We start from the raw sequence: 57,671 nt of genomic DNA on the forward strand, positions 1-57,671 counted from the left end.
GCGTACTTCCGAAATTTCTTGTTATGCGCGCCTCCAGATGGGAGGAGGCTGCCGCTTGTGTTCTTCGGTCCGGAGCGGAGGGCTCACGGTCTGCCGGTCCACGGGGTCCGGCAGCGACGAAATCGGGTGACTCAACGATAAAGCCTTGAGGCCTTGGCAATTGTCGGTTTACGACCTTCATATGTTGCGTGACGACATGTCGTTGGCTAATCGCTGAATGCGCCGTGTCACGGCGCTTTGGCGCGCATCAGTGTGGTCGGCACAGAACTGCCGTCACGCGCGGTCACGCCTTCCAGCCAGCCGGCCAGGGTGTCGGGATTGGCTTTAAGCCAAGCCTTGGCCTCACGCCGACGGTTGGTACTTTGATTAAGTATGGCCCCCATCAGGTGGTTCTCCATGGACAGACTGAATTTAAGGTTCTTCAGCAGTCGTCCGAGGTTCGGGCACTCATTGGTAAGGCTCTTGCGCACATTGGTATAGACGGTCGCGCCGCCGAAATCGGGGCCGAACCAGTCATCGCCACCCGCCAGGTAGTGCATCTGCAATTGGTTGTTCATCGGGTGCGGTTCCCAGCCCAGGAACACGGCCCATTGCTTGAGGTGCTCGGCGCGTTTGACCTGAGACAGCATGCCGTTTTCGCTGGACTCCACGAGTTTGAACCCACCCAGGCCGAAGGCGTTGCCAGCAATCATCTTCTGGATCAGCTTGTTGCCGTCGTTGCCAGGCTCGATGCCGTAGATTCGCCCGCCGAGCTGTTCCTTGAAGCGCGCCAGGTCCTCGAAGCGCTTGAGTCCGCCGTCGAACGCCGCCTGGTTCACTGCCAAGGTGTACTTGGCGCCGGTGAGGTTGGCACCCAGGCTCTCCACGCTGCCGTTCTGCAGGTAGGGGCGGATGTCGTTTTCCATGCTCGGCATCCAGTTGCCGAGGAACACGTCGATCTTGGCTTCGCTCAGCGCCTTGTAGGTATCCGGTACCGACAGACGCTTGACCTTGGTCACGTACCCTAGCTCGCTCAGGACATGGCGGGTCATGGCTGTCGTGACGGTGATGTCGCTCCAGCCGACATCGGCGAAGCGCACGGTGGAGCAGCTTTCGGGGTCGGCTGCGTAAGCAGCCTGCGCGCTGCACAGCGCGGTGGCGAGTAGCGCGGTGATGATTCGAGACATGTGGAGTCCCCGGCAGAGATTATTGTTATGTCCGGTCTCGCGCGGCTGTCGGACTGCTGCAGGCCCCCGCCCTCCGGGCGCCGGAATGATGCGTGCTAGACGCTTCGCCTGGCTACCGGTCCGGTCGCAGACAGAACGTATCTGTCGCTGGCGATACAAGGCAAAAGGTGGAATCGCTGCGAGGCGTGATGGCGCTTCTTGTGGGGCGAATTCATTCGCTAAACAGGCCGGAGGCCTGCCCTTTGGGCATCACCGGGGGCCGCTTCGTAGCCCTTAGCGAATGAATTCGCCCCCACATGGTTCAGTCCGCCAAATCCCCGGGTCACGACGTATTTGGATACGGGCAAGTCGGTGTGGGGAGTCCCTCGATCGGCGAAATGCCGATCATGTCGCCAAGATTGATCCCTACCGGAGTTGTCCCGTGGCTATCAGCGTTTTCGACCTGTTCAAGATCGGTATCGGCCCCTCCAGCTCGCATACCGTGGGCCCGATGCGGGCGGGCGCCCTGTTCGCCAGTGCCCTGCGCGAGCGCGGCCTGCTGGCGCGGGTGAGCCGCGTCGAAGTGCGCCTGTACGGCTCGCTGTCGGCCACCGGGGTCGGCCATGGCACTGACCGCGCGACGGTGATGGGGCTGATGGGCGAATGGCCGGACCGCATCGACCCGAAACAGATCCCCCTGCGCATCGCCGCCTTGCTGGAAAGCGGCGAGCTGCTGCTGGACGGCGCTCAGCCGGTGCCGTTCGACTGGCAGCGCGACCTGCTGCTGCTGGAGGAGAACCTGCCGTATCACCCCAACGCCATGACCCTGATCGCGGAAGGCGAGGGTGGTGAACTGCACCGCGACACCTACTACTCGATCGGTGGCGGCTTCGTGGTGGATGCCGCGCAGGCCGCCTCCGGCCAGCTGGACCAGGACCACACCCAGCTGCCCTACGACTTCTCCAGCGCCGAGGAACTGCTGGTGCTGTGCCGACGCCACAACCTGCGTGTTTCCGAGCTGATGCTGGCCAATGAGAAGGCCTGGCGCAGTGAGGCGGAGATCCGCGCTGGGCTGCTCAAGCTGTGGGACGCCATGCAGGACTGCGTGCGCAACGGCCTGGGCGAGGAGGGCATCCTGCCCGGCGGGCTGAACGTGCGCCGGCGGGCCGCCAAGCTGCACCGCAGCCTGCAGGAACTGGGCAAGCCGAACGTGATCGGCTCGACCATGAGCGCGATGGAATGGGTCAACCTCTACGCCCTGGCGGTGAACGAGGAGAATGCTGCCGGCGGGCGCATGGTGACGGCGCCGACCAACGGCGCGGCGGGCATCATCCCGGCGGTGCTGCACTACTACATGCGCTTCAACCCCGAGGCCAGCGAGGACGACGTGGTGAACTACTTCCTCGGCGCGGCGGCGGTGGGGATCCTGTGCAAGAAGAACGCCTCGATCTCCGGCGCCGAAGTGGGTTGCCAGGGCGAAGTCGGCTCGGCCTGCGCGATGGCGGCGGCGGGGTTGGCGGAAGTGCTGGGAGCGACCCCGGCGCAGCTGGAGAACGCGGCGGAGATCGGCCTGGAGCACAACCTCGGGCTGACCTGCGACCCGGTGGGCGGGCTGGTGCAGGTGCCGTGCATCGAACGCAATGCGATTGCCGCGGTGAAGGCAATCAACGCGGCGCAGATGGCGCTGCGCGGCGATGGCGAGCACTTCATCTCGCTGGACCGGGTGATCCGCACCATGCGCGACACCGGCGCCGACATGCACGACAAGTACAAGGAAACCTCGCGCGGCGGCTTGGCGGTCAGCGCCATCGAGTGCTGATCCGCTTTAGTTCACCTTGCCCCTCGCTGCCAGGAAATGGTGCACGGGCGAGGCGAAATTCCTGATGACCAATCGGTCGCTATCAGACTGTTTCGTCTGTTACTGAAGGTATGCCCCTTCAGCACGCGGTGACAGGGGCTGATACAGGAAGTGCTACCGAAATCCCCAGGGCCCCGATACGGCGGGCCTTGGCGGTCGTAAACAGAATGCTTCTGTCGCTCCCGCCTAGGCCCTATGGCACGGGCCTTGGATGGATTATTTTTATTTTGATTGAACGCTCAATCAATTTAGGCACGGGCTTTGCCTTAGTAGTTGGGTGACTTACTGGTTTCATCGTACTAGAACATAACTATAAGCCTCCCAATCGAGGCTCCGCTCCGTGTGCCAAGCCTGAGGGTTTCATCGATGTCACAGTTCAACCAAGGGGCAAGCCCCCAGAACCGTGTTCCCCAGTCCATCGGATTCCTGCTGCTGGATAACTTCACTCTGATTTCCCTGGCGTCGGCGGTAGAGCCGCTGCGCATGGCTAACCACCTCTCCGGACGCGAACTGTATCGCTGGTACACCCTCAGCCAGGATGGTCGCCCGGTTAGCGCCAGCGACGGCCTGCAGATCACGCCGGACAGCGGCCTGGACAACGCCCAAGCCCTGGACGCGGTCATCGTCTGCGGCGGCGTGGACATCCAGCATTGCGTCACCCGTGATCACGTTCACTTCTTGCAGGTCCAGGCGCGCCAGGGCCGTCAGCTCGGTGCGGTGTGCACCGGCAGCTGGGCGCTGGCCAAGGCCGGCCTGCTCGACGGTTTCGAATGCAGCGTGCATTGGGAATGCCTGGCGGCCATGCAGGAAGCCTTCCCGCGCGCCGGTATCACGACTCGCCTGTTCTCCATCGACCGTAATCGCTACACCTCCTCGGGCGGCACTGCACCGATGGACATGATGCTGCACCTGATTTCCCGCGAGCACGGCCGCGAGCTGGCCGCCGCGATTTCCGAGATGTTCATCTACGAGCGCATCCGCAACGAGCAGGACCACCAGCGCGTGCCGCTCAAGCACATGCTCGGCACCAACCAGCCGAAGCTGCAGGAGATCGTCGCACTGATGGAAGCCAACCTTGAGGAGCCCATCGATCTCGATGAACTGGCCTGCTACGTCGACGTGTCGCGCCGTCAACTCGAGCGCCTATTCCAGAAGTACCTGCACTGCTCGCCTTCGCGCTACTACCTCAAGCTGCGCCTGATCCGCGCACGGCAGCTGCTGAAGCAGACCGCCATGTCGATCATCGAAGTGGCATCGGTGTGCGGCTTCGTCTCCACCCCGCACTTCTCCAAGTGCTACCGGGAATACTTCGGCATTCCGCCGCGTGACGAGCGTGCCGGCCAGAGCAGCGGTGCTAGCGTGGTGGCGCTGGTGCCGATGCCGGAAGACCTGGTCCGTCCAGCGCCTTCGACCGCCGGCGTGGCGCTGAGCCGCGCCCAGGGCGAGTCGACCTTCGCCAGCGTGCGTTTGTAAGCCACAGCGCCAGGGGCTGCGTTACGGCCCTTGGCAAATGGATTGGCTATGTCTGCGTTAACTGTTACTAGCAATCAGTGGTCGTGCTGAGAGCCTTGTGGGAGCGAGCTTGTTCGCGAAAGGGTCCGGTCCGCGAGCAATAACTCGGGCCCCCTGCTCCTACAAGGAATGCAGCCACTTGCAACACTACTTAATGCGGACACAGCCAATGAATTCGCCCTGACAGTGGCATTCGCGCGGGCAAGAAAAAGGGCGCCATTGGCGCCCTTTGTCATTTCGCTATCGTTTCAGCGTGGCACCAGGGCCGGCAGCAGGGTCCGCGAGATGGCCTCGCGCACATTCGGCAGCAGCGTGGCGCTGCCGCCCAGTAGTTCCTCCACCAGGCGACGCAGCGCCACTGCGCGTTCCGGGCTCAGGCCGCTAACGGCCTGCTCGCACGCCTGCTCGGCACTCACGCCGGGCGGAATGCTGATGCCTAGCGCCACCAGACGCTCGCGAAAGTCTTCCTGGTCGATCAAATCGGCATGCATCATCGGCTGTTTCCTCCACTACGGCGGCTGCGGGTCAGCGCAGGACACCTTCTTCCATCAACAGTTTGAAGATAGCTTCGGCGCCCGCTTGTGGCGAGACATCCTTGAGCACTTGGCCGCCGCCACCAGAAGCTTTCGCGGTGGCCGCTTTCATCCGCTCGGCGCCAGTCTTGGCCTTGATCACCTTGAGCCGCTTCGGCCGTGGGCGGGCTGGTTGCAGCTGGGCTTCGGCGAGCAGGGTATCTTCCACCAGTTCCACGTCCTCGGCTTCGACACGGCCACGTCGGGCCGGACCGAAGGCGCTCTGGCGGGCAGTCGGGGCTGCGTTGTCGACGCTGGCGAGGAAGGGCAGGCGCACCTTCAGCCGGCGCCGCTGGCCACGAGGCAGGGCTTGCAGCACCTGGGCCACGCCGTTCTCGACCTTTTCCACCTCGGCCAGGCCCACCACCAGCGGCCAGCCCAGACGTTCTGCCAGCAGGTAGGGCAGCATTCCCGAGCCTTCACCGGTTTCCGCCTGACTGCCGGTCAGCACCAGTTGGGTGCCGATTTCACGCAGGTAGTCGCCGAGCGCAGGGAGCGCATCGGCCTGTTTGGGTTGTTCGAGAACGATGAGTTCCTCCAGCCCCATGCCCAGGTAGGCGCGCAGGGCTTCTTCGTGCGGATCGCCAGCATGCAGCACCCGCAGGCGCGCGCCGGCGAGGCGAAGGCCAAGCTCGACGGCACGGGCATCCTGGTCGGCGCGGCGCGCGCGGCCCGAGGTGGGGTGTGCGCCGATGGAAACCAGGGTAACGATCTTCAGTGCGTCATGCGGCATCGCGTGCACCTCCCTGACGGTATTCGGTGGCCAGTTGAATCAACGCGGCGAGAATCGCGGCAGAATCTCCGATCACCGACAGGTCGGCGCGTTTGATCATGTCGCAGCCCGGGTCCATGTTCACCGCCACCACCTTGTCGCAGGCACCGATGCCTTGCAGGTGCTGGATGGCGCCGGAAATACCGACGGCCAGGTAGACCCGTGCGGTGACCCAGGTGCCGGTGGCACCGACCTGGCGATTGCGCGGCATGTGACCGTCGTCCACCGCAACGCGGGAGGCGCCTTCGGTCGCGCCAAGGGCTTCAGCGGCCTTGTGGAACAGGGCCCAGTCTCTCACTCCATTGCCGCCGGAGAGGATGAACTCGGCCTCGGCCATGGGGATCTGCGCCGGGTCCACGGCCACCGGGCCGAGGTCCTCGATACGCGGCAGGCTGTGGGCGACCTTGGCTTCAAGGTCAAGGGTGCGAGCCTCGTGGCGAGTCTCGCTGACCGGATCGGCGCATTCGGCAGCCGCCAGGATCAGGCGGGGCAGGGTGCGCACCAGGTCCTCGCGGCCGGCGCCGGCACGGCCGGTGCATTGCTCGTTGGCCACCTGCCAGACGCGGGTGGCAGGGCGCTCGCCCAGCTTGGCGGCCAGGCGGCGACCGAGTTCGCCACCACCAGTACGGCTGTCGGGCAGCAGCCAGTGACGCGGAGCCAGTTGGCTTTCCACTGCGCTCAAGGCGAGCACACGTGCTTCTGGCGAATAGCCGTCGAACTCGTTGCCGTCGATGCGCAAGACGCGGTCCACGCCGGCAGTGTCGAAGGCGGCCTCCTTGTCTTCGCCGAACAGCACGGCGACGACCGCACCGCTGGTGCCGGCAAGCTTGTTGGCCAGTCCCAGGAGGTCCTTGTCGTGGCTGCCGAGGCGGCCACCGACCATGTCCGGTACCACGCAGATGTAATAAGCCGGTTGTTCGACCACGTGCAGCGGCAGTTGCACCACCTCTGTGGCTGCGCTGCGCTTGCCGCTGGTGCCTTGCTGGGCACCGCTTCGATCGATGCGTTTAATGCCATTGGGGCCGATGAAGCCAACGGCGTGGGGATTTTTGCGGATCAGGCCGTTGGGGCCCATCCAGCTCGTCTGACCCTGCTGCTGCATGGCAGCATGCAGCGGGTGCAGGCGGTTGCGGGCGATCCATTCGGCACGCGGGTCGCGGCGGATGATGTCACTCATGGGCGGATCTCCAGGGCTGCAGGGACAGCTCCCTCTCCCTGAGGGAGAGGGGAGGTCAAGGTGTTCATCACGCCACCTCCACGGCAGCTTTAGCTGCTGACGGCTTTTTTGCTTCAACCGGTGCCTCGATCAGTACATCCGCCACCAGTTCGGCGATGTCCTTGATCTCCGGACGTGGCGCGACCACGCCTTCAAGCATCGCGGTGCACTGTGGGCAGCCCACGGCCACCAGTTCTGCGCCGGTTTCCTTGATGTCACCCATGCGCATGTCCGGAATCCGCTGCTTGCCGGGGATGTCGGTGATCGGCGCCCCGCCGCCACCGCCGCAGCAGCGCGAACGGAAGCCGGAACGTTCCATCTCCTTGACCTCGATGCCGATGGCCTTGAGCACAGCGCGCGGAGCTTCGTACTCGCCGTTGTAGCGGCCGAGGTAGCACGGGTCGTGGTAGGTGACGCTGCCGCCCTTGTGCTGGCCAAGGTTCAGCGTGCCGCCCTGCACCAGTTCGTTGATGAAGGTGCTGTGGTGCTTCACGTCGTACTGGCCGCCGAGGGCGCCGTATTCATTCTTCAGCACATGGAAGCTGTGCGGGTCGCAGGACACGATCTTCTTGAAGCGGTACTGGTTCAGCGTGGCAATGTTGCGCTTGGCCAGTAGCTGGAAGGTCGCCTCGTCGCCCAGGCGCCGGGCCACGTCACCGCTATCGCGCTCTTCCAGGCCGAGCACGGCAAAGTCGACGTTGGCAGCCTTCAGGACTTTTACAAAGGCGCGCAGGGTGCGCTGGTTGCGCATGTCGAAGGCACCGTCGCCCACCCAGAACAGCACGTCGGCTTGTTTCTTTTCGCTCATCAGCGGTAGGTTCAGGTCTGCCGCCCAGTTCATCCGGCCGCCAGGGGCGAAACCGCCGGGGTTGTCAGTGGCGATCAGGTTTTCCAGCACTTCAGCGCCCTTGTTCGGGGTAGCGCCTTTCTCCAGGGTCAGGTGACGACGCATGTCGACGATGGCATCGACGTGCTCGATCATCATCGGGCACTCTTCGACACAGGCCCGGCAGGTGGTGCAGGACCAGAGGGTCTCCGCTTCCACCAGGCCTTTGCCGCCCTGAACCACGATGGGCTGGTGCGGGCCGCCGGCGTGTTCGCCCAGCGGGATGCCCGGATAGGGGCTGCCGGCGAACTTGGCGTCGTCGCCACCGGCGAGACCAATGACCATGTCCTGAATCAGCTTCTTCGGGTTCAGCGGCTGGCCGGCAGCGAAGGCCGGGCACACGGCCTCGCACTTGCCGCACTGCACGCAGGCGTCGAAACCGAGCAGTTGGTTCCAGGTGAAATCGGTGGGTTTCTCCACGCCCAGCGGGGCTTGAGGATCGGCTAGGTCAAGCGCCTTGAGGCCGGTGGAGCGGCCACCACCAAAGCGCTCGGCGCGGCGGTGCCAGGCCAGGTGCAGGGCACCGGCGAAGGCGTGCTTCATCGGCCCGCCCCAGGTCATGCCGAGGAACAGTTCGGACACCCCCCAGGCCACGCCAATAGCCAGGAGGCCTGCGAGGAACCAGCCGCCGAAGCCTTCCGGCAGGATGCCGGCGACTGGCAGGGTGGCGATGAAGAAGCTTGCGGAGAACATCAGCAGGCTTTTCGGCAGGCGCATCCAGGGGCCTTTCGACAGGCGTGAAGGCGGGTTGCGCCGACGCTTGGCGACGAACAGGGCGCCGACGAACATCAGCACCGTGGCCGCCAGCAGGGCGAAGCCGAGGATTCGGCTCTGCAGGCCGAAGCCGTGCACGACGATGGCCAGCACGGCGGACAGGACGAAGCCGCCTGCCGTCGCCACGTGGGTCTTGGACATGTACTTGTCGCGCTCGACCACGTGGTGGAGGTCCACCAGGTAACGGCGCGGCATCGCCATGAGGCCGCCGATCCAATCGACCTTCGACGGTCGACCCCGGCGCCACATGAGGAAGCGCTTGGCAGCACCCAGCACGGCGAGTGCGAGGGCGGCAAAGAGCAGGATGGGGAGAATGGTGTTCAGCATTGTTGGTCTCCTACCGGGACCTGAAAGCGGCACGTATGGCTCCCTCTCCCTCAGGGAGAGGGTAGGGGCGAGGGGCTTTGCGTCACTGGGAGTCCGTGCCGGCCCTCGCCACCCCTCACCTCCAACCCCTCTCCTTCAGGGAGAGGGGGAGACAGGCTTAGAAGTCTTTGCACAGACGCAGAGCGTCGTAGATCGCCGCGTGGGTGTTGCGCTGGGCCACGCAGTCGCCGATACGGAACAGCAGGTAGCCGTCGCCGGGCTGGCTCAGGCAGGGCTGCGGTTTGATGGCGAACAGCGCTTCGACGTCGATCTGACCCTTGTTGCGCGAACCTTGTTTGAGTGCGTAGTACAGGCTCTCGTCCGGGCGTACGCCGTTCTCGATGACCACCTGGTCGACCACGCGCTCTTCCTTGGCGCCGGTGTATTCGTTCTCCAGGACGGCCACCAGTTTGTCACCCTCGCGGTAGACCTTTTCCAGCATCAGGTCGCCGGTCATGATCACTTCCTTCGGGTACATGCTGCGGTAGTAGGTCGGGAAGGACGTACCACCAATGGCGATGCCAGGCTTGATATCGTCAGTGACGATCTCCACCTGGGCACCCTTGTCGGCCAGGAAGTCTGCGGCAGACATACCGCTGAACTCGCAGATGGTGTCGTAGACCAGCACGTTCTTGCCTGGCGCGACGGTGCCATTGAGGATGTCCCAGCTGCTGACCACCAGCCCTTCGGCTGCGCCCCAATGCTCGTTCTGCTCGAGGAACGGGTGGCCGCCGTTGGCCAGGACGACGATGTCCGGACGCAGGTCGAGGATGGTGTCCGGATCAGCCGCAGTGCCCAGGCGCAAGTCGATGCCCAGGCGTGCCAGCTCCAGCTGGTACCAGCGGGTGATGCCGGCGATCTGGTCACGCTGCGGTGCTTTGGAGGCGATGGTGATCTGGCCGCCGAGTTGGTCCTTCTTCTCGAACAGGGTCACGTCGTGGCCACGCTCGGCTGCCACGCGGGCGGCCTCCATACCCGCCGGGCCACCGCCGACGACTACCACCTTGCGCTTCACGCCGGTGGTCTTCTCGATGATGTGCGGCACGCCCATGTATTCACGGGAGGTGGCGGCGTTCTGGATGCACAGCACGTCCAGGCCCTGGTACTGACGGTCGATGCAGTAGTTGGCGCCGACACACTGCTTGATCTGGTCCACCTGGCCCATCTTGATCTTGGCGATCAGGTGCGGGTCGGCGATGTGTGCGCGGGTCATGCCGACCATGTCCACGTAGCCGCCTTCAAGGATGCGGGTGGCCTGGTTCGGGTCCTTGATGTTCTGCGCATGCAGCACCGGGACGTTGACCACTTCCTTGATGCCGGCCGCCAGGTGCAGGAAGGGCTCCGGCGGGAAGCTCATGTTCGGGATCACGTTGGCCAGCGTGTTGTGGGTGTCGCAACCGGAACCGACGACGCCGAGGAAGTCGAGCATGCCGGTGTCGCTGTAGTACTTGGCGATCTGCTTCATGTCCTCGTGGGACAGGCCGTCCGGGTGGAATTCGTCACCGCAGATGCGCATGCCAACGCAGAAGTCGTCGCCCACTTCGGCGCGTACGGCCTTGAGCACTTCGAGGCCGAAGCGCATGCGCTTCTCGAAGGTACCACCCCATTCGTCTGTCCGCTTGTTGACGCGCGGGCTCCAGAACTGGTCGATCATGTGTTGGTGCACGGCAGACAGCTCGACGCCGTCCAGGCCGCCGGCCTTGGCACGGCGTGCAGCCTGGGCGTAGTTGCCGATCACGCGCCAGATTTCTTCTTCCTCGATGGTCTTGCAAGTGGCGCGGTGTACCGGCTCGCGGACGCCGGAGGGCGACATCAGGGTTGGCCAGTTGAAACCGTCCCAGCGCGAGCGGCGGCCCATGTGGGTAATCTGGATCATGATCTTGGCGCCGTGCTTGTGCATGGCGTCGGCCAGATTCTGGAAGTGCGGAATGATGCGGTCGGTGGACAGGTTCACCGAGCTCCACCACTCCTGCGGGCTGTCGATGGCGACCACCGAGGAGCCGCCACAGATGGCCAGGCCGATGCCGCCCTTGGCCTTCTCTTCGTAGTACTTCACATAGCGTTCGGTGGTCATGCCGCCGTCGGTCGCATAGACCTCGGCGTGAGCAGTGGAGAGCACACGGTTGCGGATGGTGAGTTTGCCGATCTGGATCGGCTGGAACATAGCTTCGAATGCCATCTTCTCGTCCTCGCCTCAGAGTGGTTTGACGATGAACAGGCCGTCGTCGTGGCCTTCTTCCGAACCGCTGTAGACCTGCTCGGCCACGGTACGGATGCTGCTGCCGCGGGCCTGCAGAATCTGGTCCATGGCGCCGGCGAACCAGCCGGTGAACATGTAGTCGACCTTGCGGCCAACCTTGCCGTAGACGTAGACGAAGGCGGAGTGCTTCAGGCGCACCTGGGCAGTGCCCTTGTCGAGGTCGATCTGCTCGATCTGGAACAGGCCCCAGCCGCGCTGCGACAGGCGCTTCATGTAGTGCTCGAACACCGCGACGCCTTCCAGGCCGTGGCATTCGGCTTCCTTCTCGCACCAGTGCCAGGCGGACTTGTAACCGGCCTTGTAGAGGATCTCGGCATAGCGCTCGGCGCCGAGTTCGGCCTCGATACCCATGTGATTGTTGACGAAGAAGTGGCGCGGTACATACAGCATGGGCAGGGCGTCGGTAGTCCAGACACCGGTTTCGCTGTCAACTTCGATGGGCAGTTCGGGGGCGTGTTTGGCCATGTTGTTCAAGCTCCGGAATTCGATTAGGCCCGGCTGCGGGCCGCTTTAACCCCCTCTCCCTCTGGGAGAGGGTTGGGGTGAGGGTTGATGGGGTTGCGAGCGGGATTCGATATCCCTCACCCCCGGCCCCTCTCCCAAAGGGAGAGGGGAGGGAGCGGTTATTCGCCCCAGACGTCCTTCAGTACACGTACCCAGTTTTCGCCCATCACCTTGCGCACCACACGCTCAGGCATGCCGCGCTTGAGCAGGGTCTCTGTGAGGTTGGGGAATTCGCCGACGGTGCGGATGCCCAGCGGGTTGACGATCTTGCCGAAGTTGGTCAGGCGGCGCGCGTAACCCTTGTCATGGGTCAGCCACTCGAAGAATTCCTTGTCATGGCCCTGGGTAAAGTCGGTACCGATGCCGATGGCGTCTTCACCGACGATGTTCATCACGTACTCGATGGCCTCGGCGTAGTCGTCGATGGTCGAGTCGATGCCCTTGGCGAGGAAGGGCGCGAACATGGTCACGCCAACGAAACCGCCGTGGTCGGCGATGAACTTCAGTTCTTCGTCGGACTTGTTGCGCGGGTGTTCTTTCAGGCCGGAGGGCAGGCAGTGCGAGTAGCAGACCGGCTTCTTGGATTCGAGGATGACCTCTTCGCTGGTCTTGGAGCCGACGTGGGAGAGGTCGCACATGATGCCGACGCGGTTCATCTCGGCGACGATCTCGCGGCCGAAGCCGGACAGCCCGCCATCGCGCTCGTAGCAACCGGTGCCGACGAGGTTCTGGGTGTTGTAGCACATCTGCACGATGCCCACGCCGAGCTGCTTGAATACCTCGACGTAGCCGATCTGGTCTTCGAACGCATGGGCGTTCTGGAAGCCGTAGAGGATGCCGGTCTTGCCCTGCTCCTTGGCCTTGCGGATGTCGGCGGTGGTGCGCACCGGGATCACCAGGTCGCTGTTCTCGCGGATCAGCTTGTTGCTGGCGGTGATGTTGTTCACCGTGGCCTGGAACCCTTCCCAGACGGACACGGTGCAGTTGGCTGCGGTCAGGCCGCCCTTGCGCATGTCCTCGAAAAGTTCACGGTTCCATTTGGCGATGATCAGGCCATCGATAACGATGCTGTCGGCGTGCAGTTCGGCTGGGCTCATCAGGCTGTCCCCTGTTATTCATGCGCCGAACCTTCTGCCGGCGCTTTGGGGGGAGCATATCCCCGGGGGCCTCGGCACTATCGCGCAAAAGCGACCGGGGTATTGCCGAAAGCGTCAAGCGTGCGTCGTGTTTGGGTATGCCTGCGACAACGGGGCGCCGGATCAATTGTTCTTTCTCTATATGGGGCGGCTATTCTCGAACGGTGGTGAGTCAGAGGGGTGGCGTCGGCGGCGAGATGCTGCGGTCGGACGACTGATCATTGGCGAAGCCTGATGGGTGCTGGACTTCTACACTGTCGATAGGGGGATTGCTTCGCCCTATTGATCGTCCGGCGTCGGTATCAGAATCGGGCGGGTCGCTCGCGTGCAACTGCGCACTGGCGGCAATGGCAAGCTGCCCTGCATGCCCCGAGCAGGTGCGGCCATGACTGCGCCGGGCCGAAGATGCCCAGCCGGGGTGCATGGCCGGCGGCCAGCAACAGCCACGAGACCGTGCGTGGCAGGGCCACCGTAGCCGACGATTTCTGGACGAGCAGGCTTGGACCTGCTTCGTCCTGTCCTTACGAGGAACGCAGTCATGCCTGATGACCTGCAGTTGCAGATCGTTCGCAACGTGCTGGAGAAACTGAAGGGCACTCCTGGTGCCCTGCTGCCGATCCTTCACGATATTCAACAGGGCGTCGGATATATCCCCGATGCCGCCGTCCCCGAGATCGCCCATGCCCTCAACCTCAGCCTGGCCGAGGTGCGTGGGGTGATCACCTTCTATCATGACTTCCGCACCACGCCGCCTGCCCGGCATACCCTGCGCCTGTGCCACGCCGAGTCGTGCCAGAGTCGCGGGGCAGGCCAACTGGCGGCGCAGTTGCGTGAACGACTGAACCTCGATGACCACGGCACCTCTCCGGACGGACAAGTCAGTCTGCGTCCGGTCTATTGCTTGGGCGCCTGCGCCTGTTCACCGGCGCTGGAGCTGGATGGTCGCCTGCATGCACGGGTCGATGCCACCAAGCTGGATGAGCTGCTCAACCGCTGCCTGGAGGATCGGTCATGCTGACGCTGTGCGTTCCTTGTGATTCGGTCGCCCGCGCCGTTGGCGCAGACGACGTAGCCGTCGCCCTGGTGCGCGAGGCCGAGCGTCGCCAGTTGTCGCTGGATCTGCGCCGTACCAGCTCTCGCGGTCTGTATTGGCTGGAGCCACTGGTGGAGCTGGAGACGTCTGAGGGCCGCCTGGGCTTTGGCCCGGTTGCACCCGAGGACGTGCCGGTGTTGCTCGATGCCCTGCAGGGTGATGCCGCCGCGCATCCGCTGGCGCTGGGGCTGGTCGAGCAGTTGCCTTATCTGAAGAGTCAGCAACGCCTGTTGTTTGCCCGCGCCGGTATTACCCGGCCGCTGTCGCTTGAGGACTACCGCGCCCAGGGCGGCTTCGAGGGTCTGGCTAAGGCCGTCGAAAGCAGCGGTGAAGCGATCGTCGCCAGCGTGCTGGAATCCGGCCTGCGTGGCCGCGGCGGCGCGGCATTCCCGGCGGGCATCAAGTGGCGCACCGTGCGCGAGGCCCAGGCCGAGCAGAAGTACGTGGTGTGTAACGCGGACGAAGGCGACTCCGGTACCTTCGCCGACCGCATGCTGATGGAGGGCGACCCCTTCCTGCTGATCGAGGGTATGGCCATCGCCGGCCTCGCTGTCGGCGCCACCATGGGCTACATCTACGTGCGCTCCGAATACCCGCAGTCGGTCGAGACGCTGCGCGCTGCGCTGGATATCGCCCGCGCTGCCGGGTATCTGGGCGTGAACGTCGCCGGTAGCGGCCGCACCTTCGACCTGGAAGTCCGGGTCGGGGCTGGCGCCTACATCTGCGGTGAAGAAACTGCATTGCTGGACTCGCTGGAAGGCAAGCGCGGCGTCGTTCGTGCCAAGCCACCGCTGCCGGCGCTGCAAGGCCTGTTCGGCCTGCCGACGCTGGTGCACAACGTGCTGACCCTGGCTTCGGTGCCGGTCATCCTCGCCCGTGGCGCGCAGTTCTATCGTGATTTCGGCATGGGCCGCTCGCTGGGCACCATGCCCTTCCAGCTCGCCGGAAACATCCGCCACGGCGGCCTGGTGGAGCGTGCCTTCGGCCTCACCCTGCGTGAGCTGGTGGAAGAATACGGTGGCGGTACCGCCAGTGGCCGCCCGCTGAAGGCCGCTCAGGTGGGCGGCCCGTTGGGCGCCTGGGTACCTCCGTCGCAATTCGATACGCCGCTGGATTACGAGGCCTTCGCAGCCATGGGCGCGATGCTCGGCCACGGTGGCGTAGTGGTGGCCGACGACAGCCTGGATATGGCGCACATGGCGCGCTTTGCACTGCAATTCTGTGCCGAGGAATCCTGCGGTAAATGCACGCCATGCCGCATCGGCTCCACCCGTGGGGTGGAGGTGGTCGACCGCCTGCTGGCGGCGCCCAGCCAGGCCGAGCGACAGGAGCAGGTGATCCTGCTCAAGGACCTTTGCGACACCCTGACATACGGCTCGCTCTGCGCCTTGGGCGGAATGACGTCCTATCCGGTGGCCAGTGCCTTGAAGCATTTCCCCGCCGACTTCGGTCTTGAGACCACGGAGGCCGACCAATGATCAACATCTTCGACCCTGCCAGCGACATCGACCTCGGCACACCCGCACGCGAGAGCGAGGTGCAGGTCAGCCTGAGCATCGATGGCCGCGAAATTACCGTGCCCGCCGGTACCTCGGTGATGCGCGCCGCTGCCCTGCTCGGCACCACCATTCCCAAACTGTGCGCCACCGACAGTCTGGAGGCCTTTGGCTCCTGCCGCATGTGCCTGGTGGAGATCGACGGCATGCGCGGTTACCCGGCCTCCTGCACCACGCCGGTCAGCGAAGGCATGGTGGTGCATACCCAGACGCCCAAGCTGGCGACTCTGCGCCGCAACGTGATGGAGCTGTACATCTCCGACCACCCGCTCGACTGCCTGACCTGCTCGGCCAACGGCAACTGCGAGCTGCAGACCGTCGCCGGCCAGGTCGGCCTGCGCGAGGTGCGCTACGGCTACGACGGTGCCAATCACCTGGACGAGCAGAAGGACCAGTCCAATCCGTACTTCGACTACGAGCCGAGCAAGTGCATCGTCTGCAACCGCTGTGTACGCGCTTGCGAGGAAACCCAGGGCACCTTCGCTCTGACCATTACCGGTCGCGGCTTCGAGTCGCGGGTCAGTGCGGCCGGTGGCGAGGACTTCCTCAACTCCGAATGCGTTTCCTGCGGCGCCTGCGTACAGGCCTGTCCCACCGCCACGCTGATGGAAAAGAGCGTGATCGAAATGGGCCAGCCGGAGCGCAGCGTCATCACTACGTGCGCCTATTGCGGCGTGGGCTGCTCGTTCCGCGCCGAGCTCAAGGGCGATCAGGTCGTGCGCATGGTCCCGGACAAGAACGGCCAAGCCAACCACGGCCACTCCTGCGTGAAAGGGCGCTTCGCCTGGGGTTACGCCACGCACCCGGATCGCATCACCAAACCCATGATCCGCAAGCACATCGACGACCCATGGCAGGAAGTCAGCTGGGACGAGGCGGTGAACTACGCGGCCAGCGAGTTCCGCCGCATCCAGCTCAAGTACGGGCGCGATTCCATCGGTGGCATTACTTCCAGCCGTTGCACCAACGAGGAAACCTACCTGGTGCAGAAGCTGGTGCGGGCTGCCTTCGGCAACAACAACGTCGATACCTGCGCACGCGTTTGCCACTCGCCCACCGGCTACGGCCTGAAACAGACCCTCGGCGAGTCTGCCGGTACCCAGAGCTTTGACTCGGTGATGCAGGCCGACGTCATCCTGGTCATCGGAGCCAACCCCAGCGACGCCCACCCGGTGTTCGCTTCCCAGCTCAAGCGTCGTCTGCGCCAGGGTGCTCGGTTGATCGTCATCGACCCGCGGCGCATCGACCTGGTGGATTCTCCGCACGCCCGTGCCGACTTCCATCTGGCGCTGCGCCCGGGCACCAACGTGGCCATGCTCAATGCGCTGGCCCATGTGATCGTCACCGAGAACCTGCTGAACCAACCCTTCATCGACGCGCGCTGCGAGTCAGCGGACTTCGCTCGCTGGCGGGAATTCGTCAGTCGTCCGGAGAATGCCCCGCAAGTGCTGGGCGACGTTTGCGGCGTCCCTGCCGAGCAGATCCGCGCAGCGGCACGGCTTTACGCCACCGGCGGCAACGCAGCCATCTACTACGGTCTGGGGGTCACCGAGCATAGCCAGGGCAGCACCGCCGTAATGGGCATCGCCAACCTGGCCATGGCCACCGGCAACATCGGCCGCGAAGGCGTTGGCGTGAACCCGCTGCGTGGTCAGAACAACGTGCAGGGTTCCTGCGACATGGGTTCCTTCCCCCATGAACTGCCGGGATACCGCCATGTGTCCAACGAGCAGGTCCGCACCCAGTTCGAACAGGCCTGGGGCGTGACCCTGCAACCCGACCCGGGCTTGCGTATTCCCAACATGTTCGAGGCAGCACTGGATGGTACCTTCAGGGCGCTTTACTGCCAGGGCGAGGACATCGCCCAGAGCGACCCCAATACCCAGCACGTCACGGCCGCCCTGTCGGCGATGGAGTGCGTGGTGGTGCAGGACATCTTCCTCAACGAGACCGCCAAGTTCGCCCACGTCTTCCTGCCGGGCAGCTCCTTCCTCGAGAAGGACGGCACCTTCACCAACGCCGAGCGCCGCATCTCCCGCGTGCGCAAGGTCATGGACCCGCTGGGTGGCAAGGCCGACTGGGAAGCCACCATTGCCCTGGCCAATGCCCTGGGCTATCGAATGGACTACAAGCATCCGTCGGAGATCATGGATGAGATTGCCCGCCTGACCCCGACTTTCACCAGGGTCAGCTATGCCGAGCTGGATCGCCACGGCAGCCTGCAGTGGCCGTGCAACGACGCTTCACCGGATGGCACACCGACCATGCACATCGACCAGTTCGTGCGCGGCAAGGGGCGCTTCATGCTTACCGGCTACGTGCCCACCGAGGAGAAGGTCAACAGCCGTTATCCGCTGTTGCTGACCACCGGGCGGATCCTCAGCCAGTACAACGTCGGCGCCCAGACGCGGCGTACCGACAACGTTGCCTGGCACGAGGAGGACCGTCTGGAGATCCACCCGACCGACGCAGAAAGCCGCGGCATCGTCGACGGCGATTGGGTCGGCGTGGGCAGCCGCGCGGGGCAGACAGTGCTGCGCGCGAAGGTCTCCGAGCGGGTGGCACCAGGGGTGGTCTACACCACGTTCCACTTCCCCGAGTCCGGCGCCAACGTGATCACCACCGACAACTCCGACTGGGCCACTAACTGCCCGGAATACAAGGTGACGGCGGTGGAGGTTTCGCGGGTCTACCAGCCCTCCGAATGGCAAAAGCGCTATCAGGAGTTCAGTGACGAACAACGGCGCCTGCTCAAGGAACGCCGCAAGACCGAGAAAGCCGAGGCACGCCGATGAGCATCGATAATCTGATCAAGATGGCGAACCAGATCGCCCAGTACTTCGCCACCGAGCCGGACAAGGAACAGGCCGTGCGCGGCGTGCGCCAGCACTTGCAGCAATTCTGGACGCCGGCGATGCGTATCGAGCTGATGGCCTGGCAGGTCGAACACCGTGGTGAGCACCTGCACCCGCTGGTGCAGGCGGCGCTGACTGAATCGGGGCGGGTGACGGCCTGAGGTCGTTTCGGCTGAAGGTGCCCTGCTTCTATAGCGGGAGCGAACCCACTGGCTCTGTCGGCATTGGCTGTTGCCAGTCATCAGCAGCCGGGCTGAGAGTGTTGTAGGCGCGGGGGACGCCGAGTTCTTGCTCGCGATTCGGACGGAGAACCCTGTAGGAGCGAGCTTGCTCGCGAATCGGACCTTTTCGCGAGCAAGCTCGCTCCTACAAGAGGTGCATGCCGTGCAATGCCTGACAGGGGCAGAGCGAATTCAATGGTGATTGGAATCGCTTCCCGAGGACCCTGCTCAACTGATCCGATGGCCCAGTTCCTGATCCGGATGCTCATGTCGATCCTGACTCGGGCTGGTAGCAAAGCGCGCCCGGTAACTCCGGGAAAAATACGACGACGACTCAAAGCCACAGGCCAGCGCAATCTCCTGCACGCTCAGCTCGGACTGCCGCAGGAGCTGGCGGGCCTTGTCCAGGCGCAAGCCGAGGTAGAAGTTCGACGGCGTCTCGTTCAGGTGCAGGCGGAACAGCCGCTCCAGTTGGCGGGGTGTGACGTGGATCAGCTCGGCCAGCTCTCGTGAGCCCAGCGGCGTCTCACTGTGTCGTTCCATCTCACCGATGACCTGCACCAGCTTCTTGTTATGGACGTTGTAGCGACTGGCGACCTGCATGCGCTGGTGGTCCTGCTGGGTACGGATGCGGCTGAGCACGAACTGCTCGGATACCTGCAAGGCCAGCGCCTCCCCGTGGCTGCGGCCGATCAGCGTCAGCATCAGGTCGAGGCTGGCGGTGCCGCCGGCGCTGGTGATGCGTCGGCCATCGATTTCGAAAAGCTCCTGGGTGATGCAGAGAGTGGGATAGCGTTCCTGGAACGCGTCTATCGCCTCCCAGTGCAGGGTCAGCCGCTGCTTGCCGAAGAGGCCGGCTTCGGCCAGCACGAAGCTCCCCGTGTCGATACCGCCCAGTAGCAATCCCTGACGCTCGGCGCGGTGCAGCCAGTGCGCAAGTCGGCTGTCGAAGCTGACCAGCGGTTCGAAGCCGGCCACCACGAACAGGCAGTCGCCCTCCAGCGGCGTATCCAGGCCACCGTCCACGTTCAGCGATATGCCGTTGCTACCCTGCACGGGGCCGCCGTCCAGGCTCAGCAGGCGCCAGCGATAGAGGTCACCGCGGAATCGGTTGGCCACCCGCAGCGGCTCCACGGCCGACATCAGGCCCATCATGGAAAATCCGGGTAGCAGGAGGAAGCAGAACGTTTGGGGCATAGCAGCGATCCGCGTTGCGATTAGCCACTTAAAAACAGCCGTGCGGAGGCTGCAAGAAAAGTGGTCGCTTCTGTTCAACAGATAGTCGTTTTAGTTCGATTTGGCGATTTCGGCGCTGCGTAAGGTGACGCCATCGGGTCCAGTAAAACCTGAACAACGGAAGGGGCCTCCCGGCCTCTGCAATTACAACGATAAAACCGTAAGGCAGTAGGGGAGCATCAATGAAACGTCTCAACGCATTCGCCGGTTGCTGTGTTCTCACCCTGTTCAGTTCGTCGCTGTTCGCCGCCGAGCCAGCCAGTTGCCAGCAGGCCCGCATCGGGGTAGTTGGCTGGACGGATGTCGTCGCCACCACCGCGGTGGCGGCCACCCTGCTCGATGGGCTCGGCTACAAGACCTCCCAGATCACCGCTTCGCAGCAGATCATCTTCGCCGGCATCGACAAGAAGCAGATCGACTTCTTCCTCGGCTATTGGAAGCCGGCGATGGATAGCAACATCAAGCCATTCCTCGACAAGGGCCAGGTCAAGGTGCTCGAGCGCCCCAGCCTGCCCGACGCCATCGCTACCCTGGCGGTGCCTGCCTATGCCGCGGAGCAGGGGCTGAAGACCTTCGCTGACATCGCCAAATTCAAGGACCAACTGGGCGGCAAGATCTACGGCATCGAGCCCGGCACCGGCGCCAATGCCAACATCAAGAAAATGATCGACAGCAACCAGTTCGGCCTCGGCGACTTCCAGTTGGTGGAGTCCAGCGAGGCGGCCATGCTGGCGGCAGTTGGCCGGGCGGTGAAGCGCAATGAGCCGGTGGTATTCGTCGGCTGGAAACCCCATCCGATGAACCTCCAGATGAAGCTTACCTACCTGACCGGCAGCCAGGATGTCTTCGGCCCCAACGAGGGCTCCGCGTCGGTCTCAACCGTCACCGCGCCGGATTTCGCCGAGCGCTGCCCGAACGTCAATCGCCTGCTCAGCAACCTGACCTTCACCACTGAGCAGGAGAGCGCGCTGATGGAGCCGATCATGGCCCACAAGGACGCCAAGGACGTTGCTCGTCAGTGGCTGAAAGACAACCCTGCAGAAATGCGTCGGTTGCTCGAAGGCGTGACCACCTTCGACGGCAAGAACGGCGCCGACAGCGTACTCACCGCCCTCAAGTGATACCCGAACCTGCTGCGCACGGTTCACCGTGCACGGCCCTCGCTCGTCTGTAAGAAGGAAACCGTAACCGTGAACTACGAAGTCATCGTCACCTGTGCCGTCACCGGCGCCGGCGATACCGTCGGCAAGCACCCGGCCATCCCGGTCACCCCGAAAGAGATCGCTGCTGCCGCCATCGAGGCCGCCAAGGCCGGCGCTACCGTTGCCCACTGCCATGTGCGTGACCCCAAAACCGGCAAACCGAGCCGTGACGTAGCGCTGTACCGCGAACTGGTGGAGCGCATTCGTGAGAGCGACACCGACGTCATCATCAATCTCACCGCCGGGATGGGCGGTGATCTGGAGATCGGCAAGGGCGAACAGCCCCTGGAGTTCGGCACAGGCACCGACCTGGTCGGCCCACTGGAGCGCCTGGCCCATGTCGAGGAGCTGCTGCCGGAAATCTGCACCCTGGACTGCGGCACCCTGAACTTCGGCGACGGCGACTTCATCTACGTTTCCACCCCGGCGCAGCTACGCGCCGGCGCCAAACGCATCACCGAGCTTGGAGTGAAGGCCGAGCTGGAAATCTTCGACACCGGCCACCTCTGGTTCGCCAAACAGATGCTGAAGGAAGGACTGCTCGACGATCCGCTGTTCCAGATCTGCCTGGGTATCCCTTGGGGCGCTCCGGCGGACACCACCACCATGAAAGCCATGGCCGACAACCTCCCGGCAGGCTGCACCTGGGCCGGTTTCGGCATTGGTCGCATGCAGATGCCAATGGTCGCCCAGGCCATGCTGCTTGGCGGCAACGTGCGGGTAGGGCTGGAGGACAACATCTGGCTGGATCGCGGCGTGCACGCCAGCAATGGCCAACTGGTGGAGCGGGCTGTCGAGATCATCCAGCGCCTCGGCGGCCGTGCCCTGACCCCTGCCGAAGGCCGCGAAAAGATGAACCTCAAGCGCCGCTGATTTTTCGTACACCACGTAGGAGCGAGCTTGCTCGCGAAGCTCTTGGGAGTGTCATTCGCGAGCAAGCTCGCTCCTACGGACTGCTCCACCCGCATACCCGATTCGTTTTGCCAGTTCCAGGAGCCACTATGACCTTCGTCACCCAGATCAAAACCTTCGCTGCCCTCGGCAGTGGCGTCATCGGCAGTGGCTGGATTGCCCGCGCCCTGGCCCACGGCCTCGACGTCATCGCCTGGGACCCGGCGCCCGGGGCTGAGGCAGCGCTGCGCGCGCGCATCGCCAATGCCTGGCCGGCCCTGCAGAAGCAGGGGCTGGCGCCCGGTGCCTCGCAGGATCGCCTGCGCTTCGTGGATACCATTGAGGAGTGTGTCCGGGATGCCGATTTCATCCAGGAGAGCGCGCCGGAACGCCTCGACCTGAAGCTCGATTTGCACGCGAAAATCAGCGCAGCCGCGCGCTCCAACGTGATCATCGGTTCCAGCACCTCGGGCCTGCTGCCCAGCGAGTTCTACGGCGATGCCGTGCACCCCGAGCGTTGCGTCGTCGGGCATCCCTTCAACCCGGTTTACCTGTTGCCGCTGGTGGAAGTGGTAGGCGGGAAGAAGACCGCTCCTGAGGCTGTGCAAGCGGCCATCAAGATTTACGAATCGCTGGGCATGCGCCCGCTGCATGTGCGCAAGGAGGTACCCGGCTTCATCGCCGACCGCCTGCTCGAAGCGCTCTGGCGCGAGGCCCTTCACCTGGTCAACGATGGGGTGGCGAGCACCGGTGAGATCGACGATGCGATTCGCTTTGGCGCCGGTCTGCGCTGGTCCTTCATGGGCACCTTCCTCACCTACACCCTGGCGGGCGGCAATGCCGGCATGCGTCACTTCATGGCCCAGTTCGGCCCGGCCCTGCAACTGCCCTGGACCTATCTGCCTGCGCCGGAACTCACCGAGACGCTGATCGACCGTGTCGTGGAGGGCACCTCCGAACAGCAGGGCTCGCGAAGCATCGCCGAGCTGGAGCGCTATCGCGACGACTGCCTGCTCGCCGTGCTCGGCGCGATCAAGGACACCAAGGCACAACACGGCTTTGCCTTTGCCGACTAACCTCCAAGCATCGATCCCACTCCGTTCCAGCCCCTCTCCCGCATACGGGAGAGGGTTGGGGAGAGGGCGCCTTACCCGGAGCGATTGCATGACCACCCCGCAACCCCTTACCACTTACCGCACCGCCATCCTCCCCGAATGGGTGGACTATAACGGGCACCTTCGCGATGCCTTCTACTTGCTGATCTTCAGCTACGCCACCGATGCCCTGATGGATCAGATCGGCCTGGACGCCCAAGGGCGCGAGATCACCGGCCATACCCTCTACACACTGGAGTGCCACCTCAATTACCTGGACGAGGTCAAGCTCGGCGCCGAGGTGGAGGTGCGTACCCAGTTGCTCGCCCATGACGGCAAGCGTCTGCATATCCACCACAGCTTGCATTACCCAGGCGTGAGCACGGAATTGGCCGCCAGCGAACAAATGCTGATGAATATCGACACCCGGCAAACGCGTTCTGCGTCCTTTGCGGAAGGCGTTGCTGAACGCATCCGCCAACTCGCCGACGCCCACGCTCAACTGCCGACACCGGCTCATGTCGGACGAGTGATCGCGCTACCCGTCCGTCATCATGGCTAGGGCCGCTCCACGGCTCGACGCTGTTCTGGAGAACCACATGCCTCGCGAGTACCCCCTGTCGCCTGCCATGGCCGCCTTCGTCGCTGCCAGTGACACCTTCACGCCGCAGGGGCCGACGCTGGCTGATCAGCGTGCGGCCTATCGCGCGCTGTGCCGAGCTTTCACTCCCGAGCGCCCGATTGGACTCGAAGTCACTGAGCTCGATCTGGGTGGCGTGCCCGCGCGTCTCTACCAATCCCTGCTGCCGGCGCCAACTGGCGGATGGCCCTGCCTGATGTTCATCCACGGTGGCGGCTGGATGCTGGGTGATCTCGATTCCCACGATTTCATCTGCGCTTACCTTGCCGATCACCTGCCTGTCGCAGTGGTGGCCATCGATTATCGATTGGCGCCTGAACATCCATTTCCCGCTGCGCTGGACGACTGCTTGCAGGCCTGGCGGGCGCTGAGTGAGGGGGCGGCGGGAATCAGGCTCGATCCTGACCGCCTGGCGGTGGCAGGAGATAGTGCTGGGGGCAACCTTGCCGCAGCGCTTTGCCTGACCTTGCGGGATGCGGGCCAGGCACTGCCCTGCGCTCAGGCATTGATTTATCCGGCCTTGAGCCCGGAGCCGCTGCCATCCCATCTGGAGTGCGCCGACGCCCCATTGCTGAGTCTGGCGGATCTCCAGGCCTGTCTAGAGTGCTACTTGCCGGACTCGCGTTCGCGCGAGTCTCCGCTTGCCTTGCCGCTGGCCGCCAGCCACTTTTCGGAGCTGCCACCAGCTTTCGTCACGGTCGCGGAGTTCGACCCCTTGCGCGACGATGGCGCCCGCTATGCAGGACGGCTTGCTCAGGATGGCGTACAGGTCGAATTCGACCCAGGTCTCGGGCTAGTCCATGGCTGCCTGCGGGGCCAGGGTCAGATTACGGAAGTGGACCGATTGTATTACCGGTTGCTCGACTGGCTGCGCAGGGCCATGCGGCTTCCAGAGGCTTGACGACGACGAGCGTGGGCATCAACTGATCAGCGCGTAGCGCCGGGCGAAGTCGATCAGGTCGACCAGGTTACGCGTCTTGAGTTTGTCCATGAGCCTGGACTTGTAAGTGCTCACAGTCTTGTGGCTGATGAACAGCTGCTCGGCGATCTGCTTGTTGTTCTTGCCATTGGCAAGGTTTTGCAGCACCGCCAACTCGCGGTCCGAGAGGGAGTCGAGCAGTTGAGTGTCACCTGTCTGTCCCGATTCCGGGGTGGTTGGGAGGTTAACGCTGCTCGGAAACAGACTGTAGCCCGATAGCACGGACTTGACCGCCGAAACGAGGCTGATGGCCTGTTCCTGCTTTGAAATATAGCCAGTCGCACCGGACTGCAGACAGCGGTTGGCATACAGCGCCGCCGGTAAAGAGGTGAGGACCAGTAACCTGGCGTCTGGGTTCTGGGCACTCAGGCGGCTGATCACCTCCAGACCGTCCAGTTTCGGAACCGCGATGTCGAGGATCACCAGGTCAGGTTTCAGGGAACGAGCCAGGCTCAGTCCTTCGACGCCATTCTCGGTCTCGCCGACGATCTCGAATCCTTCGCGCTCCAGCAACACGTGCGTGGCAAAACGGATCATCGGCTGATCGTCGATAAGCAGGATCTTACTCATCTCCTTGGTGCTCCTTCACTTTGTTTCACAAGTAGGCGCGTTGGCGGTAGCTCTCGCTTTCGGAATCAACTGCCTTGAATGTTTTGTGAGTCGGCTTTCGCCATTGAATCAGTGCAGAACTACGTCTGGTACAAATGAACTTCTAGAGTTTCAAACAAGTGCATCGCAGGCGCTCGGTCAGATATTTCCATGCCTATTCGTCAGAAGATTCTGGACACGTTGCCGGCTCGAATTGGAATTCTGAGGTGCATATGTACTGAAGGCCCGCTTCAGGGAGCGGCTACTTGGCGTGTAGGGCGGTCAGTATATTGTTTGGCAGCTATACACTTGCGTGTTTAGGAAAATTCCTACGGCAAATTGAGTTCTATCGTGTGAACTGGATCTACGCACAGTTGAGTTGCTCCAGTTAGCTGTTTTCACATCACCCGATGGCCACCTGCAATGCCTTTTCCGCAGCAGACGGGCGAGGCACGCTGGGTGGCACAGCAATCCGACATCAGGCGCAAAGCTCGTTTTGCCGAGCGAAATCGATGAGATCGACCAGACGCCGGGTATTCAGTTTCTCCATCAGTCGCGACTTGTAGGTGCTCACGGTCTTGTGGCTGATGAACAGCTGCTCGGCGATCTCTTTGTTGTTCTTGCCGTTGGCCAGTTTCCTCAGCACCGCCAACTCCCGGTCTGAGAGGTCATCCAGCCCTGTCCCTGGTTCCCGGCGCAATTGTTGCGCTCTGGAAGCATGAGCCTCGCCGGGAAACAAGCTGTAGCCTGAAATAACGGACTTGATCGCCACCCGCATGTTCTCGAGCCCCTCCTGTTTTGACAGGAAGCCATTCGCGCCGGCTTTCAGGCAGCGACTTGCGTAAAGGCTGGCCGGCAAGGATGTCAGAACCAGCAATTTGCACTCACCCAAGGACTGGCGAAGTCGGGCAAGCACTTCCAAGCCATCCAGCTTGGGCAGGGAAATATCCAGAACAACAAGCTCCGGCTCCAATGAGCGGGCGAGGCTAATGCCGCTTACGCCGTTGTCAGCCTCACCAACAACTTCGATGCCTTCTTGCTCCAGTAGCACGCTTACCGCCAGTCGACTCATGGGCTGATCATCGATCAACAAGACTTTGCACATATCCATTTCACTCCATTTGAGTAATCTCCAGAGGCGATCCAGACCTCGTATGGCCAGGCCCATGACTCGCCGATAGGTTGCGATGCTTACGCTAACGTAGGAATGCTGAACAACTCCTGAATGGATTGAAGGAATCTTCTGTAGGCGTTCGGTGCTTGTCCTGCCCGTAGCCAGCTTGACTTCGGCTCATGCTGTCAGGACGGCTCTTTGCACCCCGGCAGTAGGCAACTCGGCCACGCAGTTCGGAGTGCTCGCACTCCGCAGCCCGTGTTCGGGGTCATGAGAAAGAAGATCTGAAGCTGGGCTTGCACCCACGTCGATGGCGAGCGGGGCCTACAAGCCGACCTATGGATGAAGGCGCTTTATGGGTTGACGGAAAGGTGAATATGTTCGGTACGGGCAACGGGCCCGAGGTCCGAGCCCAGCCCACCGGATCAATTGGCTTCAGGACGACAGGCTAGGCGGTAGCGTTCGTAGTTGATCGTCTTGTCTTGTGGCGCAAGCGCATAGCTGGCCATGCATTGCTTGGACTCCCATTTAATGACCACTGTGGACTCGTCTTTTTCCACCAATGCCAGCGCTCGTCCGCTCGGGTCGGAGATCGCAAGTTGTTTGCCGTCGGAATCCTCAAGCGAGGCTCCGAACGGAATGGGCTTTCCTTGATCGTCGAGCAACTCGAACTGGACCCGGCGACCCTTCTTCCCGGCGTAACGGGCCAGCACCACTGCTCCTCGGCGTGGCACTACCTGCTGGGTAGCGTTTTCGATTTCGATGTCGCCACCGAGATTGCGCGTGTCCAGGGTAATCCAGTTGACACGGTAGGGCTGGGCGTTGGGCACCACCGCGTAGCCGTTGTAGCCGGTGCTTACACCGGTGTAGTTGCTGATGCCCACGCCCGAGATATCGGGCACTTCGACCAGGGTGAAGGTTTCCCCCACAGGCTGGCCCAGGTTGATACCGCCACCGTGGGCCACCAGGGAGCCGGACACGTTGAGGCTCTCCGAGGTGTAGTCGCGGCCCTTGCTGTAGCCCAGTGTGATATCCGCGATGGAAGTGCGGCTGTTCAGGCTGGCGGAGGCGGAATTGCCACTGTTGCTGCTGTTTCCGCCCTGAAGCGAATAAGACGTATCGCTGTCCTCGGACAGGTAGCCGTTCACGCCGACCTGGGTATTGTCGCTGTGCTTCTGGCTGGTGGTGGTCAGGTACGCCCTGGGCGCTCGCGGCCTCGACCCCAGCGGGAAGGACACGGAGAGGTTGACCTGTGTGTCGTCGTTCGACGAGCGCGTGCTGCCAATGTCCTTGGTCTGGGTCACGCTGAAGCTGTAGCTGACATCCCGCCAACCATTGGAATAGCCGGCGGAGAGGCTGCGCGACCCTCCCCGGTTCCAGTAGCGCTCGTCGCTGGCGTTGATGTAAAGGTTGCCGTACTTACGCTCACCAAGCGTCTGGTTGACTGTCAGGTCGGTTCGGATTTTCGAGCGGCTACCCTGGGACTGGACGCCTTCGCTGAGTTCCAGTACATGGTCCGAGAGCGTCCGATAACCCTCGGTGGAGTAGCGATAGGCGGCCAGGGTGAAGCTCGTATCTGTGCCGGTGAAGGTCTTGGCATACAGTGCACGCAAGCTGCTGCCCTGCGCGGAGAGGCCCTTCACCCGGCTCGACGAGTGGGTCATGTCAACCGAGAAGGCACCGATCGACGTGTTCCGTCCCGCCCCGAGCGATACTGCATTGAAATCCTGGGTTACCTGCGCGCCCGCGATGCCCGTCAGATTGCTGCTCACGCCGTAAGCCACTGTGCCGCTGACGAACTTCGGCGTTTCCAGGCCGTCACTGTTGCTGTTGAATTCGCCCGCCGAAACGCTGTACTTCACCTGGCCTTCACGCACCATCGTCGGCAGGCTTGAGAAGGCCTGCTTGCTCACGCGACGGCGGCCATCTGCTTCGATGATGGTCACCTCAAGGTCGCCGTTGGACCCAGTGGGGTAGATGTCGCTGATCTCGAATGGGCCCGGGGGAACCGTCGTCGAGTAGAGGATATAGTCGTTCTGGCGGATCTCCACGGTGGCATTGGTCTCCGCAACGCCACGGATTACCGGTGCATAGCCGCGCTCGCTATCAGCCTTCATGCCCTCGTCGGATGCCAGCTTGACCCCGCGGTAACGCACGCTGTCGAACAGGTCGGCGTCGGAGTAGATTTCGCCGGCGCTGAGCTGCCCCTGCAGTGATGTCACGTCATGCTGCAGGTAGGTGCGGTTGCTGGTGAACTTGCTCGGGCGGCCGGTACCGGTGCTGTAGTTGGATTCGTTGCGCAGGCGCCAGGCGCCCAGGTTGATACCATTGCGCAGGCCCAGGTTGTTGGAAACCTGCCGCCCAAAATCGTCCCGGTTCCGGTAGGTGTTGAACTGGTAGTTGATGAACGCGGCTGTAACGCCGCTGTCCCACAGTGCCGGATCGACGTAGCCACGCATACCCCGGGCCATGGCTACTTGCGGAATGCTGGCGAGCAGGCGCAAGCGGGTGGAGTCGTAGCGCAGCGTGGCCTGGTCGATCAGCGTGGGCAGGTCGTAGCAGGTCTCGGGTGCCTCTGGGCGCAACTTGCCCTGCTCAATGAGCTTGGCCATGTCGATGCCCAGCAAGTGAAGCAGGTCGTAGGTCAGGCAGGCCTCGACGATGCCGGTTTGCGGATTGCGCACGAAGTCGACGTCGCGACGGCCGACGATCACCTGGTTGCTGTAGAGGTCAACCCGATAGTTGCCAGGCAGGACGCTGTTCTCGCGCAGCAGCAGCTGCAGGTCCACCGACGACGGGGCACCCTTCAGGAAGGTGGTGTTGAATGACTCGACCTGTGCCTCATCGGCTGGCTGAAGCACCGGGGTTTCTGCGCCGAACACCATGGCGGGCAGCGCGAGGGTGATCGCCAGCGCGAGCCGGTTGGGACGGCCGGGGGGCAATGGCTGATGGTTTTCAGCCGATGTCCGCTCGCTCCGTCCAGTGGAGTGACTGGGTTTGTTGCTCATTTCTCAATGCCTGCGAGGAACCTGGATCACCCCCCCTGAAAGAAATGCGCTGCGCAGGGCATCGAGTGCCCGCCAGGGGTGAAATTGAGAGTCGGGTTGGGCTTGTTACGAAGCTCGGTTGGACCGCTTGGCTGTTGCGCCAACGGAGCTACCAGTCGTGAGCTTTACGGCGTAGGGGACCTGTGCCCCGTAGTCATTGATGCTGGAGAATGTGAGCTCCACACCGTTCGAGGAGGCGGGTTGCCTGACGGTGAACTCTTTCTCTTCGCCGGGGGCGACCATAGTGGAGTCGACTGCAACGTCCGCCTTACCAGCGCTGCCCAGCGTCACGTTCGCCATGGAAACGTGATAACGGCTGGGGTTCCTGACCTTGAGCACGGACTTGCCCCCCTGGGGTTCCAGCCTCCACTGCAGCTCTTCAGGGGCCAGGCGGGCTTCTCCGGCAAGATTGGCTGGTCGGAAGAACACCTTGATTCGCTGACGCACAGCCAGTTGCAAGGTGTTCTGCCCGTCGACGGCCTGGGGAATTTCCTGGACGTTCAGCCACACGACCGATTCGCGGTCGGTCGGCATGCCGTTGCCTTCATAGAGGAGGCGTAGCAGCTGTTGCTCGTTTGCCGGAATGCGGGCCAGGGGTGGCGTCACGGCAAACGGCGCAGGAGCGTCTGTCGTCTCTGCGCTGTCGATCCAGGACTGGATCAGGGCCGGTTGGCCGCCGTTGCGAACTGTGATGCTGGCTTCCTTGTCGGTGCTGTTGAAAACGATGCGCGTGGAGTTGAGGGAGACTCCTGCGGAAACTTGGGCCGCCAGCGCCAGGCTCAAGGCGCCCAGGCAGGCTGAAATTGTGCGACGGAGCATAGGCTTTACCACTTGGAGCAAGAGCGAGGTGGCGAGGCCCTTGGGCCTCGCCAATCTTGAGAACCGTGGGCCCTGCTTACTCGTACTGCAGGGTGAACGGCAGGGTTGCGTTACCGCTACCTGCGGTGGCGGTCTTCGGGTCGCCCGTGGTCACGTAGGCAGCGGCAAAGGTCAGGGTGGCGTCAGTACCGTTGAGCTCGCTCTGGATCTTGGCGGTGGCCGGTGCGCTCAGGTCAATGAGGGCGCCACTGCTATCCATGATGGCGATACCGACGTTCTTCGCGGACTCGGTGCCTGCGTTCAGGGCCAGGACTTTCTTGCCAGCGACCACGCCGGATCCGGCTTTGGCGTCAAACAGCATGGAGACCTTCGTGCCTTGGTTGCAGTTGACCTTGAGGTTGAAGTCATTGGCAGCCAGGCGGCCACCGCTCGGAGCGGTGTCGGTGCCCATGTCTTTGATGGACACGGCGCCCATGTCTACGGCAATCGCTTTTTCTTTACCGGCTGCGCCTTCAACCGAGCAGGCGTCATTGTTGATCACGCCGGTGAAGTTGATCTGGCCGCTACCTGCCTTGGTCGGGGTAACTGGGTCAGCAGCGAAGGCGGAACCGGTGGCTGCAAGCATGGACATGGTCAAAAACGCCAAGGAAAACTGTTTCATCTGTAACTCCAAAAGTGTTGGCGGAAAGTGCTGCATCGAAATGCCGGGTCAAGATAGCTTTCGATGGTTTTTGGGTATGTCGGATGAGGTTTTGAGGGCTTGTAAGAAATGGCCGACGCCTTAGTAGTCGATTTCTTGTTAGCTCATATTGTCTGCGGGGTAGTTGGGGTTTTCTGTTTTCTGCTTTCTGTTTTCTGGTCAGTGGTTGGTGTTCTGACTTGCTGGGAGTTTCGAGCTTGGAACCGTGCTGGGGCGGACGGTGCAACGAGTCGATGTTTGGAAAAGCTACCTTCTGGCGGGCACCAAGGAATATGCAATGAAGCAGACTACTGCCGGAGTTTGAGTGCTGTCGAATTATATGGGTGCACTGTTCGGAGTGCTTCCAGTCGTTTCTGTTATTCAGGGAAGAGTATTGGAGATGGCGGGAGAATTTTTTGTCTCTTGGTGTTCTGCTTTGGCTATTGTCCATTGTTCTGCAAAAGCGGGGTGGATGTTTGCTTTATATTGTCTGCATGACCGCATGCCATTCCTTGTTGGGTAAGGTGTCGAAAGTTTCCTTCAGCACTGCGAGAAATTTCCTGCATTGCTGTCAGATGTGCTCTTGAAAAACAAATTTGTGATCTTGTTAGCATCCTTCCCGCGTTGCTTCCGCCGTTGTGCAATGGGTGGATATGTCTACGCGTTCAGGAAAATTCTGCAATTAAAAGGAATAGATAAGGTCATGAAAATCAGAAAATTGTCCCTGGCAGTATTCGGCGCTCTGGCAGTGGGTAGTGTGGCCGTACATGCTGCTTCTGCGGGTAGCGGAAAGGTGAACTTCGAAGGTTCCATCATCGATGCCCCCTGCACCCTGGATGCGGAAAGCGCCAATCAAACCGTCCGCATAGATCAGGTCTCCAACAAGCAACTGGCCAATAATGGCATGTCCGAAGTCAAGGACTTCACCATCGAACTGCGCGAGTGCGATACCGCCACCCTCAAGAAGGTCAAAGTGACCTTCGGTGGCGACATCGACACCGCTGATCCTAGTCTGCTGGCCATCACCGGCTCCGCACGCGGCGCGGGTATCGCCATCACCAAGGGCAGTCAACAGGTCAAGCTGGGCGAGGCCCTGCCGGCTCACGCTCTGGTTGCGGGAGACAACACCCTGTTGTTCGGCGCCCGCCTGAAAGGCACCACTGCCAAGGATGTGGCAGTAACCCCAGGTGAGTTCAAGGCTGTCACCAACTTCAAACTGGCCTACGAGTAAGTCTCGAGCACGAACTAACTCACTCGTAGATGGACAGACCAGAAGCGCCTGAACGTTCAGTCAGGTGCTTCTGACACATAGTTTTTTGAACGTTGCTCTCGCTACAAACTGGCGACGGTGGATGTTCGCTGTTCATTTTACGATCAAGAAAGCGAATTCGAAGTATTCGCTGGCGGTGCTCTATTTGTTTCCGTCAAGAATGGTTGTTCGGGCAAAAAAATCGCTGCTGAACTTTTATCTGGTTACCCAAGGAGCTAGGGAAACCATCTTCCACTATTGGAACTATATGGCTGCAGGTAAGAAGATCCTACCGACCGTGGTGCTGGTTTGTTTCGCCTGTCATCCAGCCGTTTCATACCCTGTCGAATTCAACCTCGACGTGATGGACGTGGAAGAGCGCGACTCGATAGATCTGAGCCGCTTCCGTACTGCGAACTACATCATGCCGGGCGAATACCTGATGAGTATCCGGGTGAATGGCCGTGTTCTTTCTGAGCAGACCATCCACTTCTATCCATCGAATGGGGACGAGGCCATCTCTCGCGCCTGCGTGCCCATGGACCTGGCAGCCAAGTTTGGCTTGAAACCGGAAATCCTGCAGGGCCTGGGCCGCTGGCCCGACCGGGACTGCGCGGAACTCGGCAGCGTCGGCGGCATTACCTTGCGGCCGGACATGGAGGCGGCCTCGCTGGTCATCAACATTCCACAGGCCTGGATGGCATACCGGGACCCCAATTGGGCGCCGGTCGAAGAGTGGGACAACGGCATCCCCGGTGCTCTGCTCGACTACAACCTGAATGGCTCGACGCACAGAGACCGGGATTCCGGTCGATCCCACCAGATCAGTGGTAATGGCACTGCGGGCTTCAATATGGGGGCTTGGCGCCTGCGTGGCGACTTCCAGGGAAGCCGCCAGCGCAGCAAGCAGTACACGCAGCGGGAGTTCGCCTGGAGCCGAATTTACGCCTACCGCCCCTTGCCCAGGCAGGGGGCACGGCTGCTGTTGGGCGAAACGCAGTTGAACTCCAACCTGTTCGACTCGTTTCGTTATCTCGGCGCCAGCCTCGCCACCGACGACCAGATGCTGCCGCCCGATCTGCGTGGGTACGCGCCGGAAGTGACCGGCGTCGCCCAGAGCAATGCGAAGGTCACGGTTCGCCAGGGCGACCGCGTGCTGTACGAGACTACGGTGCCGCCGGGGCCTTTCCGCATCAGCGACATCAACAGCGCGGTGAGCGGCAAGCTGGATGTGGAGGTGAGCGAAGACGACGGGCATGTCCAGCGTTTCCAGATCGAGACCACCAACATGCCGTACATGAGCCGGCCCGGCCAACTCCGCTACAAGCTAGCCGTTGGGCGCCCGGCGAACCAGGATCGGGAAATGACCGGCCCAATGTTCGCCAGCGGCGAACTGTCCTGGGGGGTAGATAACAACTGGTCGACCTACGGCGGCAGCTTGCTGACCGACGGCTACACCGCACTGGCCGTCGGCGTTGGGCGTAACCTCCAGCGCTTCGGCGTGGTCTCGGCGGACATCACCAACGCCAGCGCCAAGGTCCGCAATGAACCCCGCCAGAAGGGCAATTCGCTGCGGATCAACTACGCCAAGCGCTTCGATGAGTACAACAGCGAAATCACCTTCGCCGGCTACCGCTTCTCGGAGCGCAGCTTCGTCACCATGGACGAATTCCTCGACGCCCGTGATGGCCGGCTGACGCGCAATAACAGTAAGGCCGTCTACACCGCCCTGGCCAACAAAGCGTTCATTGACTTCGGCTTCAGTGGCCACTTGTCCTATACCCGCGAGGACTACTGGGATCGCGCCTCCACCGAGCGTTTCAGCGCCTACTTCAGCCGCTATTTTGATGTGGGGCGCATAAAGGGACTGTCCGCGACCCTGTCGCTAAGCCATAGCCGCTCCGATCTCGAACAGGAAAGCAGTGTGTCGCTCTCGCTCAGTGTGCCCTTCGGCCGTGGCGAGCGGGTGGGCTACGACAATTTCATCAATCGCGACGGCGTTCGCCACGGCGCGACCTATTCCAGGTACGAGCAGGACTACAACTACCTGCTCAGTGCCAACACCGGACGCGGCAATGACGGCATGCAGGGCTACTTCAGCGCGCGCACCTCGATGGCGGATGTCGGCGTCAGTGGCAGCTATCAGGAAGGTGGCTCCCAGAATCTGGGGCTTTCGCTGCGCGGCGGGCTCACGGCGACTGCCCAAGGTGCGGCCTTGCACCAGTCCGCTTTCGACGGCGGCACACGCTTCATGGTCGATACCGACGGGGTTTCCGGCGTACCCCTGCAGGATGGCTTGGCGCGCACCAACCGACTGGGCATCGCAGTCATACCCTCGGCCAACGACTACTACCGGACAGATGTACGGATCGATGTGAACAAACTGGCCGACGACATGGAGGCCAGCAAATCAGTAACCGAAGCCACCCTGACCGAAGGCGCGATCGGATACCGCAGGCTGAGCGTCGTCCAGGGCAGCAAGGCCCTGGTCACCGTTCGCCTGCCCAGCGGCGCCTTCCCGCCATTTGGTGCCAGTGTCCTTGATGCCGCAGGACGGGAGGTGACCATCGTCGCCGATAGTGGCTTCGCCTACCTGACCGGCATCCAGCCGGATTCGGAGTTCGTTGTGAGATGGGGGCGCAACAAGCAATGCCGGTTGACCATGCCACGCATCCTTCCCCTCGACCAACGTTCCGAACTTCAGTGCCAACCCTTCATTGAATCGAGTCTCTTCAAATGAGCAAATCCCCCCTCATGTCCTTCACCTTGGCGACAGTCATCGCCTTGTCCTGTTCCTCGGCCCAGGCTGCCATCTCCCTGGACCGCACTCGCATCATCTTCGGTGGTGCGCACAAATCCGTAAGCCTTGGCATTCGCAACGACAACAAGGAGTTGCCTTACCTCGCCCAGGCCTGGATCGAAAATCCGCAGCAGCAGAAGGTCTCCGGCCCCATCGTGGTGCTGCCGCCGCTTCAGCGTGTCGAACCGGGCTCCGGCGGACAGGTGAAGCTGGTGAAAGCACCGGAAGCGGAGCAGCTGCCGCAGGATCGCGAGTCGCTGTTCTACTTCAACCTGCGGGAGGTCCCGCCACGCAGCGACGAACCGAACACCATGCAGATCGCCCTGCATACCAAGATCAAGTTGTTCTATCGACCTGAGTCCATCACCCCCGGTGCCGGAGACGTATGGCAGGAACGGTTGATTGTGACCCGGGCCAGCAATGGTTTTCGCATCGAGAACCCCACGCCTTACCACGTCACCATCAGCGACCTGCAGAACGTGGCCGACAAGCGTGACAGCACCACGTTCAACCCGGTGATGCTGGCGCCGTTCTCGGTCGAGGCCGTGCTGCCGGACGAACAGGTCGGGAAGGATCTGGTCCTCACTTACATCAGCGATTACGGCGGCTACCAGAAGCTGGACTACGCCTGCGGTGCGGCTACGTGCCAGCTCAAACCCAAACCATAGCGGGCGGTTGCTGGTTGCCCAAGGGAGGGAGCGGAACATGGTGATTGCAAAGAGTGGGGGGGCAATGGTGCTGATCGGTGGCTGCGCGTTCGCAGCGGCGCTCAGCGCAGACGACATTCTCCTTAGCTTTGATGGAACTCTGGTGGTGCCAGCCTGCGAGCTGGTCGTGGAAAACACCGAGCAAGTGGTGAACCTCGGCATCTTCAACAAGCGGGATCTGGAGAAGGTGTCCCGGACGCCGGCCGTGCCCTTTCATATCGACATCCTGACCTGTTCGGCGGCTACCAAGGTTAGTGTCCTCTTCAAGGGCAAGGAGGAGCCGCTGCTGCCTGGATCACTGGCCCTGGAAGGCGAAGCTTCCGGTGTGGCAGTTGCTCTGGAGACCTCGGCAGGCGATGCCATCAAACTCAACGTCGATAGCCTGGAAGTTGCGGTAGCGGGCGGCGAACGGGAGCGTCTGTCGTTCAGTGCCCACCTGCGGCCGTTGAAGGGCAAAACCATCGGGCCGGGCGGCTTCAATGCTGTCGCCAACTTCGAGATCAGCTACCCATGAAGGTCGTGAAGGATTGCGCACCGCCCATCTTGTACCTGGCGCTGTGCCTTTGGCTGCCCGCAACAGGGCAGGGCGCCCAACTCGCGAAATCGACGGTGAGCATTTCCGGAGCCGTGGTGAAGCCGACCTGCAAGTTCGACCAGGGCAACTCGCTGCGCGTGCCATTCAGCACCGTGGATGTCACCCGGATCGCCTCCGGGCAATACAAACAGACCATCCCGCTGACTATCAAGTGCGGAACCGAGGCAGCCGACATCACGCTGACACTGAAAGCGGATGTGGGCTTTGCCCCGGATGTGGTGAAAACCTCGGTCAGCGGCCTAGGCATCCGTATCAGCCGGGTTCGCGATAACGCCGTGTGGCAGCTGAACAGCAGCGTGAATTCCTCGACGTCCTACGATAACTCCATCGAAGCAGAGTTGGTGCTGGAGCCGGGTACGAAACTGCAGGCGGGGGGCTTTTCCGCTTCGGCAACATTGTCGGCGGCGTACGACTGACGACGAGAAATGGTCGTCAATTGCAGGGACCCATATTTCATCAAGGTATCTAACCGAGTGAACACAAGAGCGTTCATGGAGTGCTACGTGAGATTGATCATTCAGGCGCCGAAGCGCTTCATGCTGTTGCCGTGCATTTTAATGTGCCTTGAGTTTCCGGCATTGGCTTACGGGGCTGCTACGGGGTTTGGGAACGGGGTCTTTGAATATACAAAGTTCTCTGATTTTGAGTGGCACGTCGAATATGACGGAAGTGTCATGGTCGACAAGGCTGCTCTGAGGTCTATGGGCTTAGGCCAATATCCATGTGAGACAGCTTGGAAGAAGTCTCCTTGGCTCGGAAAATTCGAATCCTGTACCCTGGCTCGTGAAATTAATACAGGCGGACGGACTGTGATTAAGAGGTTGCTTGAAACAAGCAACATCAAGGGATCAACGCTGACGCAGTTTACAAGTTTGCTGACCACCACGGGAAAAGTCGCGACTGTGGAATCCGTCGGTACGGGGGATATGTGTTTCATACTACAAATCAAGGGAGCCCATGGGTGGGACGGGCATTACCTGCCAGCATCATGTAGCGCGGGCACCGGCGGCGGAGGTGGCATAGGAGGGGGGCAGCCACCCGAGCCCGAGTTGTCCTGCTCACTCTACGGCTCCATTGACCTGCGGCATGGCAATGTGACGCCTGAATCAGTGAACGGCCATACGGCAAGCACCACGGTCTACGTATCCTGCAACAAGTCAGCAACCGTCAACTTGGCGGTGGCGCCTGGTACGCAGGGCAGTTTGAATCTGACTGGTGTCAGCGGGTTGACTTCGTCGCTCTATGCTGACGGCGTGGGCGGTGGTCGGTCCCTCAGCATTTCCGCTGGCACAGGCTATACCCCCGTGACCATTAAATCAGTGCTCAAAGCAGATGGTGCTGTCAGCGTGGGCTCGTTCAAAGGCAGTACGTACGCTGTGCTTTCCATCCCCTGATCGCTCCCCCAAAGGCCCATTCGATGATGGGCCTTCTCCATGCGTAGCGGTCTGCACATCAGTTGAACACCACCGTGATGGAACCGGCATCGAAAGCGCCGGTCCGCGTGTTGCGAACCGGTGTAAAGCTGATCGAGTGTGTGTCGGGGACACCAGCGCAGTTGCCCTCGACTGCAGGCACTGCCGCTTGATGGGGGCTGCGACCCTGGTCGCGGCCGGCGTGCTGGAGCCAGGCGGCCGGCGGAACCTCGCAAGGTCCTCTGACGATGCTGCCTACAAAATGAATGACCCCGTGAAAAATCTTGGGCTCGTCGGCATAAAGAACAGTCGGAGATGCACCCGATGCGATGACAGCAGCAAGCAGTAGTCGTTTCATGGCCAACCCTCCCTAAGATTTTTAGTAAGTAAAAATCAGATCGGTCCTACTGGCCATATCTAGGCTGTTCCGTTTTTTTTGTAGGAATTCGGGGTTGGTCTGAGGATGGTTCGCAGTTTTCTGTAAGTTGTGGGGGAAAGTGTGTGGCTCTACTCAGTATTCGATTGATCAGAAAGTTCTGACACGACATTTCCTCGCCAATTGGGTGACGATTCCTTGGTTAGGTTTTATTTGCGTCAAAGTGGAGCGGGAGCGGCCCTCCCCCGGAATTCGTTCTCAATCATTTTCTGAGTGTGTGAGCCTGGCAGATCTTCCTGTTGCGAGTGGGAAGAGCGTTGCCAAAAAGTGGTTATGCACGTTGTGAAAGTTGCGATGTGATATTGGGTGTCGGACAAAAAAAAGCCCTCGTCAGGGCCGACATCCTGACGAGGGCGAGGGTGGTCCTTGAGGGGACCTCAGTGTGTGCGGTCGGACCAGGCGTGGAGCAAGCTGGACGCCAGGCCGTAAAGCGTTAACAGAATGGCGAAACCAAGGCTCAGGGACATGGTTCCAACCTTCCGTATCAGTCGGTGCCTACCTGGCGCAGCTTGGTCGCCGGGACGTCACCGAGGTTGTTGAGCATGCGCTCGCTGTACCAGTCGAGGAAGTTGATCACGCCGAACTCGTAGGTCTTGGAGTAGGGCCCCGGCTGGTAGGCGGTGGAGTTGATGCCGCGCTGGTTCTCTTCGGCCAGGCGACGGTCCTGATCGTTGGTTGCATCCCAGACTTCGCGCAGGCGTTGTACGTCGTAGTCGACGCCTTCCACCGCGTCCTTGTGCACCAGCCACTTGGTGGTGACCATGGTTTCCTGGGCGCTGATGGGCCACACGGTGAAGACGATCATGTGGTCGCCCATGCAGTGGTTCCAGGCATGTGGCAGGTGAAGGATGCGCATCGAGCCCAGGTCGGGGTTCTTGATACGGCCCATGAGTTTCTTGCAGCCCTGCTTGCCGTCCATGGTCATGGAGACGGTGCCATCGAGCAGCGGCATGCGCACGATGCGGTTGCGCAGGCCGAAACTGGCGTGGGCGTAAGGGATCTTCTCTTCGTCCCAGGCCTTGGTGCAGGCGGCGACCTGGTCCTTGAAAGCCTGGCTGGCGCGTGGGTCGGTCACGTCGTCCCATTCCAGCAGGGTCTTCAGCAGTTCAGGGTGCGAGCCGTTGCAGTGGTAGCACTCGCGGTTGTTCTCGATCACCAGTTTCCAGTTGGCCTTTTCCATCAAGGTGGTTTGCACCGCCACCTTGGTGTTTTCCATGTCGTAGGGCTCCATGTAATGGGCCAGTGTGGCGAGGAAGTCGTCGATGGCTGGCGGGTTCTCGGCCAGGCAGACGAAGATGTAGCCGCCAGCGCTCTTCACATGAACGGGCTTGAGGTTGTAGTCCTTGAGGTCGAAGTCGGCGCCCATCTCGGTGCCGGCGAACAGCAGGCGGCCGTCGAGTTCGTAGGTCCACTGGTGGTAGGGGCAAACCAGTTTGGCGACCTTGCCCTTGTCGCTGACGCACAGGCGCGAGCCCCGGTGGCGGCAGACGTTGTGGAAGGCGTGGATCTGGCCTTCGGCGCCGCGGATCACGATGATCGGGTTGTCGCCGATCTGCAGGGTAAGATAGTTGCCCTTGGCTGGGATTTCGCAGGTCATGCCGGCGATCAGCCATTCCTTGTGGAAGACCTCCTGCATGTCGATCTGGAACAGGCGCTCGTCGCTATAGAACGGCTGCGGCAGGGAGAAGCTGTGGTCGCGTTCGCGGAGCATTTCGGCCGTGGCCTTGCGTGCAGGTTCAAGCGGATCGCCCAGGCTCAGGGTAGAAGTGACGTCCATCGGTAACTCCTCAATGGCTGGTCGCATTCGCGACCGCCGCAAAAAGTGGCTGTTTCGGTTGTCACGCAAGGCGGCGTGATCGGCCCCTCGTTTCTCGCCTGCCGACTGGCGGCCCGGGGGTGGTTTTGCCCAAAAAACCTTATGGTTCGGCTGGGATTGAGTGTGGCGGCGCGGGCAGGTAGGGCCTTATCCACGGGCGACATGGGAACATCCGTTTCCGACGCCGCAGGCCCGATGGTTGCTGGCAGGTCGCGATGAGCATGTGAATGTCGCAGACAGGTAAATGGGCGTTTTTTGCGTTACGCACAATTCACCGCAATAGGCCGATATCCGGCCGCGCGCGGAGCAGCCTCCATGACGAACAACTTCCTCAACCCCGTGACTACCCAGACCTGGAGCAATGGCCGCCACATGGTGCGTTGCGTCAAGGCGATCCAGGAAACTCTGGATGTGCGCACGTTCTGTTTCATGGCCGACCAGCCGATGGTGTTCTTCTTCAAACCGGGCCAGTTCGTGACCCTGGAGCTGGAGATCGATGGCCAGCCGATCATGCGCTCCTACACGATTTCCAGCTCGCCATCGGTGCCGTACAGCTTCTCGCTGACCATCAAGCGCGTGCCGGGTGGCAAGGTGTCCAACTGGCTACACGACAACCTGAAGGAAGGTGACGTGCTGCCGGTGCATGGGCCGGTGGGGTTGTTCAATGCCATCGACTTCCCGGCGGAGAAAGTGCTGTTTCTCTCCGGCGGTGTGGGCATCACGCCAGTGATGTCCATGGCCCGCTGGTTCTTCGATACCAACGGCGCAGTCGACATGGTGTTCGTGCACAGTGCGCGTACGCCGAAAGACATCATCTACCACCGTGAACTGCGCCACATGGCTTCGCGGATCAACAACTTCAAGCTGCACCTGATCTGTGAGAAGTACGAGATCGGCGAGACCTGGTCTGGCTATCGCGGTTACCTGAGTCGCGCAATGCTCGACCTGATCGCTTCCGACTTCATGGAACGTGAGATCTTCTGCTGCGGCCCGACGCCTTACATGTCAGCAGTGAAGCGCCTGCTGGAAGCTGCCGGCTTCGATATGAAGCGCTACCACGAAGAAGCCTTCGGCCCGACTCCGCCAGAGATTCGTGCAGAGGTAAACGAGCACGCCGCGGAAGCCGCTGAGGCGGCAGAGATCCCGGCTGGCGACATGAACCTGGTGGACTTCACCAGCACCGGCAAGAGCATTCGTGTGGCGCCTGGCGAGACGGTCCATTCTGCTGCCGCCAAGCTTGGCCTGCACATCCCCAAGGCTTGCGGTATGGGAATCTGCGGCACCTGTAAGGTGCTGAAGATCTCCGGCGAGGTGGAGATGGAGCACAACGGCGGAATCACCGACGAAGACGTCGCCGAGGGTTACATCCTGTCCTGCTGCAGCGTGCCCAAGGGCGATGTGGCCATCGACTATTGACTCTTCTGCTCAATAATTGAGCATCTCCGGCCAGCCCACGCGTGGTGTGGGCTGGTGCAATCTATCCACAGCTTGTGGGCGCATCGGTGCACAGTTCCTGTGTGCAATCTGTTGCGTAACTCGTTGAAACTGCTGATAAAACAACCAGCTCACCAGGAGCCGCGCGCGTCGTGGCCTGCAGTCAGGGGCGAACAGCTTATCCACAGGTCGGTCCACGGGTTCCGGGGGTAAAACACCGGGCAGCATCTGCTTGGTGGGTAGGCGTTCTTTCGCACAGCAGGGCATAGAGCTGCCTTTCGAGCCTGAGGGGCAACTGCTCCGCCCTTGGCGAATGAAATCGCACCCAAGGAAAGGCGTGCCGGCGACCTGCTGGCTCAATCCTCCTCCTGCACCGCTTTGTAGGCTCCGGCCAGCTTCTGCTGCACATCCTGGGGCGCGGCGCTGTAATGGCTGAGCAGCATGCTGTAGGCGCCATGCCCGGCGGTGATCGCCTTGAGCCGGCCGGCATAACCTTCGAGCTCTGCCAGTGGTACCTGGCCGTGGATCAACGCCATGCCCTGGGATAGCGACTCGGTGCCGGTGACCTGACCACGGCGGCTGATCAGGTCGGTGGTGATATCGCCCAGTCGCGCTTCCGGGGCGCTGATCTCGATCGACACGACCGGCTCCAACACCATTTCCCCGGCGGCGCGCAGGGCGTCGAGCATCGCCTTGCGACCTGCAGACTGAAAGGCAATGTCCTTGGAGTCCACCGGGTGGTGCTTGCCGTCGTAAACGGTGACCTTGAGATCCTCCACAGGCAGGCCGGCCAATGGACCGCAGGCCAGCACCGAGCGCACGCCTTTTTCCACCGAGGGAATGAACTGGGAGGGAATCACACCGCCTTTCACTTCATCGGCAAAGACGAAACCGGCGCCGCGAGGCAGAGGCTCTACGCGCAGGAACACCTCGCCGAACTGGCCGGCACCTCCGGTCTGCTTCTTGTGGCGACTGTGGCCATCGGCTGGGCGGGTGATGGCCTCGCGGTAGGGCACACGCGGCGGACGGGTTTCCACGTCGAGCTTGTAGGTACCGGTGATGCGGTCGAGCAGGTAGCGCAGGTGCAATTCACCCATGCCGCGCAGTACGGTCTCTTGGGTCGAGGGCAGGTAATCGAGCTTCACGCAGGGGTCTTCGGCTTGGATCCGGTTGAGCACTTCGGCGATCCGCTGCTCATCGCCGCGGCGTTTGGCTTCGATGGCCAAGCCCTGCATGGGGGACGGGAAATCCAGCGGCTTGAGGTTGATTTCATCCTCGTCATGGGAGTCGTGGAGCACTGCATCGAACTCGACCTCGTCGACCTTGGTCAGCGCACCGAAGTCTCCGGGAATCAGTCGCGTCACCTCTTCATGGCGCTTGCCTTGCAGGCGCAGCAGATGGCCGAGCTTGAACGGCTTGCGCCCGTCGCCGACGAACAGCTGCATATCCCGCAGCAAGGTTCCCTGGTGCACGCGGAAGATGCCCAGTTTGCCCACGAAAGGGTCGATCACCACCTTGAACACATGTGCCAGCACATGCCGTTGCGGGTCGGGTACGGCGCGGAAGGCCTTGGCCTGCTCTCCGGTGCCTTTGAGGAACAGTGGCGGGTTGCCCTCGTTCGGATTGGGGGCCAGCTGCGCCAGGACATCCAGCAGCTCAGGGATGCCGGCCCCCGTGCGCGCGGAGGTAAAGCACAGCGGTATCAGGTGGCCTTCGCGCAATGCGCGCTCGAAGGGTTCGTGCAGTTCCGCCGGGCTGATCTCGCCTTGTTCCAGGTAGCGCGCCATCAACTCCTCATCGACCTCCACCACTTGGTCCACCAACGCTTGGTGTGCCTCGGTAACGGAGGAGAAGTCGGCATCACCGGCGGGATTGAAGAAACAATCCACAATCCGACTGGCGTTTTCCGCTGGCAGGTTGAGCGGCAGTACCTCTTTGCCAAAGGTTTCGCGAAGGTTGGCGAGGAGGGATGGAAGGTCTACCCGTTCGGCATCGATCTTGTTAACCACCAGGATGCGGCAGAGGCCACGCTCGGCGGCCAGCGCCATCATTCGTCGGGTGGTCAGTTCGATGCCGTTCTGCGCATTGACCACCACCAGGGCGGTTTCCACAGCCGCGAGTGCGGCGATGGACTGGCCGATGAAGTCCGGGTAGCCGGGGGTGTCGATCAGGTTGAGCTCGGCTCCGGCATGGCTGCAATGGGCGAGGGCTGAGGCCAGCGAGTGACGATATTCGCGTTCCAGTGGGTCGAAGTCGCAGACGGTGTCGCCGCGCTCCAGGCTGCCCATATTGGCGATCGTTCCGCTGCGGTGCAGCAAGGCTTCGGTCAGGCTGGTCTTGCCGCTGTCACCATGACCGACCAGGGCAACCGTCCGGATGGCTTCCACTGTGTAGTTCGCCATGAGCACCTCCGCGCGATGGGTGTTTCCAGTATAGGCAGGGGCTCCAGCTCCGCAGGATTGCAGGGTGGTCCATGGACCTGATCCGCAAGCCTTTGAAAAAGCTCAAAAAATGACCGAGTGCCGGCAAGCCTTGTCATTGCTGGGCTGCAGCGTTCCCTGTACAGCTTGTCCACAGAACGCTCCACGCACTTTGTGGGTAATAAGCCACTTTTTGCCGCTGGAGATAGGAAAAAGACTGCATTCAACGGGTTTATGGAGCGTAGGGCAATGAATGATCAGTCGGCTGAACCTGCTGAAAATAAAGGCTTTAAGCTATCGGCGAACAGGTTTTCCACAGCGATACAAACAGCATCTGTGTGCAAGTTTCGCGTCAGTCGTTGTATTTGGCCGAGAAGATCGCTGAATGCCTTGCTACGTCTGGCCTTGAGAGCTTTGTTTGAGTGCACAGCTTACACACAGACTTATCCACTTATTTTGGGGGTAACGGAGCCTGGTCGCTCTTTTTGACGCAAATAGCCGAGAAGGAATCTCTTGTCATGGTTCACTGTGCAAAAACTGATCGCGAGCCTGCGCGCCATGCTGGTCGGGGCCCCGAGCTCCTTATCCACAGCTTGTGTACGTTTCGCTGCACAGCTTTTGTGCGCAAGTGATACTTAAGTTGTTGAAATAGATCAGAAAACATCCAGAGCCCTGGATGTGCCGCCCATCGTGGCCTGCAGCACGGGCTCTACAGCTTGTCCACAGGAAACTCCACGGAAATCGGGGGTAAGCAGCCGGGAGGGGTTTTACTGTGGGGCGAATTCATTCGCAAAGGGCCGCAAAGCGGCCCCAGGAAACGCTGGGCAGGCCTTTGGCCTGGTTGGCGAGAATTCGCCCCTGCCGCCGGAGAGAGTCTTATGCCCCCATGGCCGCACGGATATCCGCAGCCAGTTCACGCACGCGGTCCATCTCGGTATCCCAGGAGCACATGAAGCGTGCGCCGCCGGCGCCGATGAAGGTGTAGAAGCGCCAACCCCGGGCGCGCAGGTAGTCCAGGGCGGGTTCGGACATCTGCAGGAACACGCCGTTGGCTTCCACCGGGAACATCAGGCTTACACCCGGTACGTCGGCCACCAGTTCGGCAAGCAGTTGCGCGCAGGCGTTGGCATGGTTGGCGTAATAGAGCCAGGCGTCGTCCTGCAGCAGGCCCACCCAGGGGGCGGCGAGGAAGCGCATTTTTGAGGCCAGCTGACCGGCCTGCTTGCAGCGGTAATCGAAGTCTTCGGCCAGATCGCGGTTGAAGAACAGAATCGCCTCACCTACCGCCATGCCATTCTTGGTGCCGCCGAAGCAGAGCACGTCAACGCCGGCTTTCCAGGTCAGGTCGGCCGGCGCGCAGCCGAGGAAGGCACAGGCATTGGCAAAGCGGGCGCCGTCCATGTGCAGGTTAAGGCCGAGCTCCTTACAGGTCTGGCTGATGGCGCGGACCTCGTCTGGGCGGTACACAGTGCCCACTTCAGTGGCCTGGGTGAGGGTGACCACACGGGGTTTGGGGTAGTGAATATCCTGGCGCTTGAGCGCGATCTCGCGAATTGCTTCAGGGGTCAACTTGCCGTTCTCGGTCTTTGCCAGCAGCAGTTTGGAGCCGTTGGAGAAGAACTCCGGCGCGCCACATTCGTCGGTCTCGACGTGGGCCGTCTCCGAGCAGATCACACTGTGGTAGCTCTGGCACAGCGAGGCCAGGGCGAGCGAGTTGGCGGCCGTACCGTTAAACGCGAAGAACACTTCGCAGTCGGTTTCGAACAGCTGGCGGAAGTAGTCGGCTGCACGGGCGGTCCACTGGTCATCGCCGTACGCGCGTTCATGGCCGCGATTGGCCTCGGCCATGGCGGCCCAGGCTTCCGGGCAAATGCCGGAGTAATTGTCACTGGCGAATTGTTGGGTCTGGTCGGTCATGTCCTGTTCCTTTGGTCCGATCGCCGGAGCGCCCAGGCGGGGGCTGGCGCATAAGCGCTAACTTTACGCCAGGATACGGTCAGAAATTTCCCTTGAGGCGACATCCTTTTCAAGGGATGGAATGCCGGTCGTCTGAACAACAAGTGCTCAACGACCTGTGCATGTCGGCTCCTACGGGCTCTAGCCGGGCGCACACAGGTTATCCACACGGCCGTTCACGGGATTCGGGGAAATGCACTAGGGCCGGTAAGAGGAACTCAGTCAAGGCTGGCGACCTCACATTATTAGTGCCTGCACGTATATCGCGGTGTGCTCATAGAGGAGGAGCAGAAATGCGCTATCGGAAACTGATCGTCCTGTTCGTCTCCATGCTCATCGGCTTGCCTGCGGTGGCGGGTGATTGGCCTGCGGGGGAGCGCGAGCGTTTCGTTGAGGATTGCGTGAATGGCGCCCAGGCCGAGGTGTCGTTAGACGCTCTGCAGCGCTACTGTGCGTGCGCTGCAGACAAGGTCGGCAGCGAGTCCAGCACGGCCGAACTGGAAGCGATGAAGGCGCAGAAGGCACCGCTGCCGCAGGCGACCCATCAACGCGTGATGCGGGCCGCTCAAAGTTGCCTGAGCCAGCTGAACAATTGAGTGAATTGTGAGCAACAGGCGGTCGGCCCCGGCAGCCATGGCGCAGAGCACTCATCACACAGCTTATCCACAAAGGGGCACACAGTTTTTGTGTGCGGTTCTGCTGGCAACCGATAAAAAATGCTCTGAAAGCCAAACGCCCGGCCTGCCTGGTGAGCAGTGAGACGTGTACAGCTTGTCCAACGCTTGGTCCACGTTTTACGGGGGAATCTGCCCAGGGTCAGGCCGGTGCTTGCCAGTCTTGCGCACGCTCCCGCACTTCACTTGGGAGCGGCTTCGACTTGCGCATCCGAGTGTCCAGATGCACGCCCACGAGGGTGGTGGTCGCAGCTACTTCCCCCGTCTCGTCGTTGACCATTTCGTGGCAGAAGCGAATGGCCTTTTCCGTCACCTCGAGGACCCGGGAGCGGATGGACAACACGTCCCCAGCGTGCAACTCGCGGCGATATTCGATGTGCTGTTCGACGGCTGCCATCCCGGCGCCGTCATTACGCAAGCGCGAGGGCGTGAGGCCGAGGTGGGTGAAGAGCTGCCAGGTGGCCTCATCGAACTTGCCTACGTACCACATTACATTCATGTGGCCCATGTGGTCGCAGTGCCAGGGATATACGGCGCCACGGTAGGTCAGGGTGGCTTCGTTCATGGGAACTCCGTTGCTGGTATCAGCGGTTGTTGCGCGCGTGAGCGCCGGAAAGCAGTCGCTCGGTGCTGACGATTGCCCGGGTGTGATGGCCCTCGCCGATCAGGCCACCGTCATCGAATGCCTCGACTTGGAACGCGTATAACTTGCCCTCCCGCCCTATATAGGTGGCGCGGGTATGTACGCGCACACCCGTAGGCGTGGCGGCCAGATGGCGGATATCAACACCGACGCCGACCGAGAGTTCGCCGTCTGACAGCAGCGCTTTCATGCAGCGGGCCGCCGCCAATTCCATCAGGGCAATCATGCGGGAGGTGGAGAACACTTCGGGGAAGTCGTCTGCGGGAGAAAGCGACAAGGCCTTGGCGGAGTCGCTGGCCAGTATGACGAGTTCGGCTTCTGCTTGGGTGCCGGGAGTCATGTGAAGTCTCCGAGAAATGGCTAATACAGGCTGGAATTCGGGAAACGGTTGATCGAAAAACAAGCGGGACTTTTTATATCAAGCCCTTGGGAGACTCGGAGCAGCAGTTACAAAATTTAAATCTGTATTTAATTATTCTGACTCCTACTGATCGATCATTTTTTGATCATTATCTCGGAAGGCCCGCTCCGCTGGTCCTGCAGCGGGGCGCCCACATGTTATCCACAGTGCACTGCACAGTTTATGGGGGCAATGCAGGTGCCAAGCTGCTGATATGGCTCAAAAAACAGCCAGGGGCCTGGATGTGGCGAGGGTTCTGGGCCTTGGCCAGAGGTCTACAAGTTATCCACAGCTTGATCCCCGCTAATTGTGGGGAAGGTCCAGGCGCGGGGTGGACAGGTGCATTTTCGGGTCGGATCTGGACAGATTTCTCAAGGGAGACCACCGGACAATCCGCTGCAAAGCGCTTATTCGCGCTGATCCAGTAGAGGAACCGGCATGGCCATCAGTGTGTTCGACCTGTTCAAGATCGGTATCGGCCCCTCCAGCTCGCATACCGTGGGCCCGATGCGGGCGGGCGCCCTGTTCGCCAGCGCCCTGCGCGAGCGCGGCCTGCTGGCGCGGGTGAGCCGCGTCGAAGTGCGCCTGTACGGCTCGCTGTCGGCCACCGGGGTCGGTCATGGCACCGACCGCGCGACGGTGATGGGGCTGATGGGCGAATGGCCGGACCGCATCGACCCGAAACAGATCCCCCTGCGCATCGCCGCCTTGCTGGAAAGCGGCGAGCTGCTGCTGGACGGCGCTCAGCCGGTGCCGTTCGACTGGCAGCGCGACCTGCTGCTGCTGGAGGAGAACCTGCCGTATCACCCCAACGCCATGACCCTGATCGCGGAAGGCGAGGGTGGTGAACTGTACCGCGACACCTACTACTCGATCGGTGGCGGCTTCGTGGTGGATGCCGCGCAGGCCGCCTCCGGCCAGCTGGACCAGGACCACACCCAGCTGCCCTACGACTTCTCCAGCGCCGAGGAACTGCTGGTGCTGTGCCGACGCCACAACCTGCGTGTTTCCGAGCTGATGCTGGCCAATGAGAAGGCCTGGCGCAGCGAGGCGGAGATCCGCGCTGGGCTGCTCAAGCTGTGGGACGCCATGCAGGACTGCGTGCGCAACGGCCTGGGCGAGGAGGGCATCCTGCCCGGCGGGCTGAACGTGCGCCGGCGGGCCGCCAAGCTGCACCGCAGCCTGCAGGAACTGGGCAAGCCGAACGTGATCGGCTCGACCATGAGCGCGATGGAATGGGTCAACCTCTACGCCCTGGCGGTGAACGAGGAGAATGCTGCCGGCGGGCGCATGGTGACGGCGCCGACCAACGGCGCGGCGGGCATCATCCCGGCGGTGCTGCACTACTACATGCGCTTCAACCCCGAGGCCAGCGAGGACGACGTGGTGAACTACTTCCTCGGCGCGGCGGCGGTGGGGATCCTGTGCAAGAAGAACGCCTCGATCTCCGGCGCCGAAGTGGGTTGCCAGGGCGAAGTCGGCTCGGCCTGCGCGATGGCGGCGGCGGGGTTGGCGGAAGTGCTGGGAGCGACCCCGGCGCAGCTGGAGAACGCGGCGGAGATCGGCCTGGAGCACAACCTCGGGCTGACCTGCGACCCGGTGGGCGGGCTGGTGCAGGTGCCGTGCATCGAACGCAATGCGATTGCCGCGGTGAAGGCGATCAACGCGGCGCAGATGGCGCTGCGCGGCGATGGCGAGCACTTCATCTCGCTGGACCGGGTGATCCGCACCATGCGCGACACCGGCGCCGACATGCACGACAAGTACAAGGAAACCTCGCGCGGCGGCTTGGCAGTCAGCGCGGTCGAGTGTTGAGGGGGGAAATGCCATGACTGCTGCTCTGCAACTGCCCCAGCCAGCGACCCTGGCCAGGCTGGAATCCATTGGCTTCCTGTTGCTCGACGGTTTCAGCCTGATCGCCCTCGCAGGTGCGCTGGAGCCGCTGCGCCTGGCTAACCAGCTGTCTGCGACCAGCCTCTATCGCTGGCGGACCCTGACCCTCGATGGCAGCCCATGTCGCGCCGGCAACGGCATGCAGGTGTCCCCGGAAGGCATCCTGGGTGGCGCAGGCGAGCTGGATGCGCTGATCCTCTGTGGTGGCGACGGTCCGGCCTGTGTGGCTGACCCGCAGTTGCTGACACAGTTGCGAGACTTGGCCGGACGCGATGTGCACCTGGGGGCGCTGGGCTCGGCCAGTTGGGTATTGGCCGAAGCGGGCCTGCTCCATGGCTACGAGTGCAGCCCGGCCTGGGCTTGCCGGGTGGACTTGCGCGAGCGCTTCCCCGGCATCGCCCTGAGCCCGCAACCCTATTCGCTTGACCGTGATCGCTACACGGCGGCGGGCGGCAGCGCGGCGCTGGAACTGATGCTGCAACTGATCGGCCGCAACCAGGGGCCGGCGCTATTGGGGGCCATCAGCGAAACCCTGGCCTTCGAGCAGGTGCGCAGCGAGCCCGCTCCCCCGCGCCTGACTCTGCGCGAGGCCTTGTCCAGCGCCCAACCCAAGCTGCAAGAAGTCATCGCGCTGATGGAGGCGAACCTGGAAGAGCCCATCGATCTGCACGACCTGGCGAGCTTCATCGAGTTGTCGCGTCGCCAACTCGAGCGCCTGTTCCAGAAGTACCTGAACTGCTCGCCGTCGCGCTACTACCTTAAGCTGCGCCTGCTGCGCGCCCGCCAACTGCTGCGCCAGACCGCCATGCCGGTGGTGCAGGTGGCCATGGGCTGCGGCTTCCTCTCGGCGCAGAACTTCTCCAAGTGCTACCGCGAGCACTTCGGCATCCCGCCCAGTAACGAGCGGCTGGGCAAGCCCCAGCTGTGCCGCATCGCCATGCACTGACACCGAGCGACACCACCTTCGGGCCCGCCCGTGCCTGGCAGCACGGTCCGGGCCCGTTTTTTTTGGTCGAGCGCTGTCGTTGTGGGGCAAATCTTTGTGGGGGCGAATTCATTCGCCAAGTAGACCGCAGGTCTGCCTTTGGGCTTGGCCGGGGCAGCTGTGCTGCCCTTGGCGAATGAATTCGCCCCACAGAAAAGCGGCCTGCTCCCGCAGTGGAAATCCGTCTGCGTCCAACGCCCTCACCACCCTGTAGGCGGGGCGGCGTTCCGCTGAGCTCAGCGCCAACCTACGGAAGCCTTGAGCGTTTGCGAGAGATTTTGCCCCGGATGCCCCCTGCGGATCTGACCAACTTCGGGTCGGAATCGTACAAAAACTGCTCGCCTCCTTCTGTTGCAATGCTTCCAACGGCCCGCCAATCCGGCGTGTCGAGTCACTGGAAAACAACAAGGGTTCCCGCCATGCAAATGCCCAAGACGATCCGGATCCAGAACGGCGACAAGGTCAACTCCACCTTCTCCGCTCAGGAATACGCCAACCGCCAATCCAAGCTGCGCGCCCACATGGCGGCGGAGAACATCGACGCGGCGATCTTCACCTCGTACCACAACATCAACTACTACAGCGATTTCCTGTTCTGCTCCTTCGGTCGTCCCTACGCCTTGGTGGTGACCCAGGACGCAGTGGTCAGCATCAGCGCCAACATCGATGGTGGCCAGCCCTGGCGCCGCACGGTTGGCACCGACAACATCGTCTACACCGACTGGCAGCGCGATAACTACTTCGTTGCCATCCAGCAGGCGCTGCCCAAAGCCCGCCGCATCGGTATCGAGTATGACCACCTGAACCTGCAGAACCGCGACAAGCTGGCTGCCCGCTATCCGGAAGCCGAACTGGTGGATATCGCCGCGTCCTGCATGCGTATGCGCATGATCAAGTCCGCCGAAGAGCACGTGATGATTCGCCACGGTGCACGCATCGCCGACATCGGCGGTGCCGCGGTGGTCGAAGCCCTGCGTGATCAGGTTCCGGAATACGAGGTGGCCCTGCATGCCACCCAGGCCATGATCCGCGAGATCGCGCGCACTTTCCCGGATAGCGAGCTGATGGACACCTGGACCTGGTTCCAGTCCGGCATCAACACCGACGGCGCCCACAACCCAGTCACCTCGCGCAAGGTGAACAAGGGTGACATCCTCAGCCTGAACTGCTTCCCGATGATCGCGGGTTATTACACCGCGCTGGAGCGCACGCTGTTCCTCGATCATTGCTCGGACGACCACCTGCGCCTGTGGGAGGTCAACGTCGAAGTGCACGAGGCCGGCCTGAAGCTGATCAAGCCCGGCATGCGTTGCAGCGACATCGCCCGTGAGCTGAACGAGATATTCCTGCGTCACGACCTGCTGCAGTACCGCACCTTCGGTTATGGCCACTCTTTCGGCACCCTCAGCCACTACTACGGCCGCGAAGCCGGGCTGGAGCTGCGTGAGGACATCGACACGGTTCTGGAGCCGGGCATGGTGGTGTCCATGGAACCGATGATCATGCTGCCGGAAGGCCTGCCGGGCGCCGGTGGCTACCGCGAGCACGACATCCTCATCGTCACCGAGAATGGTGCCGAGAACATCACCAAATTCCCCTACGGACCGGAGAAAAACATCATCCGCAAATGATGACCGCCACGGGCTGTGCAGAGCCGACACTGCACGGCCCGTGGATTGCAGGCGCGGAGGAACCACGACCTTCGCGCCCAAGGAGATGACAAGCGTTTATCGCGGGCCCATGGGCCTGCCACAACAAGAATCGACGCGCGGCATCCTCGAGGCTCCGGCCTCCCGCACGCGCCGCTCTTTAACTACCAGCTGCCGAACTTTTCACTAAAAACAAAAGAGGTGTGGGCGATGGTCAGGTTAATCTTCAGCACTCCCCCGGTGGGAGTGGCCGACGCAGTTTCATTCGTTTCCGGCGGCAACGGCCGCCTGGCATTGAGCAATACTTCAGTCAACCAGGCAAGCGAGCAGCTGGCACTGCTCCCCGGAGGTGGCCAGTGAGCGCTACCAACGAAACCCTTGCCTATGGAGGGGCGTCCAGCCGCTCGACGTCAACCGAGCGCAGCACTCTGCGCCGGGCCGCCACGGCCAGCTTCATGGGCAACTTCGTCGAATGGTTCGACTACGCGGCCTACGGCTATCTCGCCGCCGTCATCGCCGTGGTGTTCTTTCCGGCCACGGACAAGACCACCGGTCTGCTCGCCGCCTTCGCGGTGTTCGCCATCTCCTTCATCGTTCGCCCGATCGGCGGTATCGTCTGGGGTCACATCGGCGACCGTTACGGTCGGCGTAATGCCCTGTCCCTTTCCATCCTGATCATGTCAGGTGCGACCTTCTGCATCGCGCTGCTGCCGACCTATGCCCAGGTCGGTTTGTGGGCGCCGCTCTTGCTGTTGCTGATCCGCCTGGTCCAGGGGTTCTCCGCTTCCGGCGAGTATGCCGGCGCAGCGGCTTTCCTGGCCGAATACGCCCCCGACAACAAGCGTGGTTTCTACACCTGCCTGGTGCCGGCCAGCACGGCAGCGGGGTTGCTGTTCGGCTCGCTCTTCGCTGCCGGGCTCTACTCGCAACTGGACAGCGAGCAGCTGCACAGCTGGGGTTGGCGACTGCCCTTCCTGCTGGCTGCGCCCCTGGGCCTGATCGGTCGCTACATCCGCTTGCATCTGGAGGACACGCCGAAGTTCCGTGAGATGGAGCAGGCGCTGGAGCAGAAGGGGGGTGAGCACAAGGTGCCGATTCGCGAGCTCCTCGGTGTGCATCGTAAGCGCGTGCTGGTGGCCATCGGCGTCACCTGCCTCAACGCGGTGGCCTTCTACCTGATCCTCAGCTACATGCCTACCTACCTCTCCGCCGAGATGGGCATGAACGAGACGGATTCCTTCCTGGCTTCCACCGTCTCACTGGCGACCTACATTGGCTTCATCTTCCTGATGGGCAAGCTGTCCGATCGCTTCGGCCGCAAGACCATGCTGATCCTGGCCTCGCTGCTGTTCCTCGGTCTCACCCTGCCGCTGTTTGGCCTGCTGGAGGGCAAGTCCTTCGCCTTCATCCTCCTGATCCAGATCGCCTTCGGCCTGATGCTGGCGATGAACGACGGCACCTTGCCGTGCTTCCTCGCCGAAGTCTTCCCGACCCGTGTGCGCTACACCGGCTTCGCCTTCAGCTTCAACACCGCCAACGCCCTGTTCGGCGGCACTGCCCCCTTCGTCGCGACGTGGCTGATCAGCCAGACCGGCGACAAGATGGCCCCGGCCTGGCTGCTGTTGATCGCTGCCGGCGTTGCACTGCTGGCGATGCTGATGATCAAAGAGACCGCGCATAAGGCTTTGGCGGACGACTGACGGCCGGAGCGTGGATCCTGCCAACTTCGGGTCGGATACGTACAAAAGTCAGGCACGAGCTTCTGCTGCAATGGCAAATACCGGAATACCGCCCAGCCCGGCGGTCCGGAGACGCATCTGCATTCGCAGCCCTCCGGCCAGGCCTGGCAACCTTGGAGAGAATTCGATGAGCAAGAGTGTTTTCGTAGGCGAGCTGACCTGGACCGAATATGCCGCCAGGGTCGCCGGGGGCGAATGCGTGATGATGCTGCCGATCGGTGCGTTGGAGCAGCACGGCCACCACATGTGCATGAACGTCGACGTGCTGTTGCCCACCGCGGTCTGCCAGCGAGTCGCCGAGCGTATCGGTGCGCTGGTGCTGCCGGGACTGCAGTACGGCTACAAGTCGCAGCAGAAGTCTGGTGGGGGTAACCACTTCCCCGGCACCACCAGCCTGGACGGCGCGACCCTGACCGGAACGGTGCAGGACATCATTCGCGAACTCGCCCGCCATGGCGCTCGCCGGCTGGTGATGATGAACGGCCATTACGAGAACTCGATGTTCATAGTCGAAGGCATCGATCTGGCCCTGCGCGAGCTGCGCTATGCCGGTATCCACGACTTCAAGGTGGTGGTGTTGTCCTACTGGGATTTCGTCAGGGACCCGGCGGTGATCGAGCAACTCTACCCGGAAGGCTTCCTGGGCTGGGACATCGAGCATGGTGGGGTGTTCGAAACCTCGCTGATGCTCGCCTTGCACCCTCAACTGGTCGACCTCGACCGGGTGGTGGATCACCCGCCCGCGACCTTCCCGCCCTACGACGTGTTTCCGGTCGATCCGTCCCGCACCCCGGCAGCCGGTACCCTGTCGTCGGCGAAGATGGCCAGCCGGGCGAAGGGCGAGTTGATCCTGGAAGTGTGCGTCAGCGGCATCGCCGATGCCATCTGCCAGGAATTCCCACTCACCAACGGCGCCTGAGGCTCGCCCGGCGTCGCCCCGAATAAACCGAACAAGCGGCTTCAACAACAAGTACAAGCGGGCCCCAAGCGGGCCGAGAGGAAGTTTCAGCTATGTCGAATTCAGACGCACACAAAGAGTACGGCCTCAGCCAGGTCAAGCCCGATCAACGCAGCTATGGTTTCGTCGATACGGTCTGGACCTGGTTCGGTTCGGGCATCAACACCGGCTCATGGTTCTTCGGCGGCATGGCGGCGGCCTTGGGTATGGTCTTCGTCCTGCAGTACAGCATCCTGTGGCTGCCGTTGATGATGATCCCTTGGGCCGCTGTCGCTTACATCGGTTATCGCTACGGCGCCAGCACGGCCGTGGTATCGCGTCCCTCGCTCGGTACCAAGGGCTCACGACTGACCGGCGTCGCGCAGTTTCTGGTGCTGATCGGCTGGCCCAGCGTCAACAGTTTCATCGCCGCTATCTCCCTGACCCATGTCTTCGGCGCCGCGTGGGGCTGGCCAGTGTTCGGGCAGCCAGGTTCTGCCGGGCCGATGGTGTTCGGCATCCTGCTGACCGCTATCGCCCAGGGCGTGATCACCTTCCTCGGCCATGAGGCAATCCGTTACCTGGAGCGCATTGCAGGCGTTCTGCTGCTGGTGCTCGGCGGCTGGGTGACCTACATCGTCCTGTCGCAGTGGGACCTGAGCCAGATCATGGACTTCAAGGTCGCGACACCCACGCACACGGTGGCTTTCTTCATCGACCTGGCGTTTGGCTTCTCCTGGACCTGGGCGCAGGTGGCGGACTTCTCACGCTTCTCCAAGACGGCGCCAGCCGCGACCGTGGGTAGCTGGCTCGGCCTGAACATCGGCCAGGGCTGGTTCATGGTCATTGGCGCGATCGGCACGATTGGTGTGGCCTTGCAGACCGGCAGCATCGACCCGAACAACTCCGATCCAAGTTCGACGCTCGCCACGCTAGGCCTGGGCTTAGTGTCCTTCCTGGTGCTGATTTTCGCCACCGTGAGCACCAACGTCACCGTGCTCTACGGCTCCGGCATGGGCCTGCTTGGCGCGTTCAAGAGCCTGACGCCGAAGAAGGCATTGGCGATCATTGTCGTCCTGCAGCTGGCGCTGTGCTTCGTACCGATGGCGTTCGACTCGTTCCTGCACTACTTCGAAACATTCCTGGGCGTGATCGGCGGCCTGTTCATACCGCTGTGGACGATCATCCTGGTGGACTACTTCTGTATCCGTGGCAAACGTCTTTCGGATGCCGACTTGTTCGCTGAGGCCGGTGGTGCCTACTACGGCAGCACGGGGTGGAACCCGGCGGGGATTGCGTCGCTGGTACTGGGCTTTGCGGTGTACTTCGTCCTGGCCCACGTCTTCAAGGATGTTGCCGCCCAGATTACCGCGAGCTTCCCGGCGATCGTGGTGTCCGGCCTGGCCTACTGGATGATGGCAAAGAAGCCGGTGCCGGCGCTTAACGGGGGAATCGAACAGGACGCCTGAGGCCTGACCCCTGGACTAAACGCCGCCCCCGAGAGGAGGGCGGCGTTTCTGTTTTCGGGGTGGTGAGCGCTGTTCTTTTGTGGGGGCAATTCATTCGCTAAACAGACCGCAGGGGTGTCTTGCAGAGTCCGAGGGGGGCAACTTCACGGCCCTTCGCGAATGAATTCGCCCCCACAACCTTTCCTGGCAGTTTTTCCCAGCGGCCGAACCTAGCCGTGCAGCGGGCTCTGCTTGCGCTCACCGCGGGGGGAGTGGCCGAAGAAGCGGCTGTAGCACTTGGAAAAGTGCGCTGGCGAGGCGAAGCCGCAGGCCAGGGCGATGTCGCGTACCTGGGACTCGCTGCGCAGCAGCAGGTCGCGGGCGCGGTTCAGGCGCAGCTCCAGGTAGTACTGGCTGGGGGTGCGCTCCAGGTACTTGTGGAACAGCCGTTCCAGCTGGCGCACGGACACCTCGTTGAGCTGCGCCAGCTCTTCCAGCTCCAGCGGTTCCTCCAGGTTGGCTTCCATTATCGCGACGATCTGGCTGAGTTTCGGCTGGGCGTGGCCGAGCTTTTGCCGCAGGGGCACACGTTGCTGTTCACGGGCGCCGCGCATGCGGTCGCAGAGCAGCAGTTCAGCCGCACGGGTGGCGATCTCCACACCATTGGGTTCTCGTGCAATCAGCTGCAGGGTCATGTCCATCGACGCCGTGCCGCCCGAGCAGGTGTAACGGTCGCGGTCCAGCTCGAACAGCTGGTTGGAGATGATGATGCCGGGGAACTTGTCCTTGAGCTGCTCGATGTCCTCCCAATGAATGGTGCAGCGATAGCCCTTGAGCAGGTCGGCGCTGGCCAGCAGGTGGCTACCGGTGCAGATGCCGCCCAGAGGCACGTCATGTTGGGCCAGCTTGCGCAGCCAGTTGAGCAGGTTGCGGTCGTTTTTCGCCGGGATGGGGTTGGAACCGACCACGAACAGGGCGTCCAGCTGGGGCGCGTCGTGAATGGAGTGGTCGGGCACGACACGCATGCCGTTGCTGGCCTGCACGGGCTCATGGTCGGCGGCGATCAGAATGGTGCGGAAGAGCGTGCGCTTGGCGGCCAGGTTGGCCATGCGCAGGGTCTCGATCGCCGAAGCGAAGCCGATGGTGGTGAAGTTGGGGATCAGCAGGAAGCCGAAGGTCTTCACTCTGGCTGAACGGGGCTCTCCCGAAACTTCGTCGACGGGCGGCACCGCAAGGTTCGCAACTGCCATCTAACTTTCCTCCACTGCATCGACTGTCGTTTTTGGGTATTGGCGGGTGAGGCAGACGTCGAAGTGCAGCAATGTCTCTTTATTGTTTTACGGCGCGGCAAGGCCTGGCGCCGGGGTCAAGCTTACACCCATTCCACCCCGCGATCAGCGGCGTCCGCAGCCGCCAGTCCGCATTCTTCAGCAGTTCTGGGCGGTATCCGCTCATCGCTGGGG

Annotated in this window: 46 protein-coding genes; 25 read left to right on the forward strand and 21 right to left on the reverse strand. The window is 62.1% G+C overall.

Features of this window, described 5'->3' with window-relative positions; genetic code table 11:
* Positions 1-227: 227 nt before the first annotated feature.
* Positions 228-1,166: a choline ABC transporter substrate-binding protein gene (locus OXH74_RS09930; protein WP_375741067.1), complete on the reverse strand. Its 939-nt coding sequence runs from the start codon at positions 1,164-1,166 to the stop codon at positions 228-230.
* Positions 1,167-1,587: 421 nt separating this feature from the next.
* On the opposite strand from OXH74_RS09930, the gene OXH74_RS09935 reads away from it, so the two are divergent.
* Together OXH74_RS09935 and OXH74_RS09940 are read left to right on the forward strand one after the other, a co-directional pair.
* Positions 1,588-2,964, forward strand: coding sequence for an L-serine ammonia-lyase (locus OXH74_RS09935; protein WP_375741068.1), 1,377 nt, complete (start codon positions 1,588-1,590; stop codon positions 2,962-2,964).
* 405 nt (positions 2,965-3,369) lie between these two features.
* A complete protein-coding gene (locus tag OXH74_RS09940; protein WP_215380975.1) occupies positions 3,370-4,476 on the forward strand; it encodes a GlxA family transcriptional regulator in 1,107 nt (368 codons plus the stop codon).
* A gap of 287 nt (positions 4,477-4,763) precedes the next feature.
* Here OXH74_RS09940 and OXH74_RS09945 read toward each other — a convergent pair whose 3' ends face one another.
* The 7 genes from OXH74_RS09945 to OXH74_RS09975 all read right to left on the reverse strand — a co-directional run bounded on the left by OXH74_RS09945 (position 4,764) and on the right by OXH74_RS09975 (position 12,962).
* Positions 4,764-5,009: a hypothetical protein gene (locus OXH74_RS09945; RefSeq protein ID WP_120653486.1), complete on the reverse strand. Its 246-nt coding sequence runs from the start codon at positions 5,007-5,009 to the stop codon at positions 4,764-4,766.
* A gap of 31 nt (positions 5,010-5,040) precedes the next feature.
* Positions 5,041-5,820 carry an electron transfer flavoprotein subunit beta gene (locus OXH74_RS09950; RefSeq protein ID WP_375741069.1) on the reverse strand — a complete coding sequence of 260 codons (780 nt, stop codon included), beginning with the start codon at positions 5,818-5,820 and terminating at the stop codon, positions 5,041-5,043.
* On the reverse strand, positions 5,810-7,036 hold the full coding sequence (locus tag OXH74_RS09955; RefSeq protein ID WP_375741070.1) for an electron transfer flavoprotein subunit alpha/FixB family protein: 1,227 nt from the start codon (positions 7,034-7,036) through the stop codon (positions 5,810-5,812). The genes OXH74_RS09950 and OXH74_RS09955 overlap by 11 nt, the downstream gene beginning before the upstream one ends.
* Positions 7,037-7,103: 67 nt before the next feature.
* Positions 7,104-9,062 (reverse strand): dimethylglycine demethylation protein DgcB, encoded by a 1,959-nt coding sequence (gene dgcB / locus OXH74_RS09960; protein WP_375741071.1) that lies wholly within the window; start codon positions 9,060-9,062, stop codon positions 7,104-7,106.
* A gap of 157 nt (positions 9,063-9,219) precedes the next feature.
* On the reverse strand, positions 9,220-11,280 hold the full coding sequence (gene dgcA, locus OXH74_RS09965; RefSeq protein ID WP_215380988.1) for a dimethylglycine demethylation protein DgcA: 2,061 nt from the start codon (positions 11,278-11,280) through the stop codon (positions 9,220-9,222).
* A 15-nt stretch (positions 11,281-11,295) separates the two neighbouring features.
* A complete protein-coding gene (locus OXH74_RS09970) occupies positions 11,296-11,826 on the reverse strand; it encodes a 4-vinyl reductase (RefSeq protein WP_215380991.1) in 531 nt (176 codons plus the stop codon).
* Between the two features lie 158 nt (positions 11,827-11,984).
* Entirely contained in the window at positions 11,985-12,962 is a 978-nt protein-coding gene (locus tag OXH74_RS09975; protein WP_215380993.1) for a dipeptidase, read from the reverse strand.
* Between the two features lie 577 nt (positions 12,963-13,539).
* On the opposite strand from OXH74_RS09975, the gene OXH74_RS09980 reads away from it, so the two are divergent.
* The 4 genes from OXH74_RS09980 to OXH74_RS09995 are packed head-to-tail and all read left to right on the forward strand — an operon-like array spanning position 13,540 to position 18,666.
* Positions 13,540-14,019, forward strand: coding sequence for a formate dehydrogenase subunit gamma (locus OXH74_RS09980; protein ID WP_375741072.1), 480 nt, complete (start codon positions 13,540-13,542; stop codon positions 14,017-14,019).
* Positions 14,013-15,572: a formate dehydrogenase beta subunit gene (locus OXH74_RS09985; protein WP_375741073.1), complete on the forward strand. Its 1,560-nt coding sequence runs from the start codon at positions 14,013-14,015 to the stop codon at positions 15,570-15,572. Before OXH74_RS09980 ends, OXH74_RS09985 begins: the two co-directional genes overlap by 7 nt.
* The gene (gene fdhF / locus OXH74_RS09990; protein WP_375741074.1) at positions 15,569-18,445 is read left to right on the forward strand and encodes a formate dehydrogenase subunit alpha; all 2,877 of its coding nucleotides are present in this window, start codon (positions 15,569-15,571) and stop codon (positions 18,443-18,445) included. Before OXH74_RS09985 ends, fdhF begins: the two co-directional genes overlap by 4 nt.
* Positions 18,442-18,666 (forward strand): formate dehydrogenase subunit delta, encoded by a 225-nt coding sequence (locus OXH74_RS09995; RefSeq protein WP_375741075.1) that lies wholly within the window; start codon positions 18,442-18,444, stop codon positions 18,664-18,666. The genes fdhF and OXH74_RS09995 overlap by 4 nt, the downstream gene beginning before the upstream one ends.
* A gap of 288 nt (positions 18,667-18,954) precedes the next feature.
* Here the strand turns inward: OXH74_RS09995 and OXH74_RS10000 are convergent, their stop codons facing one another.
* The gene (locus OXH74_RS10000) at positions 18,955-19,923 is read right to left on the reverse strand and encodes a GlxA family transcriptional regulator (protein WP_375741076.1); all 969 of its coding nucleotides are present in this window, start codon (positions 19,921-19,923) and stop codon (positions 18,955-18,957) included.
* 221 nt (positions 19,924-20,144) lie between these two features.
* On the opposite strand from OXH74_RS10000, the gene choX reads away from it, so the two are divergent.
* The 5 genes from choX (at position 20,145) to OXH74_RS10025 (ending at position 24,690) form a co-directional block, all read left to right on the forward strand.
* Entirely contained in the window at positions 20,145-21,083 is a 939-nt protein-coding gene (choX, locus tag OXH74_RS10005) for a choline ABC transporter substrate-binding protein (protein WP_375741077.1), read from the forward strand.
* Between the two features lie 69 nt (positions 21,084-21,152).
* A complete protein-coding gene (locus tag OXH74_RS10010; protein ID WP_215381014.1) occupies positions 21,153-22,037 on the forward strand; it encodes a 3-keto-5-aminohexanoate cleavage protein in 885 nt (294 codons plus the stop codon).
* A 128-nt stretch (positions 22,038-22,165) separates the two neighbouring features.
* Positions 22,166-23,131, forward strand: coding sequence for an L-carnitine dehydrogenase (locus OXH74_RS10015; RefSeq protein ID WP_375741078.1), 966 nt, complete (start codon positions 22,166-22,168; stop codon positions 23,129-23,131).
* Between the two features lie 88 nt (positions 23,132-23,219).
* Positions 23,220-23,711: a thioesterase family protein gene (locus tag OXH74_RS10020; protein WP_375741079.1), complete on the forward strand. Its 492-nt coding sequence runs from the start codon at positions 23,220-23,222 to the stop codon at positions 23,709-23,711.
* A 37-nt stretch (positions 23,712-23,748) separates the two neighbouring features.
* Entirely contained in the window at positions 23,749-24,690 is a 942-nt protein-coding gene (locus OXH74_RS10025; protein WP_375741080.1) for an alpha/beta hydrolase, read from the forward strand.
* Between the two features lie 18 nt (positions 24,691-24,708).
* Here OXH74_RS10025 and OXH74_RS10030 read toward each other — a convergent pair whose 3' ends face one another.
* From OXH74_RS10030 to OXH74_RS10050, 5 genes are all read right to left on the reverse strand, one after another.
* Positions 24,709-25,338, reverse strand: a complete 630-nt coding sequence (locus OXH74_RS10030; protein WP_375741081.1) for a response regulator — start codon at positions 25,336-25,338, stop codon at positions 24,709-24,711.
* Between the two features lie 496 nt (positions 25,339-25,834).
* The gene (locus OXH74_RS10035; RefSeq protein ID WP_375741592.1) at positions 25,835-26,461 is read right to left on the reverse strand and encodes a response regulator; all 627 of its coding nucleotides are present in this window, start codon (positions 26,459-26,461) and stop codon (positions 25,835-25,837) included.
* Positions 26,462-26,895: 434 nt separating this feature from the next.
* On the reverse strand, positions 26,896-29,355 hold the full coding sequence (locus OXH74_RS10040; RefSeq protein WP_375741593.1) for a fimbria/pilus outer membrane usher protein: 2,460 nt from the start codon (positions 29,353-29,355) through the stop codon (positions 26,896-26,898).
* A 228-nt stretch (positions 29,356-29,583) separates the two neighbouring features.
* The gene (locus OXH74_RS10045) at positions 29,584-30,336 is read right to left on the reverse strand and encodes a molecular chaperone (RefSeq protein ID WP_375741082.1); all 753 of its coding nucleotides are present in this window, start codon (positions 30,334-30,336) and stop codon (positions 29,584-29,586) included.
* A gap of 76 nt (positions 30,337-30,412) precedes the next feature.
* Entirely contained in the window at positions 30,413-30,997 is a 585-nt protein-coding gene (locus OXH74_RS10050) for a fimbrial protein (protein WP_375741083.1), read from the reverse strand.
* Between the two features lie 721 nt (positions 30,998-31,718).
* On the opposite strand from OXH74_RS10050, the gene OXH74_RS10055 reads away from it, so the two are divergent.
* The 6 genes from OXH74_RS10055 (at position 31,719) to OXH74_RS10080 (ending at position 37,760) form a co-directional block, all read left to right on the forward strand.
* A complete protein-coding gene (locus tag OXH74_RS10055) occupies positions 31,719-32,246 on the forward strand; it encodes a fimbrial protein (RefSeq protein WP_375741084.1) in 528 nt (175 codons plus the stop codon).
* Between the two features lie 286 nt (positions 32,247-32,532).
* Entirely contained in the window at positions 32,533-35,004 is a 2,472-nt protein-coding gene (locus OXH74_RS10060; RefSeq protein ID WP_375741085.1) for a fimbria/pilus outer membrane usher protein, read from the forward strand.
* Positions 35,001-35,732, forward strand: coding sequence for a molecular chaperone (locus OXH74_RS10065; protein ID WP_375741086.1), 732 nt, complete (start codon positions 35,001-35,003; stop codon positions 35,730-35,732). The genes OXH74_RS10060 and OXH74_RS10065 overlap by 4 nt, the downstream gene beginning before the upstream one ends.
* A 37-nt stretch (positions 35,733-35,769) precedes the next feature.
* Positions 35,770-36,285 carry a fimbrial protein gene (locus tag OXH74_RS10070; RefSeq protein WP_375741087.1) on the forward strand — a complete coding sequence of 172 codons (516 nt, stop codon included), beginning with the start codon at positions 35,770-35,772 and terminating at the stop codon, positions 36,283-36,285.
* Positions 36,282-36,782, forward strand: coding sequence for a fimbrial protein (locus tag OXH74_RS10075; protein ID WP_375741088.1), 501 nt, complete (start codon positions 36,282-36,284; stop codon positions 36,780-36,782). Before OXH74_RS10070 ends, OXH74_RS10075 begins: the two co-directional genes overlap by 4 nt.
* Before the next feature lie 87 nt (positions 36,783-36,869).
* Positions 36,870-37,760 (forward strand): PapG chaperone-binding domain-containing protein, encoded by an 891-nt coding sequence (locus tag OXH74_RS10080; protein ID WP_375741089.1) that lies wholly within the window; start codon positions 36,870-36,872, stop codon positions 37,758-37,760.
* Positions 37,761-37,818: 58 nt separating this feature from the next.
* Here OXH74_RS10080 and OXH74_RS10085 read toward each other — a convergent pair whose 3' ends face one another.
* Both OXH74_RS10085 and gbcA read right to left on the reverse strand, forming a co-directional pair.
* Complete coding sequence (locus OXH74_RS10085) at positions 37,819-38,136, reverse strand: hypothetical protein (protein WP_375741090.1); 318 nt, start codon at positions 38,134-38,136, stop codon at positions 37,819-37,821.
* A gap of 562 nt (positions 38,137-38,698) precedes the next feature.
* Complete coding sequence (gbcA, locus tag OXH74_RS10090) at positions 38,699-39,991, reverse strand: glycine-betaine demethylase subunit GbcA (protein WP_375741091.1); 1,293 nt, start codon at positions 39,989-39,991, stop codon at positions 38,699-38,701.
* Between the two features lie 354 nt (positions 39,992-40,345).
* On the opposite strand from gbcA, the gene gbcB reads away from it, so the two are divergent.
* On the forward strand, positions 40,346-41,446 hold the full coding sequence (gene gbcB / locus OXH74_RS10095) for a glycine-betaine demethylase subunit GbcB (RefSeq protein ID WP_375741092.1): 1,101 nt from the start codon (positions 40,346-40,348) through the stop codon (positions 41,444-41,446).
* 374 nt (positions 41,447-41,820) lie between these two features.
* Here the strand turns inward: gbcB and fusA are convergent, their stop codons facing one another.
* Together fusA and OXH74_RS10105 are read right to left on the reverse strand one after the other, a co-directional pair.
* Positions 41,821-43,866 (reverse strand): elongation factor G, encoded by a 2,046-nt coding sequence (gene fusA / locus OXH74_RS10100; RefSeq protein WP_375741093.1) that lies wholly within the window; start codon positions 43,864-43,866, stop codon positions 41,821-41,823.
* Between the two features lie 894 nt (positions 43,867-44,760).
* Positions 44,761-45,801 (reverse strand): low specificity L-threonine aldolase, encoded by a 1,041-nt coding sequence (locus OXH74_RS10105; RefSeq protein ID WP_375741094.1) that lies wholly within the window; start codon positions 45,799-45,801, stop codon positions 44,761-44,763.
* A gap of 332 nt (positions 45,802-46,133) precedes the next feature.
* Between OXH74_RS10105 and OXH74_RS10110 the strand changes: the two genes are divergently transcribed.
* Positions 46,134-46,436 (forward strand): hypothetical protein, encoded by a 303-nt coding sequence (locus tag OXH74_RS10110; RefSeq protein WP_375741095.1) that lies wholly within the window; start codon positions 46,134-46,136, stop codon positions 46,434-46,436.
* Positions 46,437-46,656: 220 nt separating this feature from the next.
* Here the strand turns inward: OXH74_RS10110 and OXH74_RS10115 are convergent, their stop codons facing one another.
* Complete coding sequence (locus OXH74_RS10115; RefSeq protein ID WP_375741096.1) at positions 46,657-47,079, reverse strand: acyl-CoA thioesterase; 423 nt, start codon at positions 47,077-47,079, stop codon at positions 46,657-46,659.
* 19 nt (positions 47,080-47,098) lie between these two features.
* Entirely contained in the window at positions 47,099-47,497 is a 399-nt protein-coding gene (locus tag OXH74_RS10120; RefSeq protein WP_375741097.1) for a thioesterase family protein, read from the reverse strand.
* Positions 47,498-47,995: 498 nt separating this feature from the next.
* Here OXH74_RS10120 and OXH74_RS10125 point away from each other — a divergent pair, with 498 nt between their 5' ends.
* The 6 genes from OXH74_RS10125 (at position 47,996) to OXH74_RS10150 (ending at position 56,229) form a co-directional block, all read left to right on the forward strand.
* Positions 47,996-49,372, forward strand: coding sequence for an L-serine ammonia-lyase (locus tag OXH74_RS10125; RefSeq protein WP_375741098.1), 1,377 nt, complete (start codon positions 47,996-47,998; stop codon positions 49,370-49,372).
* Positions 49,373-49,385: 13 nt separating this feature from the next.
* Complete coding sequence (locus OXH74_RS10130) at positions 49,386-50,396, forward strand: GlxA family transcriptional regulator (protein WP_375741099.1); 1,011 nt, start codon at positions 49,386-49,388, stop codon at positions 50,394-50,396.
* 458 nt (positions 50,397-50,854) lie between these two features.
* Complete coding sequence (locus tag OXH74_RS10135) at positions 50,855-52,066, forward strand: M24 family metallopeptidase (RefSeq protein ID WP_215380962.1); 1,212 nt, start codon at positions 50,855-50,857, stop codon at positions 52,064-52,066.
* A 374-nt stretch (positions 52,067-52,440) separates the two neighbouring features.
* Complete coding sequence (locus OXH74_RS10140) at positions 52,441-53,784, forward strand: MFS transporter (RefSeq protein WP_375741100.1); 1,344 nt, start codon at positions 52,441-52,443, stop codon at positions 53,782-53,784.
* 166 nt (positions 53,785-53,950) lie between these two features.
* Positions 53,951-54,742, forward strand: a complete 792-nt coding sequence (locus OXH74_RS10145) for a creatininase (protein WP_375741101.1) — start codon at positions 53,951-53,953, stop codon at positions 54,740-54,742.
* Between the two features lie 92 nt (positions 54,743-54,834).
* Positions 54,835-56,229: a purine-cytosine permease family protein gene (locus OXH74_RS10150; RefSeq protein WP_375741102.1), complete on the forward strand. Its 1,395-nt coding sequence runs from the start codon at positions 54,835-54,837 to the stop codon at positions 56,227-56,229.
* Between the two features lie 209 nt (positions 56,230-56,438).
* Here OXH74_RS10150 and OXH74_RS10155 read toward each other — a convergent pair whose 3' ends face one another.
* Positions 56,439-57,458 carry a GlxA family transcriptional regulator gene (locus OXH74_RS10155; RefSeq protein ID WP_375741103.1) on the reverse strand — a complete coding sequence of 340 codons (1,020 nt, stop codon included), beginning with the start codon at positions 57,456-57,458 and terminating at the stop codon, positions 56,439-56,441.
* Positions 57,459-57,671: the final 213 nt, after the last annotated feature.

Source organism: Metapseudomonas boanensis, from assembly GCF_042232855.1.
Classification (GTDB): Bacteria; Pseudomonadota; Gammaproteobacteria; order Pseudomonadales; family Pseudomonadaceae; genus Metapseudomonas; species Metapseudomonas boanensis.

Coding starts and splice junctions, on each gene's coding strand:
- OXH74_RS09930 (WP_375741067.1), bottom strand. CDS start 1,166: ATGTCTCGAATCATCACCGCGCTACTCGCCACCGCGCTGTGCAGCGCG.
- OXH74_RS09940 (WP_215380975.1), top strand. CDS start 3,370: ATGTCACAGTTCAACCAAGGGGCAAGCCCCCAGAACCGTGTTCCCCAG.
- OXH74_RS09945 (WP_120653486.1), bottom strand. CDS start 5,009: ATGATGCATGCCGATTTGATCGACCAGGAAGACTTTCGCGAGCGTCTG.
- OXH74_RS09950 (WP_375741069.1), bottom strand. CDS start 5,820: ATGCCGCATGACGCACTGAAGATCGTTACCCTGGTTTCCATCGGCGCA.
- OXH74_RS09955 (WP_375741070.1), bottom strand. CDS start 7,036: ATGAGTGACATCATCCGCCGCGACCCGCGTGCCGAATGGATCGCCCGC.
- dgcB (WP_375741071.1), bottom strand. CDS start 9,062: ATGCTGAACACCATTCTCCCCATCCTGCTCTTTGCCGCCCTCGCACTC.
- dgcA (WP_215380988.1), bottom strand. CDS start 11,280: ATGGCATTCGAAGCTATGTTCCAGCCGATCCAGATCGGCAAACTCACC.
- OXH74_RS09970 (WP_215380991.1), bottom strand. CDS start 11,826: ATGGCCAAACACGCCCCCGAACTGCCCATCGAAGTTGACAGCGAAACC.
- OXH74_RS09975 (WP_215380993.1), bottom strand. CDS start 12,962: ATGAGCCCAGCCGAACTGCACGCCGACAGCATCGTTATCGATGGCCTG.
- OXH74_RS09980 (WP_375741072.1), top strand. CDS start 13,540: ATGCCTGATGACCTGCAGTTGCAGATCGTTCGCAACGTGCTGGAGAAA.
- OXH74_RS09985 (WP_375741073.1), top strand. CDS start 14,013: ATGCTGACGCTGTGCGTTCCTTGTGATTCGGTCGCCCGCGCCGTTGGC.
- fdhF (WP_375741074.1), top strand. CDS start 15,569: ATGATCAACATCTTCGACCCTGCCAGCGACATCGACCTCGGCACACCC.
- OXH74_RS09995 (WP_375741075.1), top strand. CDS start 18,442: ATGAGCATCGATAATCTGATCAAGATGGCGAACCAGATCGCCCAGTAC.
- OXH74_RS10000 (WP_375741076.1), bottom strand. CDS start 19,923: ATGCCCCAAACGTTCTGCTTCCTCCTGCTACCCGGATTTTCCATGATG.
- choX (WP_375741077.1), top strand. CDS start 20,145: ATGAAACGTCTCAACGCATTCGCCGGTTGCTGTGTTCTCACCCTGTTC.
- OXH74_RS10015 (WP_375741078.1), top strand. CDS start 22,166: ATGACCTTCGTCACCCAGATCAAAACCTTCGCTGCCCTCGGCAGTGGC.
- OXH74_RS10020 (WP_375741079.1), top strand. CDS start 23,220: ATGACCACCCCGCAACCCCTTACCACTTACCGCACCGCCATCCTCCCC.
- OXH74_RS10025 (WP_375741080.1), top strand. CDS start 23,749: ATGCCTCGCGAGTACCCCCTGTCGCCTGCCATGGCCGCCTTCGTCGCT.
- OXH74_RS10030 (WP_375741081.1), bottom strand. CDS start 25,338: ATGAGTAAGATCCTGCTTATCGACGATCAGCCGATGATCCGTTTTGCC.
- OXH74_RS10035 (WP_375741592.1), bottom strand. CDS start 26,461: ATGTGCAAAGTCTTGTTGATCGATGATCAGCCCATGAGTCGACTGGCG.
- OXH74_RS10040 (WP_375741593.1), bottom strand. CDS start 29,355: ATGGTGTTCGGCGCAGAAACCCCGGTGCTTCAGCCAGCCGATGAGGCA.
- OXH74_RS10045 (WP_375741082.1), bottom strand. CDS start 30,336: ATGCTCCGTCGCACAATTTCAGCCTGCCTGGGCGCCTTGAGCCTGGCG.
- OXH74_RS10050 (WP_375741083.1), bottom strand. CDS start 30,997: ATGAAACAGTTTTCCTTGGCGTTTTTGACCATGTCCATGCTTGCAGCC.
- OXH74_RS10055 (WP_375741084.1), top strand. CDS start 31,719: ATGAAAATCAGAAAATTGTCCCTGGCAGTATTCGGCGCTCTGGCAGTG.
- OXH74_RS10060 (WP_375741085.1), top strand. CDS start 32,533: ATGGCTGCAGGTAAGAAGATCCTACCGACCGTGGTGCTGGTTTGTTTC.
- OXH74_RS10065 (WP_375741086.1), top strand. CDS start 35,001: ATGAGCAAATCCCCCCTCATGTCCTTCACCTTGGCGACAGTCATCGCC.
- OXH74_RS10070 (WP_375741087.1), top strand. CDS start 35,770: ATGGTGATTGCAAAGAGTGGGGGGGCAATGGTGCTGATCGGTGGCTGC.
- OXH74_RS10075 (WP_375741088.1), top strand. CDS start 36,282: ATGAAGGTCGTGAAGGATTGCGCACCGCCCATCTTGTACCTGGCGCTG.
- OXH74_RS10085 (WP_375741090.1), bottom strand. CDS start 38,136: ATGAAACGACTACTGCTTGCTGCTGTCATCGCATCGGGTGCATCTCCG.
- gbcA (WP_375741091.1), bottom strand. CDS start 39,991: ATGGACGTCACTTCTACCCTGAGCCTGGGCGATCCGCTTGAACCTGCA.
- gbcB (WP_375741092.1), top strand. CDS start 40,346: ATGACGAACAACTTCCTCAACCCCGTGACTACCCAGACCTGGAGCAAT.
- fusA (WP_375741093.1), bottom strand. CDS start 43,866: ATGGCGAACTACACAGTGGAAGCCATCCGGACGGTTGCCCTGGTCGGT.
- OXH74_RS10105 (WP_375741094.1), bottom strand. CDS start 45,801: ATGACCGACCAGACCCAACAATTCGCCAGTGACAATTACTCCGGCATT.
- OXH74_RS10110 (WP_375741095.1), top strand. CDS start 46,134: ATGCGCTATCGGAAACTGATCGTCCTGTTCGTCTCCATGCTCATCGGC.
- OXH74_RS10115 (WP_375741096.1), bottom strand. CDS start 47,079: ATGAACGAAGCCACCCTGACCTACCGTGGCGCCGTATATCCCTGGCAC.
- OXH74_RS10120 (WP_375741097.1), bottom strand. CDS start 47,497: ATGACTCCCGGCACCCAAGCAGAAGCCGAACTCGTCATACTGGCCAGC.
- OXH74_RS10125 (WP_375741098.1), top strand. CDS start 47,996: ATGGCCATCAGTGTGTTCGACCTGTTCAAGATCGGTATCGGCCCCTCC.
- OXH74_RS10130 (WP_375741099.1), top strand. CDS start 49,386: ATGACTGCTGCTCTGCAACTGCCCCAGCCAGCGACCCTGGCCAGGCTG.
- OXH74_RS10135 (WP_215380962.1), top strand. CDS start 50,855: ATGCAAATGCCCAAGACGATCCGGATCCAGAACGGCGACAAGGTCAAC.
- OXH74_RS10145 (WP_375741101.1), top strand. CDS start 53,951: ATGAGCAAGAGTGTTTTCGTAGGCGAGCTGACCTGGACCGAATATGCC.
- OXH74_RS10150 (WP_375741102.1), top strand. CDS start 54,835: ATGTCGAATTCAGACGCACACAAAGAGTACGGCCTCAGCCAGGTCAAG.
- OXH74_RS10155 (WP_375741103.1), bottom strand. CDS start 57,458: ATGGCAGTTGCGAACCTTGCGGTGCCGCCCGTCGACGAAGTTTCGGGA.